Raw genomic sequence first — 53,116 nt, 5'->3', positions numbered from 1 at the left:
GGCGTGGACGATCTCAGCGCCGGCGACCATGTGGTGATGAGCTTCGTGCCCACCTGCGGCACCTGCCCGTCCTGCATGGAAGGCCGCGCCCAATTGTGCGGGCCGGGCCAGGCCTCCAACGGCGCCGGAACCCTGCTCGGCGGCGGGCGGCGGCTGAAGTGCGATGACGGCACCGATATCTACCACCTGTGCGGGATCGCCGGTTACGGCGAGTATGCGGTGGTCTCGCGCCGCTCCATCATCAAGATCGACAAGGAGATGTCGCTCATCGACGCCGCCCTGTTCGGCTGCGCGGTGATGACCGGCGTCGGCACGGTGGTGAACACCGCCGGCGTGCGGCCGGGCCAGAGTGTCGCCGTGGTCGGCCTCGGCGGCGTCGGCCTCTCCGCGCTGATGGGCGCAGTGGCGGCGGGTGCCGACCAGATCGTCGCTCTGGACTTGTCTCCCCAGAAGCTCGACCTCGCCCGCCAGATCGGCGCGACCGACACCTTCCTCGCCAGCGATCCGGACATCGTGGAGGCGGTGAAGGAGGCCACCCGCGGCGGCGTGGACCATGCCATCGAGATGGCCGGCTCCGCCCCCGCCTTTGAGCTGGCCTACAAGATCACCCGCCGGGGCGGCACCACCACCACGGGCGGCCTCGCCAATCCCAACGCCCGCATCTCCCTGCCGCCGGTGCATCTCGTCGCCGAGGAGCGCACCATCAAGGGCAGCTACATGGGCAGCTGCGTGCCGCCGCGCGACATCCCGCGCTTCATGGCGCTCTACAAGCGCGGCAAGCTGCCGGTGAACCGCCTGCTCTCCTCCACCGGGCCGCTCGACACCATCAACGAGAATTTCGACCGCCTCGACCGTGGCGAAGTGGTGCGGCACGTCATCGTCTACTGAGGCCGGAAAGGACGCGCGCCGGGGCCGCGGCGGCGCGGCCCCTTCCCTTCCCCGGTGGATCGCCTAATCTGCCGCGGGTTCCCGAGGAGAAGTCATGCGCGTCGCCATCCGTCTCGCCGCCGTCGCCGCGCTGGCCATCGCCGTTTCCGGCTGCGACAAGTGCGGCAACTGGTTCGGCCAGGGTACGCCGGTGGGCAAGCCCGGCGCCTGCCAGTCCGCGACGCCGCGCTGATACCCCCTTTTACCGCGCCGCTTCCTTGCATCGGCGGGGCTCCGCCGCTATAAGCGCGCCTTCGCTTTCGGCATGCGCCCCCCTGGAGGCGTGCCGCAGGGCGAAATCGCGCGTCCATACGGATGCGGCGATGGAAACTCAAAATCAGGACAAGTGCCATGACTGCCATCAAGGAACTGAAGGCTGTGGCGCGCCCGCGGGCCGGCAAGGGGGCCGCCCGTGCCGAGCGCCGCGCCGGGCGTGTGCCCGCCGTGATCTACGGCGAGAAGCAGGACCCCATCACGATCTCGCTCGACTTCATCGAGATCAACAAGATCATCTATGCCGGCCACTTCCTCACCACCCTGTTCGAGGTGGACGTGGACGGCACCAAGCACCGCGTCATCCCGCGTGACTACCAGCTGGACGTGGTGAAGGACTTCCCCGTTCACGTGGACTTCCTGCGCGTCTCCAAGGGCGCGACCGTGACGGTGGAAGTGCCTGTGCACTTCGTGAAGCAGGAGGCTTCCCCGGCGCTCAAGTCCGGCGGCACCCTGAACGTGGTCGCCCACACCGTCGAGCTGGAATGCCCGGCCGAATCCATCCCGGAAGCCATCGAGGTCGACCTCACCGGCGCCGCCTATGGTGACGCGTTCCACCTGTCCTCCCAGAAGCTCCCCGCGGGCGTGACCTGGGTCGGCCAGGGCGACGACACCCTCGCCACCATCGTCGCCCCCGTGGGTGGCGAAGAGGAGCCGGCGGCGGAAGAGCCCAAGGCCTGAGCTGATCGCTGACCAGTACCGGGCGCCGCGCTTGTTTAAAGCCGCGGCGCCCCGTTTTTCGGGCCGGAGATCCGCCTCATGTTCCTGTTCGCAGGGCTCGGCAATCCCGGCCCGAAATATGCCGGCAACCGGCACAATGTCGGCTTCATGGCACTCGACGCCATCTGCCGCCGCCATCGCCTCGGCCCGCTGCGCCGCCGCTTCCAGTCCGCGGCCGCCGAAGGCGAGATTGCCGGTGAGAAGGTCATCGCGCTCTTTCCCGAGACCTTCATGAACGAGAGCGGCCGGGCCGTCGCCGAGGCCCAGCGCTTCTACAAGATTCCCCTCGACCACATCTTCGTTTTCCACGACGAGCTGGACCTGCCCCCCGCCAAGGTGCGGATCAAGAAGGGCGGCGGCAATGCCGGCCACAACGGGCTGCGGTCCATCACCGCCCAGTGCGGCAACGATTACTGGCGCATCCGCCTCGGCATCGGCCATCCCGGCGACAAGGCTCTGGTGCATGCCTATGTGCTCAACGACTTCGCCAAGTCCGAAAAGGGCTGGGTGGATGCCGTGAGCGACGCCTGCGCCGATTTCGCCGAACTGCTGGTGAAGCAGCGCCCCGACGAATTCCAGAACCGCACCCACCTCTTTCTCGAAGCCCAGGGCTTCGGCGAGCAGAAAAGGGTCGGCGAGAAGGGCTGAGGCCGCGCCTAGGCCCATGCGCCCCTGGCCGGGCGGGTTGCGCACCCGAGGCCCGAGGGGCTATGCGATCCCAACGGCCGCAGCGCGGCCTGATCCTTATCTCCATCCTGCAGCCGCACCGGCGGGCGGGTGCAACTCCTGAGCGGTCCATGGGCTTCAAATGCGGCATCGTCGGGCTTCCCAACGTGGGCAAGTCCACCCTCTTCAACGCGCTCACCCAGACGGCGGCGGCGCAGGCGGCGAACTATCCGTTCTGCACCATCGAGCCGAACGTGGGTGACGTGGCGGTGCCCGATCCGCGCCTCGACACGCTGGCGGAGATCGCCGGCTCGGGCGCCATCATCCCCACCCGCCTCACCTTCGTGGACATCGCCGGCCTCGTGCGCGGCGCCTCCAAGGGCGAGGGGCTCGGCAACCAGTTCCTCGCCAACATCCGCGAGTGCGATGCCATCGCCCATGTGGTGCGCTGCTTCGAGGATGGGGACGTGACCCATGTGGAAGGCAAGATCGCCCCGGTCAACGACATCGAGACCATCGAGACCGAGCTGATGCTCGCCGATCTCGAGAGCCTGGAAAAGCGCGTCACGGCGCTGGAGAAGAAGGCCAAGGGCGGCACCGACAAGGAGGCCAAGGAAACCCTCGACCTCGTCATGCGCGCCCTGGTCCTGCTGCGCGAGGGCAAGCCCGCCCGCCTCGCCGAGGTGAAGCCGGAGGAGCGCAAGCTCTTCAACCAGCTGGGCCTGCTCTCCGCCAAGCCCGTGCTTTACGTGTGCAACGTCGAGGAAGGCTCGGCCAAGGAGGGCAATGCCCTCTCGGCGGAAGTCTTCAAGCGCGCCGCCGAGGAAGGCGCCAAGGCCGTTGTCGTCTCGGCCAAGATCGAGAGCGAGATCGCGGTGCTGCCCCCGGACGAGCAGAAGGAATATCTGGAGGCCATCGATCTCGACGAACCGGGCCTCAACCGCGTCATCCGCGCCGGCTACGAGTTGCTCCAGCTCCTCACCTACTTCACCGTGGGTCCGAAGGAGGCGCGCGCCTGGACCATCACCGCGGGCACCAAGGCCCCCGCGGCGGCGGGCGTGATCCATACGGATTTCGAAAAGGGCTTCATCCGCGCCGAGACCGTCGCCTTCGATGACTACGTGAAGTTCAAGGGCGAGGCCGGCGCCCGCGAGGGCGGCCGCTTCCGCCTGGAAGGCAAGGACTACGTGGTCGCCGACGGCGACGTGCTGCACTTCCGCTTCGCCAACTGAGGCTCCGTGATGGTCGGGGCCGGGCCGCAGTTACTCGGCCGCTTCACCTTCACGGCGGAGGAGATCGTGCGCTTCGCCCGCGCCTACGATCCCCAGCCCTTCCATGTGGATGCGGAGGCGGCCGCCGCCTCCCCCTTCGGCACCCTCATCGCCTCGGGCTGGCACACGGTCTCAACATGGATGGGCCTGTTCGTGCGCGCCCATGGCGCGGCGGTTGAAGCCCTGCCCCCCGACCACGCGGCGGTGATCGCACCTGTCGGCGTCGGCTTCGGTCTCATCGACCTCAAATGGCTCGCCCCGGTCCGCGTCGGCGACACCATTACCTTCTTCACCGAAATCCTCGACGCCCGCCCCAGCACCAGCCGCCCCGGCTGGACCATCTACCACCGCACCGGCAGCGCCCGGCGGGAGGATGGGACCGAGGTGATGCGCTTCGAGCTGAGGCATCTGGCGCCGGACGCGCGAGAGTCGCGCCACTGTTAGCATGCTGCAGTTGCACATCGGAATATATTCCTATATCGTCTCCTTCGGATTGACGGAGGAGAGCGGCTGTGTCGCAGACAGATGCAGAATTGGATGCCCTCGACCGATTGCGCCGCCTCACGCGGCGGCTGAACCTCGACGTCGCAGCATGGCGACTCAAGCTCGCATTGAAGGGCAGCTATGATCCCAGCCAGCCGCGTATCCCCAGCGGCCAGCCGGGTGGCGGGCGATGGGCCGGAGGCAGCGACGGCAGCACCGGGCCCAAACCCACCGGTGCGGAGCGACGTGTGTCGATGGCGGCGCGGCGCATTTCGCCCGCGGCAGAAGCGGAATGCGAACGCTTGAACAAGAGAGACATGGCGTACTGCACGGCCATCAAGAATCCAGCATGCCACGGTCAAGCATCCCTGCGATATGCTTTCTGTTTAGCCGGAAAACCGATTCCTCCTCTCCCATTCTGAGAGAATAAAAATGTTAATTCTGACTCACACGCTTTATCTCAATCGCCCTGAAGGCGAAATTCCGATCGCAATCCGTATTTACAGGCCAGAACCCAAGGACGGCTGCTGGGCCTGCACTTTCGAAATCGACTGGCCGGAGGGCACCAAGACCATGTCCGGCGCCGGCCTAGATGCATTGCAGGCGCTGGTGATATCTTTGCAGATGATCGGAATCCAGATCTATACGAGCACCTATCATCACGATGGAGCCCTTCGCGCCTATGACAACGAAGAGGGCTATGGCTTTCCCATCGCCCGAAACGTCCGCGACCTATTGGTCGGCGCTGACAAGATTTATTTATAATCCCGATTGATATACCCGCGTACGAAACCGCGTTTAGATGCAAGGGACAATTTTTTGAAATCTAATAATGCTTATTATGACCCATATTCTACATCTTAATGGGCCATCGGACAATGTTCCCATCGAAATCCGCCTGTATCAGCCTCACCTGACGGATGGGTCATGGACATGCAGTTTCGAAATCGACTGGCCCGAGAGCCGAATGGTTCGCTATGGCGTGGGCGAAGATGCGCTGCAGGCGCTGGTCATCACGCTGCAGATGATCGGCGCCCAGATCTACACAAGCCCGTATCATGAGGACGGCAGTTTGCGAGCCTACGACAAGGAGGACGGCTACGGTTTCCCGGTCCCGAACAACCTGCGTGACCTGCTCATCGGCGTCGACAAGATAAGCTTCTGATTTCAGTCCCTCGCGGAGCCCCGCCATGGTGATCCTCACGCACACCCTTTTCATCAGGGGAGAGACCGGCGACACGCCGGTGGAGATTCGCCTTCACCAGCCCGAACACCTCGTGGAGGACTTCGGCGAGTCCTGGGGCTGCCGCTTCGAGATCGACTGGCCGGACCGCACCAAAAGCATGGTGGTTCACGGGGTGGATGCTTTGCAGGCGCTCATTCTGGCCATGAAGTGCGTCGGCGTGCACCTTTATGTGTCCGAGTATCACGACGACGGCGTGCTCTATTCACCCGGTCGCGAAGGCGGTTATGGGTTTCCGGTCACCCAGAATATCCGTGACGTTCTGGTGGGGAGCGACAAGGCCACCTTCTAGAGCACGCGCCGATCAGCTTGCGTCGCAAGCTGATCGGACAACGCGTTCTCACTCCTTAAATTAGAGGGCGATTCACCGATCAAATTGATTCAATTTAATCGGATCGTGCTCTGGCCTGATGCGCCGATATCCCCACGCCCAGCTTGACGTTTGCGTCATCCTCGCCTTCCATCGGCCTCCAACGACAGGGAGGCCGCCTTGCCCGACATCTTCTTCGAAGATTTCATCATCGGTGAGGTGAAGACGTTCGGCTCGCACAAGGTGACGGAGGAGGAGATCCTCGCCTTCGCCCGCGAGTTCGATCCCCAGCCCATGCATCTCGATGCGGCGGCGGGCAAGGTGTCCCTGCTCGGCGGGCTGGCGGCTTCCGGCTGGCATTCGTGCGCCATCATGATGCGGCTCGTCTGCGACGGCTTCCTCCTGCGCACCGCCAGCATGGGCTCGCCCGGCGTTCCCGAGAACAAGTGGCTCGCCCCCGTCTTCCCCGACGATGTGCTCACGCTCCGCCGCACGGTGCTGGAGAGCCGCACCTCCAGGAGCAATCCGGACATGGGGCTCGTGACCTTCCGCTTCGAGCTTCTGAAGGCCGACAAGAGCGCGGCGTTGGATCAGACCTGCGTGGTCATGGTCGGCCGCCGCAACCCGGGAGCGCGCCTCGCATGATGTATTTCGAGGAGGTCGAGGCGGGCGCCACCGCCGCGCTGGGCAACCACACCTTCACCGAGGCGGAGATGCTGGCCTTCGCCCGTCTCTATGATCCCCAGCCGTTCCATGTGGATCCGGAGGCGGCGCGCCGCAGTCCGTTCGGCGCGCTGGTCGCGTCCGGCTGGCACACGGCCGCCATGTGGATGAAGTGCTTCGTCGCCTCCAACATGGCGCTGCCCAAGGAAGCCTCGAAGCCCGGCGAGGAAGGCGTGCCGGGCGGCGGCTCCTTCGGCCCAGCCTCCGGCTTCACCAAGCTGCGCTGGCTGAAGCCGGTCTATGCGGGAGATACCATCTCGTTCGCCACCGAGGTGCGGGACAAGATCAACATCAAGTCCCGCCCCCAATGGGGCTTCCTGCGCACCTACAATACCGGAACGAACCAGCACGGGGATCTGGTCATCGATTTCGAGAGCACCGTGCTGATGCGGCGCCGCCCCTGAGCCGCCCTACCCTTCGAGTTCCTCTTTCAGGATTTCGAGGCGCAGCCATTCCTCTTCCGCCGCGTCGAGGGCCGCCTGCGTCTCCGCCAGCGCCGCCGAGGCCTTGTCGAAGCGCGCCGGGTCGCGGGCATAGAGCGCAGGGTCGGCGATTTCGGCGGCGAGCTTCTCCAGCTTGGCGCGCAGGTCGTCCATGGTCTTGGGCAGCGTCTTCAGCGCGTGCTGTTCATGGAAGGAGAGCCGTCGCTTCGCCGCGGCTGCGGCGCCGCTAGCTCCCTTGCCGGCGTCCGGCTTCGGCTCGCCCCCCTTTGCCTTCGACGCGGGCGCGCCCTTGTCCCGTGCCTCCACACCGCGGCCGCGCTGGGACAGCATGTCCGAATAGCCGCCGGCATATTCGCGGAACATCCCGTCCCCCTCCGCCATGATGACGCTGGAGACGGTACGGTCCAGGAAGTCACGATCGTGGCTGACAAGGATGACGGTGCCGGGATAGTCGGCCACCATCTCCTGCAGAAGATCGAGGGTTTCGAGGTCGAGGTCGTTGGTGGGCTCGTCCAGCACCAGCACGTTGGAGGGCAGCGCCAGCGCCCGCGCCAGCATCAGCCGGCCGCGCTCGCCGCCGGAGAGCACCGAGAGCGGCGCGTTGGCCTGCTCGGGGGTGAAGAGGAAGTCCTTCAGATAGCCCATCACATGCTTGGGCACGCCGCCCACCTGCACCTGGTCCGAGCCGCCGCCGGTCAACGCATCGCGCAGGGTGGTGCCGGGGTCGAGCGCGGCGCGCTTCTGGTCGAGGCTGGCGACTTCCAGATTGGTGCCGAGCTTCACCGTGCCCGAATCGGGGGCAAGCTCGCCGGTGAGCAGCTTGATGAGCGTGGTCTTGCCGGCGCCGTTGGGGCCGATGATGCCGATGCGGTCGCCACGCAGGACGCGGGTGGAGAAATCCTTCACCACCTCCCGCGCGCCGAAGGCCTTGGCGATGTGCTTCGCCTCGATGACGAGCTTGCCGGACGCCTCCGCCTCGCTCACCGCCAGCTTGACGTTGCCGACCGCGCGGCGCTCATCGCGGCGGTCCTTGCGCATGGAATGCAGCAGGCCCAGCCGGCGCACATTGCGCTTGCGACGGGCGGTGACGCCGTAGCGCAGCCAGTCCAGCTCCGCGACGATCTTGCGGTCGAGCTTGTGGCGCTCGGTCTCTTCCTGTTCCAGCACCTCGTCGCGCCAGGCTTCGAACGCGCCGAAGCCCTGCTCCAGCCGCCGGGTCTGGCCGCGGTCGAGCCAGACGGTGGCGCGCGAGAGGGTTTCGAGGAAGCGCCGGTCATGGCTGATGAGCACCATGGCCGACTTCAGCCCCTTCAGCTCGCTTTCCAGCCATTCGATGGCCGGCAGATCGAGATGGTTGGTGGGCTCGTCCAGCATCAGCACGTCCGGCTCCGGCGCGATCACGCGCGCCAGAGCGGCCCGGCGGGCCTCGCCGCCGGAGAGGTGAGCGGGGTCTTCCTGTCCTGTCAGGCCCAGCTCGGTGAGGAGATATTGGGCGCGATAGGCATCGTCGCCCGGTCCGAGACCGGCTTCCACATAGGCGAGCGTCGTCGCATAGCCGGAAAAGTCCGGCTCCTGCGGCAGGTAGCGCACGGTGGTTCCGGGCTGGAAGAAGCGCGTACCGGAGTCCGGCTCGATGAGCCCCGCCGCCACCTTCAGCAGCGTGGACTTGCCCGAGCCGTTGCGACCGACAAGGCACACCCGCTCGCCCGCCGACACGGAAAGCTCCGCGCCGTCGAGCAGAGGGGTGGCGCCGAAGCGCAGATGGATGTCCTGGAGGAGAACGAGCGGAGGAGCCATGGGGCCGGATTAAAGCCCTTGGGTCCGGAACGCAAAGGCCGTTCGCGCGGAACGCCGCTTTGCGCCGCCCGTCTCACAGGACAAAGAGATGTGCGCGGCGCCACACCTCACGCGGGCGACGCACACATCTCGCAAGCCATCAATGTACGGTGGAAGTCGGATTCAGCTTCGACATCTGGTCCTTGAGAACCAGCTTCTTGCGCTTCAGCTCTGCGACACGAAGAGGATCCGATGCGGGGCTATTCATTTCGCGGTTGAGCTCCTGCTCGATGGCCGCGTGACGCCGCTTCAGTTCCTGAAGGTGCGACTGGATGGACATTCTTAGCCACTCCCTGTCTGCAACACGACATCAGTCTGTCACGGAGCCGGCGAAGAGTCGACCGCCTTTCCGCCACCTCCGGCGACCTCCCATCTTGCGGCGCGGCATACCCGTGCCATAGTCATTCCAAATGGGGCGAGCGGGCGGCGGACCTGCGCGCCGGTGACAGGACCGGGCATGACGAGCGACGAGGAACGGGATCTCAAGGTCCACCTGGAACGCCTGAAGCAGGAGCATCGGGATCTCGATGCGGCGATCGAGGCGCTGACCAGCGTGTCGGGATCGGACATCCTGCAGATCCAGCGGCTCAAGAAGCGCAAGCTGCAGCTGAAGGACCGCATCGGCCAGATCGAGGACGAATTGTTCCCCGACATCATCGCCTGAGAGCGCGCGAGAACCGCGCGAGGCCGGCCCTCCTGAGGAGGGGTCCGGGGCGCGGAGGCCGGGCGTGCCCGGCATCCGTCAGTCGGTAAGAAGGATCAGAGCTGGGCGAGCAGCGCGGTGGCGCCGGAGGCGTCGGCCTTGGAGGGCACGTCCTCCACGTTGAGCGTCTTGACCACGCCGTCCTCGACCACCATCGAATAGCGCTTGGAGCGCACGCCGAGGCCGGCGGCCGAGCCGTCGAAGGTGAGGTCGAGTGCGGCCGCGAAGGACGCGTCAGGGTCCGCCAGGAATACGATCTTGCCGTCGGAACCGGAGGCCTTTTCCCAGGCGCCCATGACGAAGGGATCGTTCACCGACACCACGGCGATGGCATCCACGCCCTTCGCCTTGATGGCGTCGGCCTCATGCACATAGCCCGGCAGGTGGTTCTTGTGGCAGGTGGGGGTGAAGGCACCCGGCACCGCGAACAGCACCACCTTCTTGCCCTTGAAGATTTCGTCGGTGGTCTTCGGCACGGGGCCGTCCTCGGTGGGAACACGGAAGGTGGCGTTGGGCAGTTTGTCGCCGACCGAAATGGGCATCGTCTTCTCCACAGTCTTGGGCGTTTGCGCCCGCGCCGACAATACGGGCTTTTGACGGGGAGAAAAGCGCTGGCTGCGGGCCGGAGCGGCCCAGCTCAGCGTGGCGGCAGCTTCGGAACAGGCACCGTTGTCACGATCGCCTTCGTGCCGTCCACGAGCGTCAGGGTCAGCGGCGTGCCGGACGGATCGGTGCCGGCGGGTACGCCGTCGAGGGGCAGCTCGAACCGTCCGGTGCCGTCCGGCAGCATGGTCTTCTGCGGCAGTGGCAAGGCCCAGCGGTCCGGCCCCTCGGCGAACAGATCCGCCTTGGGATTCTGCGCCCTGACCTCGATCACGAGACGCGGCGGTTCGGCGCTCGCGTCCAGTTCGACCTTCTGCACCGAGGTCGGCTCGGCAACGCCCAGCGGACGTTCCACCGGCAGTGCCGCGCGGGCCGCCGAAATGCGGGACGCCTCGGCGCCCGCGTCGCCGCCAAGCGCGATGGAGAGGTCGGCGCGGGCGGGCATGCACAGGGCCTCGCACACGGCGAAATCGAACGCGAGGGCGAGCCGCGCCGGCTTGTCCTTGTCCTTCAGCTCCACCTTCAGGGGGAACAGGACCGCCCCCTTGTAGCCGATGGAAAAGCCCCCGCCCCCGTCAGCGAAGCGCTTGGGCGCGGGCCATTCCATCTCCACCCGGGCGATGTTCTCCGAACCGCTCCAGTCCAGCGTCGGCGGCACGCCACTGTCGCCGGGATAGCGCCAGTAGGTCTTCCAGCCGGGGGCGAGCTTCAGCTCGATGCCCGCATCCGCCGTCGTGCCGGAGACGGCACCCGCCATCAGGACCACATCCGCGCCCGGCACCTTCACCGGAGGCGCGCTCGCAGCCCATGCGGCCGGCGAGAGAGCGGCAAGCATGGCGCCGGCGAGAAGTGCGCGGGCGAACACGCCACGAGACGACAACAGGAAGGCGGGCCGGACCGCCGGCCAAGCGCCCAGGGCGCGCTGAGGGGTCGATGTCATGGGCCTAGCGGGTACCCGCTCGCGGCTTCGCCGCAAAGCCCTTCCGCTCACCAATCGCGTGCACAAGCGTGTGACCCGCCGCGGAACTCGCAGCCTTGCGACGAGGCTTCGCGGCGACCTGCGATGCAATCCGCATTTCCAAGACGCCCGAACGGCGGTACCCTTTCTCCATGACTGCGAGCCAGAACCATACGATCGAAGGCGGAGGGTCGGGTTTCCTCGATGGGCAGATGCTCATCGCCATGCCGACCATGCGCGACGAGCAGTTCGCCCGCACCCTCGTCTACATGTGCGCCCACTCTCCGGAAGGAGCCATGGGCATCGTGGTGAACCAGCCGGCGAGCCACATCGACTTCACCGACCTCCTCGTGCAGCTGGATGTGGTTCCCGCCGCCGAGCGCATCCTGCTGCCGAAAAGCGCCGGCACCGTCAAAGTGCTGCGCGGCGGACCGGTGGAGACGGGACGCGGTTTCGTGCTGCATTCGGCGGATTATTTCGTCGAGAATTCCACGCTGACCATCGATGACGGCATCTGCCTCACCGCCACGCTGGATATCCTGAAGGCCATCGCCGGCGGGCGCGGACCGCGCAGCGCGGTGCTGGCACTGGGCTATGCCGGCTGGGCGCCGGGCCAGCTCGAGACGGAGATCCAGGCCAACGGCTGGCTGAACTGCCCGGCCGACCCGGACCTCATCTTCGGCGCTGGGGTGGAGACGAAATACGATAGTGCCCTGCGCAAGCTCGGCATCGTGCCCGGCATGCTCTCCAGCGACGCCGGCCACGCCTGAGCGTCGCTTCTCTCAGGCGCCGCGCGGGCTTGGGATGTTGCTTCGCTCAGGCGCCGTAAGGCGGCGAAAGACTCAGTAGCTGTCGCCCCAGCGACGCGGGCGGTAGAAGGTGTGCACGCCGATCTTGTCCAGCTTGCGCATCTCCCGCACCCAGCTCGGATGCACCCAGTAGGCGTGATAGTGGGTCGCGCGGCCGATGGAGGCGAGCCACAGCTTTCCGTCCAGCATCTCGGCGGCGATTTCCTTGGCCTGCACCCACATGTCCGGCTCGCGCACCACGTCCGGCACATCGTCGCAGGCGAAGGTGAACTGGCAGGCAAGGTGCCTGTGGGCGTTCTGGTAGACCGCGCCGCACACATCCGCGGGGTAGTAGCCGGAGAACACACGGTTCACGATGACCTGCGCCACCGCGATCTGGCCGCGCTTGGGCTCGCCGCGGCTTTCGAAATAGATGGCTTCCGCCAGGCACTTCTGGGCCCGCGCCAGCTTCTCGCCGCCGAGCTCCAGCCGCTGCGCGGGCGAGGGCCAGATGCCGTCGCTGGGCGGTGTCTCCAGCTCCACGGTGCTGTCCGGTGAGACCAGGGTCGCCTCGCCCTCGGCGTGCGGCGCCGGATGAGGCACATAGCCGTGCTCGGCGAGGGCGGCATACTGGAAGGCAAGGGCCGGAAACAGCACCGGATCGCGGCTGAACACCGCCACCGGGTCCTGATGCGGCATCGGGCCGACGAGCGTGGTGCCGCCGCCGAACTCCCCGAGAGCCTCCTCCGGCGCGTCCTCGCGCGCCAGCGTCTCGGCCGCACGGCGGGCCTGCTCCAGACCGGCGGGAACGTCCTCCGCTGCGGCAACGCGTGCGGCGTCCTGAATCAGCGGCAGTTCCAGAAGGATGTCGAGGGCCAATTCCAGATAGGCGCCCGACAGGTCGAGGTGGCGCGGCGGCTCGACCGTCTCGCGATCCGAGAGCACCAGCGGCGGGGGAAAGGCGAAGGCGTCGTCATCCGTCGTATCGGAGGAAGACTGGGTGGAAGACGCGAGGGCGGGCGAGACGAGGTCCGACGGCTCCGGCCCGGTGCCGATCTCGTCCCGCGTCCCATTCAGCACCGGCTGGCCCGCGATTGCGGCAACCGCGGCAGCGCGCGCACTGTCTTCAGAGACCGGCGCGAGGGAGGCGGTGACGATGGTGCCGGGTGCGACAACACGGCGCGCCGGCTTCACGACCTCGGCGATGGCCTCCTTCGGAATCTCCGGCAGGCCGGTACCGACCGGCTGCGGCAGATCGAGCGTGGCGAGCTTCAGCGCCCGCGCGGAGCCCGGCCAGAGGCCGAGACCTGAACCCGATGCCACGCCTTTCGGCGCCCGGCCCGAGACGTCGTCAGCCCCCGCCCCGCAAGGCGTTGCGACGATGAAGGCGGTGGCGACGAGAAGCGGCGATAAAGCCCGACCGGCCCTCGGCCATCGATCCCGACAAATTCCCATACGCCAGCCCTTGCCGAGACTTCATGTCCCCAATAGGGCGCCGGACCGTTGCCGGCCGGCGACACGCAAGAGCATTGTCCGATCAGTCTTGCCTGGAGGTTAATTTCAGCGCCAGCTCCGCTTCGCGGGCGAACGGGCCCTGCCCCCGCAGCTGGAATTTGCGCGCCCGCGCAAGGCCATGGGTGCCGAAGCGGACACGCACCGCCTCCTCCACCCACTTGTCCTCCTGCGTCGCGCGCTGGGCTGCGCGCCGGTCTCCCGCGTCGAGAAACGCGCCGTGCGCCGCGACCGCCGCCTCGAACAAGTCGAGCCCCTCCCCGGTCGCCGCCGACAGGCGGATCACAGGAACCGTCCACCCGGCGGAGGCGGAGCCCGCCAGCGACAGCGCTCCCGCCACCTCGGAGGCGGCGCGGCGGGCGACCTCGGTCATGTCGGCCTTGGTGACGACGATGATGTCGGGCAGTTCCATCACGCCCGCCTTCATGAACTGAAGGCTGTCGCCCGACGCCGGCTGGATGCACAGCACCACCGTGTCGGCGACAAGGGAGATGTCGGCCTCCGACTGGCCGACGCCCACGGTCTCGACGATCACCAGATCATAGACCGCGCGCAGCAGCACGACGGCGGCGACCGAATCATCCGAAAGCCCGCCGAGCCGGTCGCGCGCCGCCATGGAGCGCACGAACACGCCGCGGTCGTCGGGATCGGTCTTCATCCGGGCCCGGTCGCCGAGCAGTGCGCCACCCGTGCGCCGCGACGAGGGGTCCACCGCGAGCACGGCCACGGTGCGCCCGGCCGCACGGGCGCGGCGGACCAGCGCGTTGGTCAGGGTCGATTTGCCCACGCCGGGCGGGCCGGTGAGGCCCAGCACCTCGGCTTTGCCGGAGCGGGCCGCGGCATCGAGCAGCGCCACGAGGTCGGGCTGTCCGCGCGCCGTCTCCACCAGCGCCAGCGCGCGCGCGACGGCGCGTTTGCCGCCGGCGGCCACGGTGGCGAGATCAGGCACGGCGGAGGTGCGCGGGCGGTCTGGGGCGTCGGCGGAAGCGGGCTCAGGCGGCATGGCGCCAATCTAGCTGCCGCAGTGCGGGAGGCAACTCACCGCGTTTCCGCGCCAACGGAAAAAGGCGCCGGCAAAAGCCGGCGCCTCTCCCACTGATCGGATCCGTGCGGGGGAACGGAACCGATCAACAGCCCTGAAAACAAGGGTCAGCCGCAGTAGCCGCGCGACACCTTGACCACGTTGCCGTTGGTCTGGCGCAGGTAGCAGCGGCCGTTGTTGCCCCAGAAATAGTAGGCGCGGCGCTGGTCCTGCTGGTTGCCGATGATGGCGCCGGTGGTGCCGCCGATGAGCGCACCGGCCGCGACGCCACCGGCATTGCCCGTGACAGCGCCGCCGATCAGCGCGCCGGCCGTGCCGCCGATGAGCGCACCGCCCACCGTGTTGTTCTGGGCGCTGGCGGTGACAGCCGAGCCGGCGAGGACGGCGGCGGCCAGGGTGAAGGCAGTGAAAGCGCCGAGCGCGGCATTACGGGTCGACATCTTGATCCTTTCCGCATCCGCCGGGCATCAACCCGCGGCGTGCTGCGATGGCACCTGATCTAGCAAAGGCCACATGAACGCCAGATGAGCGGAGCGTTCGGGCATCGTGCAGCTTCGTTCATGGTTCTGGACCGGGCAAGCTGCGCCGTAAAGACCCACTTCCGTTGCGTGTCCCTTCCACGACAAGGGAACACCTCTTGCATCAGCAAGGCGCTCCGGTGCAGGCTCGCGCCCCCGGGACAAACCGGCTCACAGCTTCGTGTTCAGGACAGGTCAATGAGTGAACGCAACCCCTTCGGCGGGACCATCAGCCACCTCTCCCCGTCGGAGGTCCGTCAGGGACTCGCCGATGGCAGCATCCTTCTCGTGGACGTGCGGGAGCCGAACGAGATTCAGGCCGAGCGCATTCCCGGCGCGGTCAATTTCCCGCTGAGCACGTGGAATCCCGCTGCCCTGCCGGACCCGGCCGGCAAGCGCCTCGTCTTCTCCTGCCGCTCGGGCCAGCGCTCGCAGCAGGCCGCCGCGGCGGCGCAGAAGGCAGGCCTTGCCTATGAGGAGCACATGAAGGGCGGCATCATGGGCTGGCGCGAAGCCGGCTTCGACGTCGAGCGCGGCTGAAGCGCGGGCGCCCGAGGCGGTGCTCCGGCCAGACCGGGGCACCTTTGTGTCGGCGTGGCGCATGACGCCCGCTTTCGCCGATCCCCCTCCGGGCGAGCCGGAGGGGCCAATGGTCAGAACGGCCGCTCAGGCGGTCGCGGCGTCGAGTTCGGCGATGATGGCCTTGCCCATCGCCTCGGTGCCGATGGTCTCCATGCCCGGCGCGGCGATGTCGCCGGTGCGCTTGCCGGAAGCGAGCACGCCTGCAATGGCCTGCTCGATGCGATCCGCCACCGCGCCCTCGTTGAACGAATAGCGCAGCGCCATGGCCAGCGAGCCGATCATGGCGATGGGGTTGGCGATGCCCTTACCGGCGATGTCGGGGGCGGAGCCGTGCACGGGCTCGTAGAGCGCCGCGCGCTTGCCGGTGGCCGCATCCACAGCGCCGAGCGAGGCGGAGGGCAGCATGCCGAGCGAGCCGGTCGCCATGGCCGCGAGATCGGAGAGGATGTCGCCGAACAGATTGTCGGTGACGATCACGTCATACTGCTTGGGCCAGCGCACCAGCTGCATGGCCAGCGAATCCGCCAGCGCATGCTCCAGCTCCACATCCTTGTAGGCGCGGGCGTGGAGTTCGGTCACCACCTGCTTCCAGAGCACGCCGGAGCGCATCACGTTGTGCTTCTCGGCGGAGGTCACCTTGTTGCGGCGGGTGCGGGCCAGCTCGAAGGCCACGGCGGCGATGCGCTCGATCTCGTAGGTGTCATAGACCTGCGTATCGATGGCGCGCTTCTGGCCGTTGCCGAGATCGGTGATGGTCTTGGGCTCGCCGAAATAGACGCCGCCGGTCAGCTCGCGCACGATGAGGAGGTCGAGCCCCTCCACCACCTCGCGCTTGAGCGAGGAGGCATCCGCCAGCGCCGGGTAGCAGATGGCCGGGCGCAGGTTGGCGAACAGCTGGAGATCCTTGCGCAGCCGCAGCAGGCCCGCCTCGGGGCGCGCCTCATAGGGCACGTCCGCCCACTTGGGGCCGCCGACCGCGCCGAGCAGGATGGCGTCGGCGCCCTTGGCGCGCACCATGGCGTCCTCGGAGATGGCGACGCCGTGCGCGTCATAGGCGCAGCCGCCGACCAGATCCTCCTCGATGGCGAAGGAGGCGAGGCCCGCCTGCTCCAGCCACTTCGCCACCCGTTTCACCTCGGCCATGACTTCAGGGCCGATGCCGTCGCCGGCGAGAAGAAGGAGCTTGTGGGTGGCCATGGGTGGATTCCTCGGGTCTTGATTTACGCTGCGGCATCGCGCCGTTTTTGGGTCGCCCTGAGGGCGGCGGCTCGGCGCGGAGTGCTAGGGCCTCAAAGGGCCGATGGCAAGGAGGAACACGCCGGCCTGCGGTATTCAGGCCCCTTTCACGAAGGCCGCGAAGGCCGCCGCATAATCCTTGTGCCAGCGCGACAGCGGCGGGCGGTTCTCGATGATGTCGCCGGCCGCCCAGGCGATGCGCTTCTCGTCGAGCGCGCGGGGTACGTCATTGTCCGGGCAGAGGATGTAGAAATCGCCGGCCTCCAGCTTCTCCAGCAGGAAGTCCACGGTCTGCTGAGCGGTCCAGGCGCCTGCCGGCTTCTCGGTCCGCCCGCCTGCCGCCAGCGGGGTGAAGACGAAGCCCGGAATGAACAGCCGCGCCGAGATCCGGCAGTCCGGCGTGTTGCGCAGTTCGTGCTCCAGCGCCTCGGTGAAGGCCTTCACGCCGGCCTTGGACACGTTGTAGGCGGGATCGCCCGGCGGGGTGGTGATGCCCTGCTTGGAGCCGGTGTTGACGATCAGCCCCGGCCGGCCCCGCGCGATCATCTTCGGCCCGAACGCGCGGCAGCCGTGGATGATGCCCATGAGGTTGACGCCCAGCACCTTTTCCCAATTGGCGAAGGGGCCGAAAATGGCGCCGCCCGGCTGCACGCCGGCATTGTTCATGAGGAGGTCCGTGCCGCCGAAGCGCCCGGCGACGATCTCCTCCAGCCGCTCCAGATCCTCGGGCCGACTGACATCGGTAGCGACGGCGAGCACATCGGCGGCCCCGCCCATCGCCACGGACGCCACCTGCGCGGCAGCCGCATCGAGCTTTTCGCCCGGCAGATCGGCGATGGCCACCTTCAGCCCGCGGGCGGCGAGCTTTTCCGCGGCGGCGAGGCCGATGCCGGACGCGCCGCCGGTGATGACGGCGACGGCGCCGGAGGACAGCGCGGGATGGGTCATGGCGGGTCTCCGTTCAGGTTCGCGCGGTCAACGCCGTGTGGCGACAAAGGCTCCGCCGACGATGAGCGCGCAGGCCACCGCCAGCGAGAGGGACGGCGCCGAGAAGCCGGTCGCAACCAGCAGCAGCGTAGAGAGCACCGGCGCCGCATAGGAAGCGACGCCCAGAAGGCGCACGTCGCCGCGCTTCATGCCGATGTCCCAGGTGTAGAAGGCGAGCCCCACCGGCCCGATGCCGAGCAGCACCACCGCCGTCCACTCCCCGGTCGAGGCGGGCCACACGGTCTCCTCCCACGCGAGGTGGCAGAGGCCGGCGAGCACCGCCGTGGCGAGGCAGAAGCCGGCCACCGCCTGCGTCGGCACATCGGCGAAATGGCGGGAGGCCACCGAATAGGACGACCAGATGAAGGCACAGGCGAACGCCGCGAGATAGCCGGGCAGAAAGCGCATCTCGATACCGGAGAAGCCGCCCTTGCCGGCGAGCAGCACCACGGTGCCGGCAAAGCCCATCAGCGCGCCGACCACATGCACCCGCCGCAGCCCGCCGCCGGGCAGGAAGGCGGAGAGCAGCACGATCAGCAGCGGCCAGAGATAGGCGATCAGCCCCGCCTCTGCCGCCGGGGCCAGCTTCAGGGCGGTGAAATAGAGGAAGTGGTAGCCGAACAGCCCGCCCACGCCATGCAGATAGGCGAGCGGCCGCTGCTTCAGCACACCGAGCCCCGGCCCGGCCAGCGCCGCCCCCAGCCCCACCGCACCGCCGATGCCGAAGGTGAGCGCTGTCAGCAGGAAGGGCGGCACCTTCCCCGTCGCCGCCGTGAAGAAGGCGAGCGTCGCCCACAGCAGGATGGCGAGGAAGCCGATGCGGGTCGCCGTAGCGGAAGACATCATGCCGGAAGACGTCACACCGGAGGACATGGGGCGCTCAGGGCCCGAGGAGGTCGATCAGCGCGGGAATGAGCGGCTCGTCGGCCGGCGGCATGGGAATGTCGCGCAGCCGACCGGGCCGGAGCCATTGCAGCGCCTGATGTTCCTTCTTCTGGATCACGCCCTCCCAGCGGCGGCAGATCCAGAGCGGCATCAGGAGGTGGAAGGTCTCGTAGGGATAGCTGGCGAAAGTGAGAGGCGCGAGGCACGCCTCCTTCACCGTGATGCCCAATTCCTCATCGAGCTCGCGGATGAGCGTCTGCTCCGGCCGCTCGCCGGGCTCGACCTTGCCGCCGGGAAACTCCCAGAGCCCCGCCAGCGCCTTGCCCTCCGGCCGCTGCGCCACCAGCACGCGGCCGTCGCCGTCAATGAGGGCGCAGGCGGCGACGAGGGTGATCTTCAGGGGGGTGGTCATTCGGCATTCCACGAGACATCGAGAGAAGCGCGGACATCCACGGGCTTGATGCCCGGGGGCATTTCGGTCCGGATGCGAACAACGTCGTCGGACTGGGGGCCGCTGGCGATGGCGCTGCTCGAGCCCGCGAGCAGCGCAAACAGGTCGCGGCTGGGAATGGAAATGCGAACCATGCGGCCAAGCTTCAGGCCCGCCATGGCCGCCAGCCCCTCGGCCTTCCGCCGGGCAGCGTCGAGGGCGGCGCGGCGGGCCAGTTCGGCGCCGGCGGCGGGATCGAGCACGCGATACTGTATGGGATTGACCGCACTCGCGCCGTTGGCGCGGGCCTGTTCCGCGAACTGGGCCGCCTTGGCGAGATCGGTGAAGCGGACCTCGATTCTGGTCGTCGCAAGAAAGCCGGTCACAGTGGGAGACGGCGTGCCCTGCTCGGTCCGCACGTCGCCGGGAAGCGGATAAGTGGTCGGTCCCCTCCTCGGCGTGACGCGGACGGCCTCGGACTGAATATCCTTGTCCGCCACCCCTAGGCCCTTCAGGAACGCACCGACCCGCGCAACGTCATGGGCGTTGCGCTCCGTCGCCACCGCTGACGTCTCTTCCGTGCCGGAGACAGTAACCACAACCGTCGCCTCGTCCGGCGCGACGGAAACGACGGCGGCCCCGTTCACTTCGATCAGCACCGGCTCCCGCGCAGGCGGTTCGGCCATCGCCTCCCCAGCGCCGAGAGCGGCCAGAACCATCGCGAGGGCAGCCGCCCTCACGAGCGATAATCCCCGTTGATCGCCACGTATTCCTTGGTGAGGTCGCAGGTGAGCACCCGGTCTGTGCCGCGGCCGAGGCCGAGGTCGACGGTGAGGTCGATCACGTCGTTCTTCATGTAGGCCGAGACCTCGGCCTCGTCATAGTCGGGATCGCGGGCGCCCTCGTGGGCGACGCGGATGTCGCCGAAGGAGATGGAGAGGAGGTCGCGGTCGGCGGGCTCGCCGGCCTTGCCCACGGCCATCACCACACGGCCCCAGTTGGCGTCCTCGCCGGCCACCGCCGTCTTCACCAGCGGCGAATTGGCGATCGACATGGCGATGCGCCGGGCCGACTTGTTGGAGACCGCGCCCGTCACGGTGATGCGCACCAGCTTGCGGGCGCCCTCGCCGTCGCGGGCCACCTGTTCGGCGAGGTCGGCGAGCAGCTCGGTGAGCGCGCGCTTGAACGCCTTCAGCGCGGGATCGTCGATGTTCTTCACCGTCTTCGCGCCACGCTCCTTGGCGGCGCCGGTGGCGAACAGGAGGAGCGTGTCGGAGGTGGAGGTGTCGCCGTCGATGGTGACGGCGTTGAAGGTGGTCTTCACGCCCTTGGAGAGCAGCTTCTGCAGCACGTCGGAGGCGATCGGCGCATCGGTGAAGACGAAGGAGAGCATGGTCGCCATGTCGGGCGCGATCATGCCCGCGCCCTTGGCGATGCCGTTGATGGTCACCGGTACGTCGCCCAGCAGCACGGTGGCGGTGGCGAGCTTGGGGAAGGTGTCGGTGGTCATGATGGCGCGCGCGGCATCAAGCCACGGCCAATCCACCAATTGACCGGCGGCCTCGGTGAGCGCCGCTTCGAACTTGGTGGCGTCCAGCGGCTCGCCGATGACGCCGGTGGAGGCGAGGAACACTTCCGTGGGTTTGCAGTCGAACGCCTGGGCGGCGAGGTCGGCGGTCAGGCTGGTCGCCTCCCGGCCCTTCATGCCGGTGAAGGCGTTGGCGTTGCCGGAATTCACCACCAGCGCCCGCGCCTTGCCCTTCTTCAGCAGCTCGCGGCACCATTCCACCGGGGCGGAGGGGCAGAGCGAGCGTGTGGTGACGCCGGCCACCGTCGTGCCCGGCTCGAACGCCATGGCCAGAACGTCGGTACGGCCCTTGTATCGGATGCCCGCCGCCACCGTGGTGAAGGTGACGCCCGGCACAGGCTTGAGCTCGGGCACGGACTTCGGCGCGAGGGGAGACACGGTGGTCGACATGGGCAGTCCCCGTTGATGGCGCGCAACCTGTGCCGCAGCTTCAGCCGATAGGCAAGGGCGCTGGCGGCCGCATCCGCAACGGTGCCGGCAAACAAGCCGGCACCGGCCGAGACTTTCGCCGCCTCAGATCTGGGCGCCGAGGGCCGCAAGCGCCGCCTTGGCCACCTCCACGTCCTCGCTGCCCTTGCCGGACCCCACACCGATGCCGCCGACGCACACGCCGTCGATGATGATGGGGAAGCCGCCTTCCAGATTGGTGAGCCGGCCACCGGAGGCGATGGCGAGCTTCAGCTCCAGCGCCGGATCGAGCCGGCTCGTGGGCTGGCGGTGGGAGGCCGCGCTGATGGCCTTGGAGAGGGAGGTCTCGCGCGACAGCAGCTTCGCCCCGTCCATGCGCACGAAGGCGAGGAGGTTGCCCCCGTCATCCACGATGGTGATGTTCTGCGGCACGCCCATCTCCTCCGCCCGCGCCACGGCGGCGGCGAGCGCGACCAAAGCGCCCGCATGGGTGAGCTTCGCGGCGGGGCGGGTCAGCGGCTTCTGCTCGGTCATCATGGCTCCTTTCAGCGGGTGATCCAGTCGGCGGCGGGGCGGCGCAGCAGTTCGGCGAGGCGAGCCAGCATGGCGTCGCATTGGGCCAGCTCATCCCGCGCCACCCACTCGTCGGCCTTGTGGGCCCGGGCGATGTCGCCGGGGCCGCAGACGAGGGTGGGAATACCGGCTTCGGAATAGAGCCCCGCCTCGGTGCCGAAGGCGATGGTGCCGGGCGGACCATTGTCGCCGCACAGGCGCGCCACCGCGGCGGCCTCCGCACTGCCGGCCGCAGTGGCGAGGGCAGGATAGGAGGAGAGCTCCTCCACCGCCAGCTCCGCCTCCTCCGCCTCGGCCTTGAGGGCGGCGCGTGCCTCCGCCACCAGCGCCTCGATGCGGCGCAGGATGGCAGGGGTGTCGGCACCCGGGATGCCGCGCAGCTCGAATTCCATCACCGCCTTGTCCGGCACCACGTTCAGCGCCCCGCCGCCATGCAGCGAGCCGATGTGCAGCGTCGCATAGGGCGGATCGAAAGCCTGGTCCCGTGCGCCGTGGCGCAGCTCATCGGCAAGGTCGGCGAGGCGGGCGGCGAGACGGGCGAGTGCGGTCACCGCATTGGCCGCGCGGTGCGGCAGGGCGGAATGCCCCGTGCGGCCGGTGGCGGTGATACGCCAGCCCGTCTTGCCCTTGTGGGCACGCTTCACCTTCATGCCTGTCGGCTCGCCGACGATGCACAGGAGCGGCGGCGCCGGAAGGGCGGCCAGCAGCGCCACCAGATCGCCCGCGCCCTTGCAGCCGATCTCCTCGTCATAGGACAGCGCCACATGCACCGGCGTCTCCAGCGCAGCGGCGGCGAAGGCGGGCAGCGCGGCGAGCACGCAGGCGACGAAGCCCTTCATGTCCGAGGTGCCGCGCCCGTAGAGGCGATCTCCCCGTGCAGTCAAGGCGAAGGGATCGCTGGTCCAGGGCTGGCCCTCGACGGCCACCACGTCCGTATGGGCGGAGAGCACTACGCCCGGCCGCGCCTCGGGGCCGATGGAGAGGAGCAGCGCGGTGCGGTCCCCCGCCGCATTGGGCAGATGGCGCACGCGGGCGAACGGCGCGGCGACTTCGGCGATGCGCGCGACGACTTCGGAGTTTTCCGTATCCGTTACCGAAGGAACGGAAATGATTTTTTCAAGTATTTCTTCCGTCGATACTTGCATCTTCAGGCCATCATCTCTAGAAAACCACCGAAAAGGAGACGGGAATGACCTATTCCATCGCCGCCCGCTGCCCCGAGACGGGCGCCTTCGGCATCGCCATCACCTCGTCCAGCATCTGCGTCGCCAGCCGCTGCGCGTGGGTGAGCCCGCTTGGGCTCGTCACCACGCAGAACGTCACCGACCCCGCCCTCGGCCCGGCTGGGCTCGCCCTGCTGCGACAGGGGCTCGGCGCCGGGGGCGTGCTGTCCACGCTGCTCGCCGGCACGCCGGAGCCTGCCTTCCGGCAGGCCAGTGTCATCGACCGCTACGGGCAGGTCGCGTGGCACTCGGGGGCCGAGGCCCTGCCCATCGCCGCGGCGGCGCAAGGCCCCGGCTGCATCGCGCTCGGAAATCTCTTGGTGAACGACGGCGTCCCCGCCGCCATGCGCGATGCCTTCCTCGCGGCCGAGGGGTTGCCGCTGGCCGAGCGCCTCGTGCGCGGGCTGGAGGCCGGATTGGCCGCCGGTGGCGAGACGGGGGACGAGCACGCGGCGGGCCTCCATGTGGCACGCACCTATGACTGGCCCGTGGTGGACCTGCGCGTGGACTGGCAGGAGGACCCCATCGGCGCGCTGCGCAGCCTGTGGGATCGCTATGCGCTGGAGCAGCCGGCCTTCGAAAGCCGCGCGCGCAACCCCTCCTCCGCCCCGGCCTTCTGACGGCGAACCCGGCGCGCCGGACCAGAACCGGCGCGCCGCAGCGTCAGGCGACATCGGACGCGAACGCCACCGCATCGGCGGGCGAAAAATCGAGCGAGACGCGGGTGCCCGCCGGCCAGCGCGTGGAGGCGTCATGCCCCGGCACGCGCACCGTGACGCGGCCACCGCGCGCGGCAGCGACATCCACCAGCACGTCCACGTGCGAGCCTTGATAGACGTGGGTCGCCACCGTGCCGGAAACCAGCCCCTCCCCTTCCGCGATGCGCACCGCATCGGGCCGCACGTAGAGGTCCGCGGCCGCACCGGGGGCAATCCCTTCCAGCGTATCCGCACTGACGCTGAGCCGCCCTTCGGCGATCAGCACGGTCGCGGTCTCGCCGATGCGCCGCTCCAGCCGGCCCGGCAGCACGTTCACATCGCCGACGAAGGACGCGACGAACGGGTCCAGCGGCCGGCGATAGATCTCGTCCGGCGTGCCCACCTGGCGGATGCGCCCCTGCGACATGACCGCGATGCGGTCCGACATGGACAGCGCCTCGCTCTGGTCGTGGGTGACGAAGATGGTGGTGACGCCGAGCCGGCGCTGGATCTCCTTCAGCTCCACCTGCATGGCGCCACGCAAGTTCTTGTCGAGGGCGGAGAACGGCTCGTCCAGCAGCAGCACCTTGGGCCGGATCACCAGCGCGCGGGCCAGCGCCACGCGCTGCTGCTGTCCGCCGGAGAGCTGGCGCGGCTTGCGCTCGCCGAAGCCGTCGAGCTTGACGAGCGCCAGCGCCTCCGCGACGCGCGTCTCGATCTCGCGCTTCGCCACGCCGCGCATCCGGAGGCCATAGCCCACGTTCTTCGCGACATTCATGTGCGGGAACAAAGCGTAGTTCTGGAAGACGACGCCGATCTCGCGATCATAGGGCGCGGTCTCGGTCATCAGCCGTCCGCCAACGAAGATCTCGCCGCCGTCCGCCTCGAGAAACCCGGCGATGAGGTTGAGCAGGGTGGTCTTGCCGCAGCCGGACGGTCCGAGCAGCGTCATGAACTCGCCATCGGCGATCTTCAGCCACGCCTCGTGCAGAGCAGTGGCATCGCCGAAGCGCTTGGTGACGCCGTCGATCTGGACGCCGGCGACGCGCGCGGCAGCGTCCGCGACAGGCGCGGAGACGGCGGGGGAGACTGGCTCCCGGGGATCGATGCGTTCAGCGGACATGCTCAACGTTCAGAACCTTTCCGAGGCCAAGGAAGGCGTTGGCGATGGTGAGAAGCAGCGCCGTGACCACGATGTAGATGACGGACAGCGCCGCGAGCGTCGGATCGGCATACTCGCGGACGTAATTGTACATGGCGACCGGCAACGTCTGCGTCGCCTGGGCGGTGACGAACAGCGAGGCGGTGAACTCGTTGAAGGAGAGGATCGCCGCGAACAGCCAGCCCGAGAACAGGCCGGGGATCAGCAGAGGCAGCGTCACGGTGAACAGCGCCCGTCCGGGCCGCGCCCCGAGGCTCGCGGCGGCGAGTTCCAGCCGGCTGTCGAGATTGCGCAGCGACACATATACCGAGCGCATCACGAAGGGCAGCACCAGCACCACATGGCAGACGATGACGAGGGCGAAAGTGCGCGTGGCGTGGATCTGCGCCGCGAGGATGAGGAAACCGAGGCCGATGGTGAAATGCGGGATCACAAGCGGCGAGGTCAGCACCGCCTCCAGCGCCATCTTGCCCCGGAAGCTGTAGCGATCGAGGGCGAAGGCGAAACCGGCTCCCACCACGAGCGCGATGGATGAGGCGAAGGCGGTGATGATGAGGCCGTTGCGAAAGCCCTCGGAGAAGTCCCGATAGGAGAAAGCCCGCGCGAACCACCGCGTAGACCAGGCCTGCGGCGGGAAGGAGAGGATGGCGCGATCGTTGAAGGCCGAGATGCCCACCACCACCGCCGGCAGGATGATGAAGGCCACCACCAGCCACACCACGGTCCAGCCGGCGATGGCTAGAAGCCGCTCGCCGGCCTTGGCGGAGATGAGACGCTTGCGCGGATCGGACATCAGTGGGCTCCGATCTTTTCCAGCGGCTTGATGGCCTGCTTCGCCATGGCGAGCACCGCGAAGGTGAGCGCGAGGCCGGTGACGGAGAGAGCCGCCGCGAAGGGGAAATTGAAGGAGGCGAAGCCGAGCTGGTAGACCAGCGTCGAGATCATGCTCACCTTGCCGCCACCGATCATCTGCGGCGTGGCGAAGGCGGAAAACGTCCAGGCGAAGGCGGTCGAGACGCCCGCCACCACGCCGGGCATGGAAAGAGGCAGCGTCACGGTGAGAAAGGCCTTCACCGGCCCCGCGCCGAGGGAGGTGGCGGCCTTCTCGTAATCGCGGTCGATGTGCGAGAGCGCGGCCGAGAGCATGATGACCATCACCGGCAGTGTCACATGAACGAGGGCGGTGACGACGCCGAAGGTGGTGAACATCATTTGTATCGGCCGGTCGATGATCCCGAGACCCTTCAGCACCGAATTGATGAAGCCGGTGTTGCCCAGCACGATGATCCAGGAATAGGTGCGCACCACCTCGCCAAGGAAGAGGGGCGTGACTGCGGTGATGAGCAGGAAGGATTTCAGCGCCACGTTCCGCGTCCGCACCAGCGCGAAGGCGAGCGGATACGCCACCACCAAAGTAATGAGCGCGGTGAGGAGGCAGATCCACACGGTCTGGATGAACACCTGCGCATAGAGCGGGCGCAGCAGCGCGAAGAAATTGTCCAGCGTAAGCCCGCCCGGATTGAGCGAGCCCGGTACATAGGCACGGAAGGCATATTGCAGGATCGCCGCGAGCGCCGCCGCGGAGGCGATGGCCGCCAGCGTCGCGGGGGCGACGAACAGGGCGAGGAAGGGGCGCTTGTTCACGGCTCTCGCTCTTGGTTCTGTGGGAAGCCCCGGCGGAGGCAGGGAAGATGACAGGGGATCCATCTTCCCTGCCCGCCGCGCTACGGAGCCGCTTCCGGGTCAGGGCAGTCTAACGGGAGCGGCTGTCCGCCTCACCCGCCGATCATTTGGCGATCATGTTTTCCGAGAACCACTTGCGCCACTCGGCGGTCTTCTCCGCGCGGAGCTTGTGGTCGATGATGATGGTCTCCTTGTCCCACTGCTCGGCAGTGGTGAAGACGCCGGGAAGCTTCGCGGTCTCGGGGCTCACCTTGGCGCCGAGCACGGTGGGCGAGCCCTTCTTCAGCTCCGCGATCTTGCCCTGCACCTCGGGATCAAGCGCGGTGTTGATGAACTTCTCCGCCAGCTCGCGGTTCTTGGAGCCCTTCATGATGGCCATGGTGTCGATGCCCAGCACGCCGCCCTCCTTCGGGATGACGAGCTTGATCGGGACGCCCTGCGCGATCATGTAATAGGCGTTCATGGACAGCATGATCTGCACTGGCGTCTCGCCGGTGGCGATGAGCTGCTGGGAGTTCGCGTCGTTGGTGTAGAAGGCCTTGAAATTGGGCTTCAGCGCCAGGAGCTTCTGCTCACCCTTCTGCCAGTCCGCCGGCGAGCCGCCCGCCAGCAGGGCCGAAACGGCGATGATGTGGCTCGGGTCGAAATCAGGCGCCGCCAGCATCCCCTTCAGCTCGGGATTCCAGAGGTCTCCCCAGGAGGAGAAGGTGATGTTCTTCGGGGTCAGGTCCGGCCGGTAGCCGATGGTGTAGACATAGGCCCAGGCGCCGATGTGATAGGGGCTCACCTTCGCCTGCGGCACCAGCTTCGACGCATTCGGGATCTTCGAGAGGTCGAGGGTCTCGAACAGATCGTCATTGGCGTAGAGCCAGCCCACATGGGCGGTGGTGAAGGTGATGTCGCTCTCTGGCGAGCCCTTGGCGAGCTTCGCCTTGTTCAGCCGGTCGATGGTGCCGCCGGTGATGTATTCCACCTCGACGCCGGTATCTTTCGTGAACTTTGAGGCGATGGCCTCGGCGATGAGGTCGCGGAAGCTGCCGCCCCACGTGCTCACCACCAGTTTTTCCGCCGCGCTCGCCGGGCCCGCCGCGAAGGCGGCCAGCGCGAGCCCGAGGGCAACGATCTTGCCGTTCATCCGTCTCTCCTCTGGATCCGCCTTCTGGCGGTTTCTTTTCGTGTGACCGCGAAGGTCGCCGATACGTAAATCTACGTAATTCGGATGACGATGGAAGCAAAAAATGCCTGTGCGCGGCGATTTTTATTTTGAAAATCAATATTTTATCGAAACAACGCAAATATTCCCCGCGCCATTTGCGGCGCGAGGAAAACGGGACGCGGCGTGCCGCTGCAACGCGTGGCGACGCCTCAGGCGCGCTCGGACGGGATCTCGGCGATGATGTCGATTTCCATCAGATACTCAGGCTTGGCGAGCCCCTGCACGATGATGCCGGTGGAGACCGGGAAGACGCCCTTCAGCCACTGACCCACCACGCGATAGACCGGCTCGCGATAGGCCCGGTCCGTGATGTAGATGACGATCTTCACCACGTCCTCGAGCTTGGCGCCGGCCTCTTCCAGCAGCACCTTGGCGCAGGCCATGGCATTCTCGGACTGCGCCGCGGCATCGCCCACGCCGACGATGTTGCCGTCGAGGTCCATGGCCGTCTGGCCGCGGAGATAGACGGTGTTGCCGGCGCGGACCGCCATGCACACGTCGTTGTCGAGCTTCTGCTCGGGATAGGCTTCCTTCGTGTTGAAGGGGCGGATGCGGGTATGGGTCGGCACGGTTCTTTGCCTCATGCAGCGGTCAGGCGCCGGTAGGCGCGGTTGGCGTAAAGCAGCGGCTCGGCCTCGTCCTCGAGACCATGGACGGCGGTCACGGCGCCGACGACGATGCGGTGCGTGCCGTAGGCGTGATGGGTGGCGAGCCGGCAGTCGAAGCTCATGAGCGCGCCATCGAGCACCGGCGCGCCGCTCCGCGCCGCCCGCCAGTCCGCGCAGGCGAACTTGTCGTCGCGAAACTGCGGCACCTGCCCGGCGAAGGTGTCGGAGACGTGCGACTGATGGTGCGCCAGCACGTTGGCGACGAACACGCCGTTGGCCTCGATGACCTTCAGCGCGTTGCTCTGCTCGTGGATGCAGAGGATGACCGAAGGCGGCTCCATGCACAGCGAGGCCAGCGAGGAGACCGTGAGCCCCGCCCGCCCGGCCGGGCCGTCGGTGGCGATCACCGCGACACCCGACGCCATGCGCCGCATGGCGTCACGAAACAGGCCCGCATCCACGGGGGAGATGTCGGCGGCCGCGCTCATTTCAGCGAGCCTTTGACATTGTCCGAAAGGCCCGCGGTCTTGCGCACGAAGTCGAGGGGTCCGGAGAAATCGAAGCTCTTGTAGACCGCCGCGAGGTGGTTGAAGTGCGGCGCCTGCGCGAACTGCACGAAGGCGAGGCGGTGGCCGGCATAGTCGGAGGACACGAGATCGCGGGCGAAGGCAAGCAGCTTGCGCCGGTCCTCGGACTCCCAATTGTCGTTGAGCGTATAGAACTTCTTCAGCCACTCGGCGGTGCCCTCGGCCTCGAAGGCGGCGACGTTGGGCGTCACGCAGATCTGCCCGCCGATCAGCTCGCGCGTGGCGTGCATCATGGTCGGCAGCTGCGAGCACGCGAGCACGCGGCCGGCATAGAGGATGGACTGGTTGGGCATCAGCAGGCCCGCAGGGCTCTTCTCGGCTAGGGCGATGGAAGCGGTGAGGTGAGCGTTGATGCCCTCGCGATAGACCGCGAGATCCGCCAGCTTCTCCTGCACCGACTGAAGCTTGTCGAGGCCGGTCTGCTTGGCGTTCCACAAGGCCGCGCCGATCATCATGTCGGCCACGTAAAGCAGGCGCAGCACATAAGGATAGGCCGAGTAGCGGTGCAGCGTGCCGCGCACGAACTGGGCCGCCTTGGTGTAGCGATAGAAGAAGACGTCTTCCCAGGGGATCAGCACGTCATCGAACACCACCAGCGTATCCACCTCGTCATAGCGGTTGGCGAGGGGATAATCCTTCGGGTTGGAGCGGCCGGCGAAGGAGGAGCGGCAGATGTGCTTCACGCCCGGCGCGCCCATCTTCACGATGCAGCCCAGCGCGTAGTCGCTTTCCTTCTCGTCCGTCCAGGCGCCCACGGTGGGCTTGAGATAGGCCTGGTCCGCATAGGCGGCGGCGGTCTCGTACTTGGCGCCGCGGATGATGATGCCCGCGTCCGTCTCCTTGGTGACATGCACCATCATGTCCGGATCGCGCTCGGAGATGTGGCGGGAGCGGTCGCCCTTGGGGTCGGTGTTGGCGGAGACGTGGAAGGGGTCTTCCTCCACGACGCGCTTGATGTGGTTGTCGATGTTGGCGGCGAAGCGGGGATCGATCTCCGCCAGCATGTCGCGCCCGTCCTGCAGCGACCACATCTCGCCGATGGTCTCGTCGCCGACGCGGGTGACAACACCACCCACGTCCTTCAGCAGGATGTCGACGCCCTTGCGCTTGGCGTCCCAGTGCGCGGTCTCCGTCGGAGGCTGGTGGAAGACGGAATGCACCGCATTCTCCTCCACATAGGTCAGCGCCGGGGCGGTCGCCTCCTCGTGGTGGAGGTCGTACATGCGCGCCTTGATGTCGACGATGGGCTTGAATGCGGGATGGGTGGTGACGTCGGCCACGCGCTCGCCGTCGATCCAGATCTCGCGGCCGTCGCGCAGGCCTTCCTTGTACGCGGCACCGGTCCTGATCATCACGCCTGCTCCCGAATTGGTCATGCCCACGATTGGAGCAAGAGTGGGCGAGGCCGCGGGATCGATAAAATATTTTATCTTTGGCGAAAAGATTGGCTTTTCTGATCCAGATCAATGCGCGACACTGACGGCTCACTGGAGCCCCGCCCGTGACCAAGCCGAACCCTGCCGGCGCGCCCCCGCGCCCGTGCCATTGCCACGCCCTCGCCTACGGGGAACGGGCGAAATGAACGTGTCGCTCAGGGCGCTCAAATATGTCGTGGCCGCCGCGGATCTCGGCAACGTCACGGAAGCCGCGCGCCAGCTCAACGTCTCCCAGCCGTCGATTTCCGCCGCCATCGCCCAGACCGAGGCGGAGCTGCGCATCCCGCTTTTCATCCGCCATCATGCGCGCGGCATCTCGCTGACACCCGCCGGCCAGCGTTATGTGAACGAGGCCCGGCATCTCCTTGCCCACGCGCGTGATTTTGCCCAGAGCGCGCAGGCGCTGGGCGATACGCTGCGGGGCGAGATTTCGCTGGGCTGCTTCCTCACGATCGCGCCGCGGTTCATGCCAGCCCTGCTGGCCCGTTTCGCGGAGGTGCAGCCGGGCATCACGGTGAAGCTGGAGGAAGGCGACCAGAAGGAGATCTTCGACGGCATCCTCTCCGGCCGGCTGGAGATCGCCGTGTCCTATGGCTATGCGGTGCCGGAGGATTTTTCCGGCGAACTCCTCATCGACCTGCCGCCGCTGCTCGTGCTCGCCGCCGACCATCCCTTGGCGCGCAAGCCCGTGGTTTCGCTGAAGGACGTGGCCGACGAGCCCTTCCTGCTCTACGACCTGCCCCACACGCGCGACTATTTCTTCTCGCTGTTCGATTCCTGCGGCATCACCCCGCGCATCGCCTACCGCTCACGCTCCTACGAGCTGATCCGCGGCCTCGTCGGCCAGAAGCGCGGGTACACGCTGCACAATGCCTCGCCGCGCACGACCATGGCCTATGACGGCAGCCGGGTTGCCGTGCGGCCGCTGAAGGAGCAGCTGGCGCCGGTGCGCGTCATGCGGCTGTCGCTCCGCCGCCAGCCCATGCGGCCGGCGGTGGAGGTGTTCGCCCGCTTCCTCGCCGACGCCTTCTCGCCCGGCGGCATGTTCGCGCCGGGCTCGATCGCGCCAGATATGGACTAGAGGCCGTCAGCCGCCGATCTTCTTGCCGGCGGTCCAGCAATCCTGCACCGCGCCGATGGCCTGGCCGGCATCGGTCATGTCCCAGTCGAAGGACTTGCCGGCGATCTTGAGCGAGACACGGCCCCCCTGCCGCAGGGCATTGAGCACGTCGTCCGTGATGAACACCCGCTCGCGCACGCCCGCCTGGCTGGCCACCAGTTCCACCGGCTGCGACGCCTTGCCGATCTCCAGCGATCCCGAGACCTTGCTGCCCGGCTTCAGGCTGAGGTCCGGGAAGGCGATGGCCCACTTGCCGTTGGGATAATAGAGCAGACCGACGATGCCGCCGTTGGTCTTGGTGACGCCCCGGCACAGGAAGAACTTGCCGTCGTCCAGCACGGTCTCGACCTTCCACTGGCCGAACGCGCGGAACTGGGTGTTGGTCTGCTTGCCCGCCTCGGCTGCCCCTGCGGCCATGACCGCCGCCGCCACGATCGCGATTCCCCAGAAACGCATGTCATTCCCCTGAGCATCTGCCCGCCACGCCAAACCGGCACGCCGGAGCCTGGCCGCAGCCAGACCCGGTGCAATTCACCCGCTAAATTTGCCCGCATCGTGTCGGGGGCGGCGTTCGTCCGACGTCCTTACAGCATCGAGCCGATCCGCCCCAGGGAGAGTGACATGCGTGTGATGGTGATCGTGAAGGCGACCGCGGACAGTGAAGCCGGGCTGATGCCCTCCCCGGACCTGCTGGAGGCCATGGGCCGGTTCAACGAGGAACTGGCCAAGGCCAGCATCATGCGCGACGGCGCCGGGCTCAAGCCCTCCAAGCTCGGCAAGCGCATCGGCTTCGACGGGGCCTCCCGCATCGTCATGGACGGGCCGTTCGCCGAGACCAAGGAGCTGATCGCCGGCTACTGGCTGTGGGAGGTCAAGGACATGGAGGAGGCCGTCGCCTGGGTGAAGCGCTGCCCCAACCCCATGCCCGGCCCAAGCGAGATCGAGATCCGCCCGCTCTACGAAATGGAGGATTTCGGTGACGCCGCGACCGAGCAGTCACTGGCGCCGCACGAGCGGGCGCGGGAGATTCTCGCGGGACGGGACGGGGCTCAGTAGCCCCGCGCCGGGTCCACCCGGTTCTGCACCTCTTCGCCCGCCTCCACCCGCCGGATGTTCTCCGCGATCTGGGCGGAAGCGCTGGCGGGGATGGCGATGGAGGCGAGGTGCGGCGTCACCAGCACATTCTCCATGCCCCAGAGCGGGCTTTCGGCCGGCAGCGGCTCCACCTCGAACACGTCGAGCGTGGCCTCGGAAATGGCGCCGGAGCGCAGCGCCGCGATCAACGCCGCCTCATCCACCACCGGCCCGCGGGCGACGTTGATGAACTTCGCCCCCTTCGGCAGCAGAGCGAGGCGCCCGGCGTCGAGGAGATGGCGCGTCTCGCCGGTGAGCGGCAGCATGACCACGAGGATGTCGGCCTCGGCGAGGAAACCCGGCAGTGCGCCGGCCCCATGGCAGGTCTTCACGCCTTCGAGCTGCTTCGGCGAGCGGGACCAGCCGCGCACGTCGAAGCCGTGCCGCACCAGCTCCAGCGCGGCCGTGGACCCGAGTTCGCCGAGCCCGAGCACGCCGACGCGGATCTCCCCCGCCGTGCGCGGATGCACATAATGCCAGCGCCCCTCCCGCTGCGCCCGCTCGAAGGTCGGGATCTCGCGGGCATGGCGCAGCACGCAGAACAGCACGAAGGACGCCATCATCTGCGACATGTTCGGGTCGGAGAGGCGGGTGATGGGCACGTCGGGAAGATCATCCCGGGCGACCAGCGCATCCACGCCCGCGCCGAGATTGATGACCAGCCCGAGGTTGGGAAAGCGCGCGAAGAACCCCTGCGGCGGCTTCCAGACGAGGGCGTAGCGCACATCCGCGGAATCGCCGTCCACGGCACCGGTCGCCACATCTGCGATCCGCACATCGAGGCCCGGCACCGCCGCCTGAAGCGCGGCCTTCCATTCCACGGGATCATCGAAGGCGCTGTAGAACACCAACGCCCCGCGCGAAGTCGCTGTCACTTGCCACCCTCCTTGCGCTCGCCGGCGAGCTTCGCCGCGGCGCCGATGGCAAGCTCGTAGCCCAGCGCGCCGAGCCCTGCCACCACGCCGGTGGCGGCCTTCGACACGAAGGAGTGGTGCCGGAAGGGTTCGCGCTTCCAGATGTTGCTCATGTGGGTCTCGATGATCGGCCCGTCGAAGGCGAGCAAAGCATCGAGGATGGCGATGGACGTGTAGGTGAGGCCGGCCGCGTTGATGACGATGGCATCCGCCTTCAGCCGGGCCTCCTGGATCCAGTCCACGATCTCGCCCTCGTGGTTCGACTGCCGGAAGTCCAGCGCCACGCCAAGCCCGGCGGCATGGGCGAGGCAGCGCTCGCGGATGGCCGGGAAGCTCTCGCGCCCGTACGTGCCGGAGGGATCGAGGCCGTAGAGGTTGGCGTTGGGTCCGTTGAGAAAGAAGATCGTCAGGGCCAAGGGGGTCGTCCTGCTGCGAGAAGGAGGCCGCAACCGTCGCGCCGGAGGGGGCATCCTGCCAATCGGAAGATGAAATGAGCGGGATCGGCTTTTTTGATGGACCGTATTCGGGAACCGAAGCGCGGCTACGGCGTTTTCAGGCTGCACCTTGGAATGGGCAACAAAAATGACATTTGGGGAAGCCCAGCCGATGGCGGAGCCGGTTCCTCTCACCGTGCTGCTGGTCGAGGACGACGCGCTCGTGCGCATGGTGACGGCCTCGGAGTTGCGTTCCGCCGGATTGCTGGTGATCGAGGCCGTCTCGGCCGAGGAGGCGCATGAGGCCATCATCGCCGGCCTGCATGTGGATGTCGTGTTCTCCGACGTGCACACCGAGGGCGCGCTGGACGGCTACCAATTCGCCCTGCTGCTCAAGACCGAGCGTCCGCATCTGCCGGTGATCCTCACCTCGGGCCAGTTCGACCGTTCCGTTGCCGCGGTGGTCGCGCCCTTCCTCGCCAAGCCCTACCGGGTCGAGAGCGTGCTGCAGATCATCCAGGCCCAGCTTCAGGGGAAAGCAGGTTCGTAAAACACGATCGAGGAAAGGCGACCGATGAACGACAACCGTCCGAGCGAACTCCCGCCCGTCGTGCTCGTGGTCGAGTCCGACATTCTCGTGCGCCACGTGATCGCGGAGTATCTGCGCACCTGCGGCTACGAGGTGCTGGAAGCCGCGACGGGTGCCGAGGCCGAGATCATCCTGGAAGTCGAGGCCGAGCGGGTCGAAGTGGTGCTGGCCGATGCGTCCGCCACCGGTGATCGCGAGGGCTTCGGCCTGTCCCAGTGGCTGCGCGAGGCGCACCCGAAGATCGACGTGATCCTCGCCGGCTCCACCGCCATGGCGGCCGCCCACGCCACCAATCTCTGCGAAGACGGGCCGGGGGTCGACAAGCCCTACCAGCCCCAGCAGATCGTCAACCGCATCAAGTGGCTGAAGTCACGCCGCGACAAGGCGCGCTGATCCAGCCGGCCACAGTGGTGAAACGAAAACGGGCGGCCCAGGGCCGCCCGTTTTCTTTTGTGTCCTGCCTCACTCCGCCGGAGCGGGATGGGACGGCGGCGGCGCTTCCGCCTCGCGGCGGCGGCCGAGGGACGCGATCCACTGAGCGAAGACGTAGAACACCGGGGTGAAGACGAGGCCGAACAGCGTCACGCCGATCATGCCCGAGAACACCGCCGTGCCCAGCGCCTGGCGCAGCTCCGCGCCGGCGCCGGTGGCCCACACCAGCGGCACGACGCCGAGGATGAAGGCGAGCGAGGTCATGATGATGGGGCGCAGACGCAGCCGTGCCGCCTCCACCGCCGCCTCGCGCCGGCCGTGCCCCTGATCCTGCAACTGCTTGGCGAATTCCACGATGAGGATCGCGTTCTTCGCCGCAAGGCCGATGAGCACGATGAAACCCACCTGGGTCAGGATGTTGTTGTCCTGCCCCCTCAGGATCACGCCGATCAGCGCCGCGACAAGGCACATGGGCACGATGAGGATGACCGCCAGAGGCAGTGTCAGGCTCTCATACTGCGCCGCCAGCACCAGGAACACGAACACCACGCCCAGAGCAAAGGCGAAGATGGCCGTGTTTCCGGCCCGCTGCTGCTGGTACGCAAGCGCCGTCCACTCATAGGAGAAGCCCTGCGGCAGCACCTTGGCGGCCAGCTCCTGCATGATCTGGATGGCCTGGCCCTGCGAGTAGCCGGGGGCCGGAGAGCCGTCGAGCTCGGCGGTGGGGTAGAGATTGTAGCGCGGCACGCGGTAGGGGCCGGAAATGTCGCGCACGGTGGTGAAGGAGCCGAGCGGCACGGTCTCCCCGTTGGCGGCGCGCACCCGGATGGAGAGCACGTCCTTGGGATCGAGCCGGAACGGCGCATCGGCTTGCACCTGCACCCGGAAGGTGCGGCCGAACAGGTTGAAGTCGTTGACGTAAGACGAGCCGATATAGGTCTGCAGCGCCGAGAACACGTCGGCGATGTTGATCTTCAGCAGCTGGGCCTTCTGCCGGTCGATGTCGAGGAAGAGCTGGGGCGTCGAGGTCTCGAACAAAGAGTAGACCTGCATCAGCCCCGGCGTCTGCGCCGCCGCGCCCATCATGGCATAGGTGGCATTGCGCAAGGCGAGGAGGCCGGCGCCGGAGCGGTCCTCCAGCATCATGCGGAAGCCGCCGGCATTGCCGATGCCCTGGACGGGCGGCGGCTGCACCACGATCATCTGCGCTTCCTGGATGGACGCCACCTTGCCGAACAGCACCTTCTGGATGGCTGCCGCTGTCTGCTCGGGGTGCCCCGCGCGCGAGGTGAACGGATCGAGGATCACGAACATGGCGCCGGCGTTGGGCGCATTGGTGAAGGTGGCGCCGGAGAAGCCGGCGATGTTGACGATGTGGCCGACGCCGGGCGTGCCCAGCACGAGGTTGCCGGCGCGCTTCATCACATCTTCCGTGCGCTGCATGGAGGCGCCGGGCGGCAACTGGGCGACGACGATGAGATAGCCGCGGTCCTGCTGCGGGATGAAGCCCTGCGGCGTGGTCGCGAACAGCCAGCCGCCGAAGCCGACGATGCCGGCATAGACGATGAGCACCAGCGCGACGAACCGCACGAGGCGGGCCGTCATCCAGGCATAGCCGTTGCCGACCTTCTCGAAGCCGCGATTGAACAGGCCGAAGAAGCCGACGATGGGCCGGGCATACCAGGCCGGCTTCTCGTGCTTGGAGCGGTGCGGCTTCAGCAGCAGCGCGCACATGGCCGGCGAGAGCGTCAGCGACACGAGCAGCGAGATCAGCGTCGAGCCGGCGATGGTCAGCGCGAACTGCCGGTAGAACTCGCCCGAGATGCCAGTGATGAAGGCGGTCGGCACGAACACCGACGACAGCACGAGGGAGATGGCGACCAGCGCCCCGCCCACCTCGTCCATGGTCTTGTAGGCGGCATCGCGCGGGGAGAGCCCCGCCTCGATGTTGCGCTCCACGTTCTCCACCACGACGATGGCGTCGTCGACCACGATGCCGATGGCGAGCACCAGTCCGAACAGGGACAGGTTGTTCAGCGAGAAGCCGAACAGGGCCATGACGAAGAAGGTGCCGATGAGCGAGATCGGGATGGCGAGGATGGGGATGATCGCCGCCCGCCACGTCTGCAGGAACAGGATCACCACCAGCACCACCAGCACGATGGCCTCGCCGATGGTGTGCACCACGGCGTCCACCGACTGCTGGATGAACTCGGTCGGGTTGTAATAGATCGCGTACTTGAGCCCCGCCGGGAAGCTCTTGCCGATGCGGGCCATCTCCGCCACGACGGCATTGCCGGTGGCGAGCGCGTTCGAGCCCGGCCGCTGGAAGATGCCCAGGTTGATGGAGATGTCCTTGTCAAGAAACGACGTGGACGCATAGTCCTGCGCCGCGATCTCGACCCGGCCCACATCCTTCAGCCGCACCAGCGCCTGATCGGTCTGCTTGATGACGATGTCGGCGAACGCCTGCGGATCGGTCAGTCGGCCGAGGGTCCGCACGGCGATCTGGAACGCCCGCTGGTTGGGCACTGGCGGCTGGTTCAGGATGCCCGAGGCCACCTGGACGTTCTGCGCCTTCAGCGCCTGCACCACGTCGGTGGTGGTGAGGTTCAGCGCGGACAGGCGATCCGGATCGAGCCAGATCTGCATCGCATATTCTCGCGAGCCGAACACGGTGATGGAGCCGACGCCGTCGATGCGCGACAGCACGTCCTTCACCTCGATATTGGCGAAGTTCGAGATGAACAGCGGATCGCGCGAGCCATCGGGCGAGTAGAGGCTGACCACCAGCAGGAGGTCGGGCGAGGCCTTCGCCGTCACCACGCCCACCTGCTGCACCTCGGCCGGAAGGCGGGGGGCGGCGATGGCGACGCGGTTCTGCACCTGCACCTGGGCGATGTCGAGATTGGTGCCGATGTCGAAGGTGACGGAGATAGAGAAACGACCGTCCGCCGTCGAGTTCGACGACAGATAGATCATCTTCTCGACGCCGTTGATCTGCTGCTCGATGGGCGCGACCACGGTCTCCGCGACGATCTCGGCCGAGGCGCCGGGATACTGGCCCGTCACCGTGATGACCGGCGGGGCGATGTCCGGATACTGGGCCACCGGCAGGCGCAGATAGGAGACCGCGCCGAGGATGATGACCACCACCGACACCACCGAGGCAAAGATGGGTCGGTCAATGAAGAAGTGGGAAAAGCGCATGATTCCGCCTCCTCACTTGGAGGCGGCGGAGGAGGAACCGGCAGGCGCGCCCGGGGCCCCGGCGGCCGGCGCAGCACCGGCAACCTGCGGCGTCACCGTCACGCCGGGCCGCACGCGCATCAGGCCGTTCACCACCACCTTGTCGTCGGGGGAAAGGCCCTCGCGGATCACCCGCATGTCACCCTGCAGCGGACCGAGGGTGACGAATTTCTGGCTGACCTTGTTCTCGGGGCCGACCACGTAGACGAACTTCTTCACCTGCTCGGTGCCGATGGCCACATCCGGCACCACCAGCGCCTGGTAGGGGTCCGAGGACTGGAGCCTGAGGCGCGCGAACATGCCGGGGCGGAATAGGCCATCCTTGTTGTCGAACACGGCGCGGCCCCGGATGGTGCCGGTCTCGCGGTCGACGACATTGTTGAGGAAGTCGAGCTTGCCCTTGTGGACGAAGTCCTTGTCGTCGATCAGCTTGAGGAAGACCGGCTCGCCCTTGAAGTCGGTACCGCCCTTGCGGCGCGTTAGGCGCAGCAGCGAGGCTTCGTCGATGGTGAACTCGAAGCGGATCGGATCGGTGGAGACGATCACGGCCAGAAGCGTGGGCGTGGCGCCCGTGCCGCCGGTGACGTAGTTGCCGACCGACACCCGGCGGTCGCCGATCTGGCCCGACACCGGCGCCTTCACCTCGGTGAAGCCGAGATCGAGCTGGGCGGAGCGCACCTGCGCTTCCTGCGACTGCACGATGGCGGCGGCGGTGCGCTCAGCCTGGGTGCGCTGGTCGAAGGCCTGCTTGGAAATGGCGTTGGAGGTCTTGTCCTCCAGCAGCGTGCGGGCGCGCTCGAGGTCCGCCTTGGTAAAGTCTAGGTTCGCCTTGGCCTGGGCGAGATTGGCCTGGGCCTGATCCACCGCGATCTTGAACGGGCGCTGGTCGATGGTGAAGAGCACGTCGCCCTCCTTCACCATCTGGCCGTCGGTGAAGCCGATCTTGTCCAGATAGCCGGAGACGCGGGCGCGCACGTTCACCTCGTCGATGGCGACGAAGCGGCCGACATATTCATCGGTGTCGGTGACGTTCGCGGACGTCGGGGAAGCCACCGTCACCTGGGGCGGCGGGGGCGCACCCTGCTGCTGCGCGGTAGGCTGGCCGCAGCCGGCGAGCGCCAGCGCAAGTGCGAGCACCGGAACGGCCGCAGCGGCCGAAACGAGAGGGCTGGGGAGGGCAAGACGCGGGGCAGGCGACATGGGCATCCGGCTCCTGGACGGACGGGTGTCCGCACTTGTTCTTTTCGGAGAAGGTTCGGCACCTCCCGCAACCGATGAGCCGAGACCGGAAAATCGGCGGATCGATAGCACAGCGCGGGTGCGATGCAAAAGGGCAGATTTCCCGAACGTCGATTTTGGAGCGCTTCCGGGCTTCAGATCACGGGCGGCAGGGGCGGAGGTGCCCGCCGTCCGATCACACCGGCGATGAAACTGCGCCCGAGCAACAGCCACAGCCCGGCGAGGTAGGCGGCACCTCCCCCCAGCACCACCAGCGCCAGCATCAGCTCGTCGCGCGCGCCCATGCCGACGGGAAGGATCGCCGATGCCGCGGCCTGCGCCCCGACGAGCGCGGCGCCCACCACCACAAGCAGTCCCGCCAGCCGAACCAGATGCCCGCCGAGGGCCGCATCGCCCACCGGATAGCCCCGCCGCACGGCGAACAGCACGAGCAGGCCCACATTGATCCAGCCCCCCACCGCCGTGGCGAAGGCGAGGCCCACCTGGGCGAAGCTGCCCATGAGCGCGAACTTGAGCGCCACATTGAGCGTCACCGCGCTGAGGGAGGCGATCATCGGCGTCTTGGTGTCGCCGCGGGCATTGAACGGGGCGATGAAGGCGCGCACCACCACGAAGGCGAGAAGGCCGACGCCATAGGCCCGCAAGGTCGCCGCGGCATCGGCCGCATCCGCCGCCGTGAAGGCGCCGCGGGCGAACAGCGCCCGCATGGTCAGGTCCGGCACGAGAAGCGCGGCGGCGACAAAGGGGATGGCCAAAAGCGCCGCCAGCTCGATGGAGCGCGCCTGGGCATGGGCCGCCCCGGCATCGTCCTTCGCCGCGAGGCGCCGGGACATTTCCGGCAGCAGCACGGTGCCGACGGCGATGCCGACCACGCCGATGGGCAGCTGGTTGATCCGGTCCGCATAATAGAGCGCCGAGAGCGCGCCAACCGGCAGGAAGGTGGCGATGATGGTGTCGGCGAAGAGGGCGATCTGCACCCCGGCCGAGCCGATGATGGCCGGCCCCAGCGCCTTGAGGAACTGCCGCGTGCCCGGATCGAGCTTCGGCTTGGCGAAGCGCAGCCCGATGCCGTGCCGCTCCGCGTCCACCCCGACGACGAACAGCTGCGCCACGCCCGAAATCAGCACGCCCCACGCCGCCGCATGGCCGGCCGTGGGGAACAGGGCGGCGCAGAGCAGGGTGCTCACCATGCACACATTGAGCAGGATGGGAGCGGCGGCCGCCACGGCGAAGCGGTCGGAGGCATTGAGTGCGCCCGTCACCAGCGTCGCGATGGAGATGAGCGCCAGATAGGGAAAGGTGATGCGGGTGAGCGTGACCGCGAGGTCGAAACGTTGGCCGTCCTCCGCGAGGCCCGGTGCCAGCAGCGAGACGAATTGCGGCGTGAAGCCCAGCGCCAGCGCCAGCAGCACGATGTGCACCAGCGTCATGGCGGTGAGGATTTCATCGGCGAAATCCCGCGCCACCGGCACCCCGTCCTGCTCCCGGAGCCGGGCATAGGTGGGCACGAAGGCGGCGTTGAAGGCCCCCTCGGCGAAGATCGCGCGGAAATGGTTCGGCAGGCGGAAGGCGATGAGAAAGGCGTCTGCCACCGGCCCGGCGCCGAGCACCGCCGCCATCACCACGTCACGGATGAAGCCGGCGAGGCGGGAGAGCAGCGTCAGGCCGCCGACGGAGAGGATGTTGCGGAACATGGGGTGCGGGCGGCCGGCGGTCTGGCGAAAGGGTGGCCGGACCCTAATGGCCCGCGCGCGGCAAGGAAAGCCTTACACCGCCGCCGCGCCCCAGCGCGGCAAGGAAAGCCTCAGCCGTCCGCCTTCGCCTCGCCCCCGGCCGGAAAGGTGAGCCGGTCGTAAAGCTCGGCCATGGCGAGGCCCGCCTCGATGTCCGGCAGGTCGAAGCCGCCGTCGAGCCCCTGGACCTCCTCAAGCTCCCAGCCTGCGGCTCCGCGCCGCCAGAGCAAAGCGTGGGGCACGTCCGGTTCCACGAGCAGGATGTAGGAGAGGCCGGGAACAGATTTGTATTCCTCGAGCTTGCGCACGAGGTCGATGCCGCGCGTGGAGGGGGAGAGGACTTCCACCACCATGCGAGGGTCGGCGAGTTGCTGTGAACGATCATCCAGCTTTCCACAGCTGACGCTGACGTCCGGCCGCCGCACATTCCCATTAGGCACCACGACGGCGAGGTCATCGGTGGAGGCGCGGCAGGGCGAGCCCCTCAATTTCGCATGCAACGTTGCGAGGATGTTGACCAGCACGAGGTCGTGCCGCTGGCTCGCCCCCGTCATCGCGCGCACCAGAATCCCGTCCACCAGTTCGTAGCGCACGCCTTCCTCGCCGCGATAGGCGAAGAATTCGGCGATGCTCATGGGCGGGAAGGCGCGGGCTCGGTTCGACATGAGAAGCTCCCGCGCCAAGCCTAGCACGAAAGCGCCCGCCCCTCACCCGCCGAGGCGGGCCTTCAGCTTGAACGGGGCCATGCCCTCGCGGGCAAGTTCATCGGCGCGCTCGTTCTCGGCGTGGCCGGCGTGGCCCTTCACCCAGTGCCAGCGGATCTCGTGGCGCTTGAGCGCCTCGTCGAGGCGCTCCCACAGGTCCTGGTTCTTCACCGGCTTCTTGTCGGCGGTGCGCCAGCCGTTGCGCTTCCAGCCGTGCATCCACTTGGTGACGCCGTTCTTCAGATATTCGCTGTCCGTGTGCAGATCGACGGTGCACGGCTCCTTCAGCGCCTCAAGGGCGGAAATGGCGCCCATCAGCTCCATGCGGTTGTTGGTGGTCAGCCCCTCGCCGCCGCAGAGCGGCTTCTCGTGGGCGCCGAAGCGCAAAAGCGCACCCCAGCCGCCGGGGCCGGGATTGCCGGAGCAGGCCCCGTCGGTGAAGATCTCCACGGACTTCATGCGGCGAGACCATAATCCTGCGCCCGCTCCACCGCCTGGTGAAAGCGCAGCTTCTTCAGATATTCCAGCGGGTCCTTGGGCCGCACCAGCGCCCCCTCCGGCACGTTCAGCCAGTCCACGAGGCGGGTCAGCAGGAACCGCAGCGCCGCACCGCGCGCAAGGCGCGGCAGGGCCGCCTTTTCGCCCTCCGAGAGAGGCCGCACAGCCTCGTAGCCCGCCAGCAACGCCCGCCCCTTCGTGACGTTGTAGGCCCCGTCCGCCTCGAAGCACCAGGCATTCAGGCAGATGGCTACGTCGTAGGCGAGGAAGTCCGTGCAGGCGAAATAGAAGTCGATGATCCCCGAGAGCTGGTCGTCTAGGAAGAAGGCGTTGTCGGGGAAGAGATCGGCATGGATCACGCCCGAAGGCAGGTCCTGCGGCCAGTTCGCCTCCAGCACGGCAAGCTCGGCCGCGACCGCATCGGACAAGCCCGGAGCCACCGTATCGGCCGCGGCGCCGGCCGCCTCGAACAGCGGCCGCCAGCCGGCGACGGAGAGCGCATTGGTCCGCTTCAGCGCAAAATCCGCTCCGGCGAGATGCAGCTGGGCAAGGCCACGGCCAAGCTCGGCGCAATGGTGGGCCGTGGGCCTGCGCACCGAGACACCCGGCAGGAAGGTCACCATCGCCGCCGGCCGGCCCGCCACTTCCGCGAGGATGGCGCCGGAGCGCGCCGCCACCGGCTCGGGGCAGGACAGGCCGCGCGCGGCGAGGTGCTGCATGAGGCCGACGAAGAAGGGCAGGTCTTCCCGCTTCACCCGCTTCTCGTAGAGGGTGAGGATGAAGCTGCCGGTCGTCGTCTGGACCAGGAAGTTGGAGTTTTCCACCCCTTCGGCGATGCCGTGGAAGGAAGTGAGGGAGCCGATGTCGTAGCCCGAGAGGAAAGCCTCGAGCTCGGCCGGCGCCACATCCGTATAGACCGCCACGCTCTACTCCGCCGCCGCATCCGGCCGCAGCACGCGCGGCAAGGGGAAAAACACGTCCTCTTCGGTGGAGGTCACGGTCTCCACGCGCACGTCGTAGCGCGCGGCGAAGGCGTCGATGATCTCCTCCACCAGCACTTCCGGGGCCGAGGCCCCTGCGGTGACGCCGAGGCTGGACAGCCCTGAGAATACCGACCAGTCGATGTCGGCCGCCCGCTGCACCAGAGCGGCACGCGGGCAGCCCGCCCGCTCCGCCGCCTCGCGCAGGCGCTGGGAATTGGAGGAATTGGGTGCACCCACCACGATCAGCGCGTCCACCTTCGGCGCGATGGCCTTCACGGCCTCCTGCCGGTTGGTGGTGGCGTAGCAGATGTCTTCCTTGTGCGGCTCGGAGAGCTTGGGGAAGCGCCGGCGCAGGATGGCCACCATCTCCGCCGTGTCGTCCAGCGACAGGGTGGTCTGCGTCACATAGGCGAGATTTTCCGCATCCGGCGGCGATACCCGCTCGGCCTCCTCGGCCGTCTCGATCAGGGTGAAGGCGCCGTCCGGCAGCTGGCCGATGGTTCCGACCACCTCGGGATGGCCCTTGTGGCCGATGAGGAGGATGTGCCGGCCACGCTTGAAATGGACCTGCGCCTCGCGATGCACCTTGGTGACGAGCGGACAGGTGGCGTCGATGGCGAAGAGGTTGCGGCCGGCGGCCGCCTCGGGGACCGATTTCGGCACGCCATGGGCGGAGAAGATGACCGGCGCGGTGGTATCCGGCACCTCGTCCAGCTCCTCGACGAAGATGGCGCCCTTCCGCTTCAGGTCTTCCACCACATACTTGTTGTGCACGATCTCGTGCCGCACATAGACCGGCGCACCGTAGAGCTTGAGCGCCTGCTCCACGGCATCGATGGCGCGCACGACGCCGGCGCAGAAGCCGCGCGGCGCCGCGAGCAGGATTTTCAGCGCGGGCCTTTCGGCGGGCGCGGCACGGTCGGGCACGATCGGAGTGTCGGACATGGCGCGAATTGGCGACCTCCTTGGGCCGGTGTCAAGCTTCAGCGGCGATTTCGGGCCCGACGGCGCTGCGGGAATTGCAACTTGTGCCCGGCCCGCTTATGTTGGTGCCATCCCGGACATATGCGATGCATTCCGCGGTCCGCCCCGAAAGGTGGGGTGGCCAGGCGAAGACGCATATGCCCGACCCATTCTTTTCATGACCGGCGCGTCTCACCCCGACGGGCCCGATAGACCAACAAGCCGAAGAGGCCGTCATGTCGAACGTACCTTTGATGCCCAAGGCCACAGCCGTCTGGCTCGTGGACAATACGGCGCTCTCCTTCGAGCAGATCGGCGACTTCTGCAAGCTGCACCCGCTTGAGGTGAAGGGCATCGCCGACGGCGAGGTGGCGCAGGGAATCAAGGGGCTCGACCCCATCTCCACCGGCCAGCTCTCCCGCGACGAGATCACCCTCGCCGAGAAGGACGCCAACCGCCGCCTGCGCCTGCTCGACCCCAAGGTGCGCCTGCCCGAGCAGAAGAAGCGCCGCGGTCCGCGCTACACCCCGGTGTCGCGCCGTCACGACCGGCCCAACGCCATCCTCTGGCTGCTGCGCAACCATGCCGAGCTGAAGGACGCGCAGATCATCCGCCTCGTCGGCACCACCAAGTCGACGATCCAGTCCATCCGCGACCGCACGCACTGGAACTCGCCCCAGCTTTCCCCCATGGACCCGGTGACGCTCGGCCTGTGCAGCCAGATCGATCTCGACCTGGAAGTGCAGCGCGCCGCCAAGGACCGTCCGGCCACCGCCGGCCATGAGGACCGCGGCGCCACCCTGCTGCCGGCGGACGTCACCACCGGTCACGACGAGCATGAGGACGAGCCGCCGAAGGGCCGCACGAGCCTCGACCTCGAGACCGTGTTCGCCAAGCTCGGCGGCTCCAAGAAGAACGAGGCCGAGGACGACGAGGACTGACCTCCGGTCGCCGGCCCATTGCTGCACGGCCCATCGCTGCAAATGAAAATGCCCCGGCTATCGCCGGGGCATTTTTGTTTCAGGACCGTCCGGGCTGGAGCGCCCTCAGTGGGCCATCAGCACCGGCACGGTCATGGTGTTGAGGATTTCCCGGGTCACGCCGCCGACGATCATCTCGCGCAGGCGCGAATGGTTGTAGCCGCCCATCACCACGAGGTCGGCGCCCTGATCGGAAACCTCGTTGAGGATCGCCGAGGCCACGGACTCGCCCGAGCCCACCGGCAGCTTGCGCACGGTGGCGGAAAGGCCATGGCGCGACAGATGGCGCGCCACCTCGACGCCGGCGGTGTCATCGTCGTCCGCATGGGTGACGACCCGGAAGATCTCCACCACCTTGGTCCGGTGCAGCAGAGGCAGCGCCTCGGCGAGGGCACGGGCGGCCGGCCGGCTGCCGTCCCAGGCCACCACGGCCCGCTCGGCGGTGAAGGGCTTGGTCTGCACGTAGGGCACGATGAGAACGGCGCGGCCGGACTCCATCAGCACCGTCTCGGAGATCACCTCCTCCGGTCCGGGCCGGTCCGGATCGGGCTGGGCGACGACCGTGAGGTCATAAAGCCGCGCCAGCTCGGCGAAGCTGTTGGCCGCGACGCCGAGCGAGGCGGAGAGGCTGCGCACCTCGTGCGACAGCCCCGCGGCCGCGGCAGAGGCGGAGAAGCGGGCGGCAGCCTTTTCGGCGGCAGCCTGATTCTCCAGCACCTGGGCATCGATGAAGTCGGTCGGCAGGGCGCCCATGTAGAAGGGCGGAACGTCGATCTCATACGCCACCGACAGGCCCGTAAGATGGGCACCGAAGCTGGCGGCAAGGCTCGCCGCGTAGTCGCAGGCGACGTCCGTCTCGACCCCTTGGGCGAGATTGACCAGAATGTCGCGAATCATATGGGAAGGCCCCCGTTCGGCCGTTTGAACGACGCGACCTTACCCTAAACTCGCCCAAAGTCTCGGGTCTTGATGTGGAGCAATCGGCTCCGGTCTTCGGGGTCGCACGCATGCGGCGGAAAATGACCGGAACAGCCGAACACCCCCCTGAAATGACGACGCGGCCGCCCTGGGGGAAGGCGGCCGCGCCAATGGCACGATCAATTGGGGGGGATGATCGCGCTGACTTGAAAACGCTGGTTCTGCCGTTGGGTTCCATGCATTCCAAAAAAATTATGCGCAATTGTCCGCAGCCCCGGCTAGATGCGGTCTCCATCCCCGGCGCGGGATCGACGGTAGTATCATGACACCAGACTTAAGCATCGTCATACCGCTATACAACGAGGCCGCCGGCCTTCCCGGTTTCCACGATCGCGTGACGGCCATCGCCTCGGCTGAGGCGGCGCGGCGCGGGATGCGGGTGGAGATCGTCTATGTGGACGACGGCAGCCGCGACGGCTCCGCGGCCGTGGCGGCCTCCCTCCCGGCGGATCGGGCGGACGTGCAGGTGGTGGCGCTGAGCCGCAACTACGGCAAGGAAGCCGCCCTCATGGCGGGCCACGACCACGCCCGCGGCGATGCGGTGATGTTCATGGACGGCGACGGCCAGCACCCGCCCGAGATGATCCCGACCTTCATCGGCCTGTGGAAGGACGAGGGCTGGGACGTGGCCTATGCGGTGAAGGCCGATCGGTCCGACGAGGCGGCGAGCCGGCGCATCTTCGTGCGCACCTTCTACAAGCTGCTGAATTTCGGGGCCACCGCCCGCATTCCCGAGGACGCGGCCGATTTCCGCATCCTCTCGCCGCGCGCCGCGGCGGCCCTGCGGCGGATGCCCGAGCGCAACCGCTTCTTCAAGGGCCTGACGAGCTGGATCGGGTTCCGGCAGGTGGCCGTGCCCTATCGCCCGGCGCCCCGGGCCCACGGCTCCACCTCGTTCAACTTCCTGCGGCTGCTCGGCCTGTCCATGGAGGCGCTGACCTCCTTTTCGCCGGCCCCGCTCCGGCTGGCCGCCTTGTTCGGCGCCTCGCTCGCGGGCCTTGCCTTGCTCTATGGCAGCTGGATCGTGGTGGAGCGCCTCGTCTGGGGCATCCCCCTGCCCGGCTATCCCTCCATCGTCGTGGGCCTGATGGTGATCGGCGGCACGCAATTGCTGGTGATGGGGCTGATGGGCGAGTACATCGCCCGCATCCTGTCGGAGATCAAGGCGCGACCGGTCTATTACGTGGCCGACCACGTCTTCAACCGGGCGCCCGAGGCGGAACTGAACGTGCCGGCGCACGGACACGCCCAGGTGATCTCCCATCCGGCGGTGCTCGCCTCGCGGGGCGACCAGTGAAGCGCGTCATCCTCTGCGCCGACGACTACGCCATCTCTCCCGGCGTATCCGAGGCCATCGCGGCGCTGATCGCCGACCGGCGCATCAACGCCACCTCGGTGATGACCGTGTTCGACGGCCTCGGCCCCGCCGCGCGGGCGCTGGACGATGCGGCGGCCGACACCGGCGCCAGCATCGGCCTGCATGTCACCCTCACCGGTGCCTTCGCGCCTTTGACCCCCGGCATGGCCGAGCCGTCAGGCACCCTCCCCGCCTTGCCCCGCCTGCTGCTCTCGGCCCTGTCGCGCCGGCTCGACGCGAAGGCCGTCGCGGCGGAGGTGGAGGCGCAGTTTGCCGCCTTCCACGACGCCTTTGGCCGCCCGCCCGACCATGTGGACGGCCACCAGCACGTCCATGTGCTGCCGGTGATCCGCACGGCGGTGATCGCCGCCACCGCCCGCCATGCCCCCCGCGCCTTCCTGCGGGATGTGACCCCGGCGCGCGGCGCCCTCAACGGCCTCGACCTCAAGGGCCGGCTGATCGGCGCCTTCTCCACCGGCTTCGCCCGGGACGCGGCGCGGGCGGGGCTTGCCACCAACCGCGGCTTCGGCGGCGCCTACGACTTTTCCGGCGACCATGATTTCGCGACGCTGCTCGGCCATTTCCTCGCCGGCGTGCCGGATGGGGGACTGGTGATGGTGCATCCCGGCCGGGTGGATGACCCGCTCGTCGCCCGCGATCCCCTCACCCATCAGCGGGAAGTGGAATACGGCGTGCTGCGCGGGCCGCAATGGCGCGACATCCTTGACGGTGCCGACGTGAGCCTCGCCTTGCCGGACCTTGCCACTCGAAAAGCCGCCTGAACGAAAAAGGCGCCCGCGAGGGGCGCCTTTCCGAACCGGCTTTTGCGCACAGCGATCAGGCGAGGCCGACCTCGAACTTCGCCTCGGTCTTGGCCTTCACCTCGTCGAGAGTCACGCCCGGCGCCAGTTCCTTCAGCACCAGCGTGCCGCCGCGCTTGGTGAACTCGAACACCGCGAGGTCGGTGATCACGAAGTCGGTCACGTGGGTGCCCGTGAGGGGCAGCGTGCAGCGCGTCACCAGCTTGGGCGCGCCGGACTTCTCCACGTGCTCCATGAGCACGATGACTTCCTTGGCGCCGGCCACGAGGTCCATGGCGCCGCCCATGCCCTTCACCATCTTGCCGGGCACCATCCAGTTGGCGATGTCGCCTTCCTCGGACACCTGCATGGAACCGAGGATGGAGAGGTCCATGTGCCCGCCGCGGATCATGGCGAACGAATCGGCGCTGGAGAAATAGGAGGTGTCGGGCACCTCGGTCACGGTCTGCTTGCCGGCGTTGATGAGGTCCGGGTCTTCCTCGCCCTCATAGGGGAAGGGGCCGATGCCGAGCATGCCGTTCTCGCTCTGGAAGCTCACGGTCATGCCGGGCGGCAGGGCGTTGGCGACCAGGGTGGGGATGCCGATGCCCAGGTTCACGTAGAAGCCGTCGCGGATCTGCTGGGCGGCGCGGGCCGCCATCTGCTCACGGGTCCAGGCCATCACTTCACCTCTTCGCGCTTGCGGGTGGTCACCTTCTCGATGCGCTTCTCGGCGCCGACCTCGACCACGATGCGGTCCACATAGATGCCGGGGGTGTGGATGTTCTCGGGATCGAGCTCGCCGACCTCCACCAGTTCCTCCACCTCGACCACGGTGATCTTGCCGGCGGTGGCCATCATCGGATTGAAGTTCCGCGCGGTCTTCCGGTAGATCAGGTTGCCTTCCTTGTCGGCCTTCCACGCCTTGATGATGGAGAGGTCTGCGACGAGGCCGGTCTCGAGCACGTAATGCTGGCCGTTGAACTCGCGGGTCGGCTTGCCCTCGGCGATGATCGTGCCGTAGCCGGTCTTGGTGTAGAAGCCGGCGATGCCGGCGCCGCCGGCGCGGATGCGCTCGGCCAGCGTGCCCTGCGGGTTGAATTCCAGCTCGAGGTCGCCAGCGAGATAGAGCTGCTCGAACAGCTTGTTCTCACCCACGTAGGACGAGATCATCTTCTTGATCTGGCCGTTGGCGAGCAGGATGCCGAGGCCGAAATCGTCCACGCCGCAATTGTTGGACACCACGGTCAGGTGCTTCGGGCCGAGGTCGCGGATGGCCGCGATCAGGTTTTCGGCGATGCCGCACAGGCCGAAGCCGCCCGCCATGATCGTCATGCCGTCGGAAACGATGCCCTCAAGGGCACTCTTCGCGTCCGGATACACCTTGTGTCGCATCACTTCCTCCTGGGCGCTCCCTGGGGCGCTGGCACCGAGATGAACTTATTGGGACATGGGGCGAAGCGGAAGCGGGTCCGCTGCGCAATCATGAGCACCTGCGGAATCAGAGCGAAGACACCAGGTGGCCGCCATCGACCGCCAGCGTCGTGCCCGTCACGTAGGCGGAGGCATCGGAACTCAGGAACAGGAGCGGGCCCTCCAGATCGGCGAGGGCGCCGAGCCGCCGGGTGGGAATGCGCCGCACCAGCGCCTGCCCCGCCTCGGTGGCGAAGAAGTCGCGGTTGAGGTCGGTCTCCACATAGCCCGGACACAGGGCGTTGGCGCGGATGGAGTGGCGCGCCCACTCCAGCGCCATGGACTTCGTGAGCTGCACCAGCGCCGCCTTGGACGCCGCATAGGCCGCCACCTGCCCGGCGACGCGCAGCCCGAGAATGGAGGCGACATTGATGATGGAGCCGCCGGTCTTCGCCTTGGCCATGGCCCGTGCCGCCGCCTGGGCGACGAGGAAGGAGCCCTTGAGGTTGGTGTCGATGATGCGGCCGAAATCCTCGGCCGTCTCATCCATCAGCGGCGTGGTGCCGGTGACGCCGGCGTTGTTCACGAGGATGTCGAGCCCGCCGAAAGCCTCGACGGTTGCAGCAACCGCCGCGGCGGCGGACGCCGGATCGGTCACGTCCAGGGCGACGGCGATGGCCGTGCCGCCGGCAGCCTTGATCTCATCGGCGAGGGCGGCACAGGCCTCGGCCCGGCGCGCCGCGAGCGCGACCTTGGCGCCAGAGGCCGCCAGCCGGCCGGCAAAATACGCTCCAAGACCACCGGACGCCCCCGTCACCAACGCGGAGCGCCCGTCCAGCGAGACGCGGAAATCCATGAAATTCTTCCCGGTAGCGTTTCTCTCACCTGCGCAGGGACCGTTTGCCGGTTCTTGAAAAGCGAGCGTCCGTTTTCATAGACGCGGCCCGTGCTGCGGCGCAAGTGTCGCAGTGCAGAACGTGCGCAGGGAGGGCTGCGGGACCTACTCCCGCCAGCGGTCCGCGGCCGCGTCATCGCTGGCCTTGGCCTCGACCCACCCCCCGGGATGGGCGGCACCGATCGGCTCCTCCTTCTTCCAGAAGGGGGCGCTGGTCTTCAGCCAGTCCATCAGGAATTCGGCGGCGGCGAAGGCGGCGGCGCGGTGGGAGGAGGCGGTGGCGACGAACACGATGGGGTCGCCCGGCTCCAGACGCCCGTGCCGATGGACCACGATGGCGCCGGTGAGCGGCCAGCGGTGGCGGGCTTCCTCCACGTGGCGCTCGATCTCCTCTTCCGCCATGCCGGGATAATGCTCCAGCGTTAGCGCGGCGAGACCTGCGCCATCCGGGCCGGCATCGGCGCGGCAGAGGCCGGTGAAGGTCACGATGGCACCCACATCCGTGCGTCCGACGGCGAGCGCGGCGCTTTCCGCCACGGCGTCGAACGGCTCGCGCTGGATGCGGACGGCGAACATGAGCCTCAGCCCCCGGTCATGGGCGGAAAGAACGCCACTTCCCGCGCGCCGGAGATGGCGGAATCCGGCTTCACATGGCGGCGGTCGATGGCGGCGCGCACCACGGCGGGGTTGTCGAAGGCGTGCGCGTGGGCCTCGTCCTGCGATGCCAGCCAGCGGGCGAGGTCGGCGACGGTCACAACCTCGGCAGGAGGGGCAACCTCCTCCTCCGCAAGGCCGACGCGCTCGCGCAGCCAGGCGAAATAGAGCACCTTCACCGCTCGTCCTCCACCAGATGGCGGGCGCCGGCGCGGAAATAATCATAGCCGGTGTAGAGCGTGAGCACGGCCGAGATCCACAGCAGCGTCAGGCCGACGAGCATAACGCCCGGCAGAACAGCCTCGCCGGCCGTGCCGGTGATGAGCACGCCCACGGCGACGAGTTGCAGGGTCGTCTTCCACTTGGCGAGGCGGGAGACCGGGACCGACACCCGAAGCTCGGCCAGGAACTCGCGCAGGCCGGAGACGAGGATCTCCCGGCACAGGATGACAATGGCCGCCCAGAGCGACCAGCCGCGGATGGTGCCATCCGACGCCAGCATCAGCAGGCAGGTGGAGACGAGCAGCTTGTCGGCGATGGGATCGAGCATCCGCCCGATGGCCGATTGCTGGGACCAGGCGCGGGCGAGGTAGCCGTCGAAGAAGTCGGTGATGGCTGCCGCCACATAGATGAACAAGGCGACCCAGCGCAGCCACACGCCGCCGGCCAGGATGTCCGACCAGAACAGGCTCGCGGCCACCAGCGGCACCGCCACGCAGCGCGAATAGGTGAGGATGTTCGGCAGCGACAGGGCATGCCCGCGGGAACGCCGCTCGGTCGCGGGCGGGGCATCGGATCGTGTCGCTGCGTCGGACATGGGCACCACTTCAGAAAGCACGGCCGCGATGGTGGCCATCGCGCCGGCCGTCGTTCCTATTTAGGCCGGGCGGGCGGCCGGCGAAAGCCTTGAGGGCTTTTCATGATGAAGGCCGCTCGTGGAAATAATCATACACCGCCTTGGCCGTACCGGCATTGATGCCCGCCACCTGCTCCAGATCGGCCAGCGAGGCGCGCTCGATGGCCTTCAGCGTGCCGAAATGGCGCAGCAGGGCGCGCTTGCGTGTCGGCCCCACCCCCGGAATGGCCTGAAGCCCGGCTTCCGTGATGTCCTTCTTGCGCCGCGCCCGGTGCGAGCCGATGGCGAAGCGGTGCGCCTCGTCCCGCAGCCGCTGGATATAATAGAGCACCGGATCGCGCGGCTCCATGCGGAACGGCGTGCGGCCGGGCAGGAAGAACTGCTCGCGCCCCGCCTCACGGTCGAGGCCCTTGGCGATGCCCACCATTGGCACGTCGGTGATGCCCAGTTCCTCCAGAACCTTCCGCGCCGCATTGAGCTGGCCGAGGCCGCCGTCGATCAGCACGAGGTCGGGCCACGGCGAGGCGCCAGTGGCGTCCGGCAGGGCGTCGGGCTCGTCTTCGATCTCGGCCTCAACCGGTGGGGCTGTGGATGGAGTGTCACCCCTCACCCCATCGCTCTCCCGCCCGAACTCGGCTCTTGCCGAGTTCGGTTCGTGAAAGCTGAAGTCGGCAACAGCCGACTTCAGGGGGAGAGGGGGCACAGGCTGCTCGGCTTCAGAGACAGTCGCATCAACCGACACCGCCGGAACGCCCTCTCCCCTAGCGGGAGAATGCGGGGGTGAGGGGGGCGCGGCCTCGGCCACCGGCGTCACCTCCCGCGGCGCCTCCTTCAGCAGGCGAGCGAAACGGCGCGTCAGCACCTCGCGCA

At 67.7% G+C, this 53,116-nt stretch carries 63 protein-coding genes (2 of these 63 cut by a window edge); 23 read left to right on the top strand and 40 right to left on the bottom strand.

The features are described 5' to 3' along the window. The 12 genes from A37E_RS0112775 to A37E_RS0112725 form a co-directional block, all read left to right on the top strand. Positions 1 to 888, top strand: partial view of a zinc-dependent alcohol dehydrogenase family protein gene (locus A37E_RS0112775; RefSeq protein ID WP_029556942.1) — the 3' portion only. It extends 240 nt beyond the left edge of the window; the window shows 888 of its 1,128 coding nt (coding positions 241-1,128); the start codon falls outside the window, past its left edge; it ends in the stop codon at positions 886 to 888. Positions 889 to 982: 94 nt separating this feature from the next. Next, complete coding sequence (locus A37E_RS26890) at positions 983 to 1,120, top strand: hypothetical protein (RefSeq protein ID WP_155982215.1); 138 nt, start codon at positions 983 to 985, stop codon at positions 1,118 to 1,120. Between the two features lie 158 nt (positions 1,121 to 1,278). Next, the gene (locus A37E_RS0112765) at positions 1,279 to 1,881 is read left to right on the top strand and encodes a 50S ribosomal protein L25/general stress protein Ctc (protein WP_029556941.1); all 603 of its coding nucleotides are present in this window, start codon (positions 1,279 to 1,281) and stop codon (positions 1,879 to 1,881) included. Positions 1,882 to 1,959: 78 nt separating this feature from the next. After that, positions 1,960 to 2,568: an aminoacyl-tRNA hydrolase gene (gene pth, locus A37E_RS0112760; protein WP_029556940.1), complete on the top strand. Its 609-nt coding sequence runs from the start codon at positions 1,960 to 1,962 to the stop codon at positions 2,566 to 2,568. A gap of 149 nt (positions 2,569 to 2,717) precedes the next feature. Beyond that, positions 2,718 to 3,818 carry a redox-regulated ATPase YchF gene (ychF, locus tag A37E_RS0112755; RefSeq protein WP_029556939.1) on the top strand — a complete coding sequence of 367 codons (1,101 nt, stop codon included), beginning with the start codon at positions 2,718 to 2,720 and terminating at the stop codon, positions 3,816 to 3,818. 9 nt (positions 3,819 to 3,827) lie between these two features. Further along, entirely contained in the window at positions 3,828 to 4,301 is a 474-nt protein-coding gene (locus A37E_RS0112750; protein WP_051678986.1) for a MaoC/PaaZ C-terminal domain-containing protein, read from the top strand. Between the two features lie 68 nt (positions 4,302 to 4,369). Then, a complete protein-coding gene (locus tag A37E_RS26885) occupies positions 4,370 to 4,762 on the top strand; it encodes a hypothetical protein (RefSeq protein WP_156026304.1) in 393 nt (130 codons plus the stop codon). A 10-nt stretch (positions 4,763 to 4,772) separates the two neighbouring features. Continuing rightward, positions 4,773 to 5,105, top strand: coding sequence for a hypothetical protein (locus A37E_RS0112745; protein WP_029556937.1), 333 nt, complete (start codon positions 4,773 to 4,775; stop codon positions 5,103 to 5,105). Between the two features lie 202 nt (positions 5,106 to 5,307). Next, positions 5,308 to 5,505, top strand: coding sequence for a hypothetical protein (locus A37E_RS25960; protein WP_051678985.1), 198 nt, complete (start codon positions 5,308 to 5,310; stop codon positions 5,503 to 5,505). Positions 5,506 to 5,530: 25 nt separating this feature from the next. After that, positions 5,531 to 5,875 carry a hypothetical protein gene (locus A37E_RS0112735; protein WP_029556935.1) on the top strand — a complete coding sequence of 115 codons (345 nt, stop codon included), beginning with the start codon at positions 5,531 to 5,533 and terminating at the stop codon, positions 5,873 to 5,875. Between the two features lie 198 nt (positions 5,876 to 6,073). Continuing rightward, entirely contained in the window at positions 6,074 to 6,538 is a 465-nt protein-coding gene (locus A37E_RS0112730; RefSeq protein ID WP_029556934.1) for a MaoC family dehydratase, read from the top strand. Then, a complete protein-coding gene (locus tag A37E_RS0112725) occupies positions 6,535 to 7,020 on the top strand; it encodes a MaoC family dehydratase (protein WP_029556933.1) in 486 nt (161 codons plus the stop codon). Before A37E_RS0112730 ends, A37E_RS0112725 begins: the two co-directional genes overlap by 4 nt. A gap of 6 nt (positions 7,021 to 7,026) precedes the next feature. Here A37E_RS0112725 and A37E_RS0112720 read toward each other — a convergent pair whose 3' ends face one another. After that, positions 7,027 to 8,856: an ATP-binding cassette domain-containing protein gene (locus A37E_RS0112720; protein ID WP_029556932.1), complete on the bottom strand. Its 1,830-nt coding sequence runs from the start codon at positions 8,854 to 8,856 to the stop codon at positions 7,027 to 7,029. Positions 8,857 to 8,995: 139 nt separating this feature from the next. Continuing rightward, positions 8,996 to 9,175: a DUF465 domain-containing protein gene (locus A37E_RS0112715; protein WP_024277333.1), complete on the bottom strand. Its 180-nt coding sequence runs from the start codon at positions 9,173 to 9,175 to the stop codon at positions 8,996 to 8,998. A gap of 177 nt (positions 9,176 to 9,352) precedes the next feature. On the opposite strand from A37E_RS0112715, the gene A37E_RS0112710 reads away from it, so the two are divergent. Next, the gene (locus A37E_RS0112710) at positions 9,353 to 9,559 is read left to right on the top strand and encodes a DUF465 domain-containing protein (RefSeq protein ID WP_024277332.1); all 207 of its coding nucleotides are present in this window, start codon (positions 9,353 to 9,355) and stop codon (positions 9,557 to 9,559) included. Positions 9,560 to 9,654: 95 nt separating this feature from the next. On the opposite strand, the gene A37E_RS0112705 is transcribed toward A37E_RS0112710, so the two are convergent. Both A37E_RS0112705 and A37E_RS0112700 read right to left on the bottom strand, forming a co-directional pair. Continuing rightward, positions 9,655 to 10,140 carry a peroxiredoxin gene (locus A37E_RS0112705; RefSeq protein WP_024277331.1) on the bottom strand — a complete coding sequence of 162 codons (486 nt, stop codon included), beginning with the start codon at positions 10,138 to 10,140 and terminating at the stop codon, positions 9,655 to 9,657. A 95-nt stretch (positions 10,141 to 10,235) separates the two neighbouring features. Continuing rightward, positions 10,236 to 11,141 carry a protein-disulfide reductase DsbD domain-containing protein gene (locus A37E_RS0112700; RefSeq protein WP_081837569.1) on the bottom strand — a complete coding sequence of 302 codons (906 nt, stop codon included), beginning with the start codon at positions 11,139 to 11,141 and terminating at the stop codon, positions 10,236 to 10,238. Positions 11,142 to 11,311: 170 nt separating this feature from the next. Between A37E_RS0112700 and A37E_RS0112695 the strand changes: the two genes are divergently transcribed. Then, positions 11,312 to 11,929 carry a YqgE/AlgH family protein gene (locus A37E_RS0112695; RefSeq protein WP_029556930.1) on the top strand — a complete coding sequence of 206 codons (618 nt, stop codon included), beginning with the start codon at positions 11,312 to 11,314 and terminating at the stop codon, positions 11,927 to 11,929. A gap of 72 nt (positions 11,930 to 12,001) precedes the next feature. Here A37E_RS0112695 and A37E_RS27410 read toward each other — a convergent pair whose 3' ends face one another. From A37E_RS27410 to A37E_RS0112680, 3 genes are all read right to left on the bottom strand, one after another. Beyond that, positions 12,002 to 13,270: a cell wall hydrolase gene (locus A37E_RS27410; RefSeq protein ID WP_245279324.1), complete on the bottom strand. Its 1,269-nt coding sequence runs from the start codon at positions 13,268 to 13,270 to the stop codon at positions 12,002 to 12,004. A gap of 214 nt (positions 13,271 to 13,484) precedes the next feature. Beyond that, positions 13,485 to 14,462: a methylmalonyl Co-A mutase-associated GTPase MeaB gene (gene meaB / locus A37E_RS0112685; protein ID WP_051678983.1), complete on the bottom strand. Its 978-nt coding sequence runs from the start codon at positions 14,460 to 14,462 to the stop codon at positions 13,485 to 13,487. 146 nt (positions 14,463 to 14,608) lie between these two features. Next, positions 14,609 to 14,941, bottom strand: a complete 333-nt coding sequence (locus A37E_RS0112680) for a glycine zipper domain-containing protein (RefSeq protein WP_024277327.1) — start codon at positions 14,939 to 14,941, stop codon at positions 14,609 to 14,611. A gap of 276 nt (positions 14,942 to 15,217) precedes the next feature. On the opposite strand from A37E_RS0112680, the gene A37E_RS0112675 reads away from it, so the two are divergent. After that, positions 15,218 to 15,559 carry a rhodanese-like domain-containing protein gene (locus tag A37E_RS0112675; protein WP_024277326.1) on the top strand — a complete coding sequence of 114 codons (342 nt, stop codon included), beginning with the start codon at positions 15,218 to 15,220 and terminating at the stop codon, positions 15,557 to 15,559. A gap of 126 nt (positions 15,560 to 15,685) precedes the next feature. Here A37E_RS0112675 and leuB read toward each other — a convergent pair whose 3' ends face one another. The 8 genes from leuB to argE form a co-directional block, all read right to left on the bottom strand. Then, positions 15,686 to 16,798 carry a 3-isopropylmalate dehydrogenase gene (leuB, locus tag A37E_RS0112670; protein ID WP_029556928.1) on the bottom strand — a complete coding sequence of 371 codons (1,113 nt, stop codon included), beginning with the start codon at positions 16,796 to 16,798 and terminating at the stop codon, positions 15,686 to 15,688. Between the two features lie 135 nt (positions 16,799 to 16,933). Continuing rightward, positions 16,934 to 17,785: an SDR family NAD(P)-dependent oxidoreductase gene (locus A37E_RS0112665; RefSeq protein ID WP_029556927.1), complete on the bottom strand. Its 852-nt coding sequence runs from the start codon at positions 17,783 to 17,785 to the stop codon at positions 16,934 to 16,936. A gap of 27 nt (positions 17,786 to 17,812) precedes the next feature. Continuing rightward, positions 17,813 to 18,667, bottom strand: a complete 855-nt coding sequence (locus A37E_RS0112660) for an EamA family transporter (protein ID WP_029556926.1) — start codon at positions 18,665 to 18,667, stop codon at positions 17,813 to 17,815. 37 nt (positions 18,668 to 18,704) lie between these two features. Then, positions 18,705 to 19,121, bottom strand: a complete 417-nt coding sequence (locus A37E_RS0112655; protein WP_029556925.1) for a (deoxy)nucleoside triphosphate pyrophosphohydrolase — start codon at positions 19,119 to 19,121, stop codon at positions 18,705 to 18,707. Continuing rightward, complete coding sequence (locus tag A37E_RS0112650) at positions 19,118 to 19,798, bottom strand: SIMPL domain-containing protein (protein WP_197022969.1); 681 nt, start codon at positions 19,796 to 19,798, stop codon at positions 19,118 to 19,120. The genes A37E_RS0112655 and A37E_RS0112650 overlap by 4 nt, the downstream gene beginning before the upstream one ends. Before the next feature lie 77 nt (positions 19,799 to 19,875). Continuing rightward, entirely contained in the window at positions 19,876 to 21,117 is a 1,242-nt protein-coding gene (argJ, locus tag A37E_RS0112645; RefSeq protein WP_029556923.1) for a bifunctional glutamate N-acetyltransferase/amino-acid acetyltransferase ArgJ, read from the bottom strand. Positions 21,118 to 21,240: 123 nt separating this feature from the next. Beyond that, entirely contained in the window at positions 21,241 to 21,672 is a 432-nt protein-coding gene (locus A37E_RS0112640) for a heme-binding protein (protein WP_029556922.1), read from the bottom strand. Between the two features lie 8 nt (positions 21,673 to 21,680). Then, entirely contained in the window at positions 21,681 to 22,853 is a 1,173-nt protein-coding gene (gene argE, locus A37E_RS0112635) for an acetylornithine deacetylase (RefSeq protein WP_029556921.1), read from the bottom strand. Positions 22,854 to 22,897: 44 nt separating this feature from the next. Here argE and A37E_RS0112630 point away from each other — a divergent pair, with 44 nt between their 5' ends. After that, positions 22,898 to 23,551 (top strand): DUF1028 domain-containing protein, encoded by a 654-nt coding sequence (locus A37E_RS0112630; protein ID WP_029556920.1) that lies wholly within the window; start codon positions 22,898 to 22,900, stop codon positions 23,549 to 23,551. Between the two features lie 43 nt (positions 23,552 to 23,594). On the opposite strand, the gene A37E_RS0112625 is transcribed toward A37E_RS0112630, so the two are convergent. The 7 genes from A37E_RS0112625 to A37E_RS0112595 all read right to left on the bottom strand — a co-directional run bounded on the left by A37E_RS0112625 (position 23,595) and on the right by A37E_RS0112595 (position 30,237). Continuing rightward, positions 23,595 to 24,752: an ABC transporter ATP-binding protein gene (locus A37E_RS0112625; protein ID WP_029556919.1), complete on the bottom strand. Its 1,158-nt coding sequence runs from the start codon at positions 24,750 to 24,752 to the stop codon at positions 23,595 to 23,597. Further along, entirely contained in the window at positions 24,742 to 25,584 is an 843-nt protein-coding gene (locus A37E_RS0112620) for an ABC transporter permease (RefSeq protein WP_051678982.1), read from the bottom strand. The genes A37E_RS0112625 and A37E_RS0112620 overlap by 11 nt, the downstream gene beginning before the upstream one ends. Next, positions 25,584 to 26,435 (bottom strand): ABC transporter permease, encoded by an 852-nt coding sequence (locus A37E_RS0112615; RefSeq protein ID WP_029556917.1) that lies wholly within the window; start codon positions 26,433 to 26,435, stop codon positions 25,584 to 25,586. The genes A37E_RS0112620 and A37E_RS0112615 overlap by 1 nt, the downstream gene beginning before the upstream one ends. A 142-nt stretch (positions 26,436 to 26,577) precedes the next feature. Next, positions 26,578 to 27,609, bottom strand: coding sequence for an ABC transporter substrate-binding protein (locus tag A37E_RS0112610; RefSeq protein ID WP_029556916.1), 1,032 nt, complete (start codon positions 27,607 to 27,609; stop codon positions 26,578 to 26,580). A gap of 230 nt (positions 27,610 to 27,839) precedes the next feature. Further along, positions 27,840 to 28,259 carry a RidA family protein gene (locus tag A37E_RS0112605; RefSeq protein WP_029556915.1) on the bottom strand — a complete coding sequence of 140 codons (420 nt, stop codon included), beginning with the start codon at positions 28,257 to 28,259 and terminating at the stop codon, positions 27,840 to 27,842. Between the two features lie 11 nt (positions 28,260 to 28,270). Then, a complete protein-coding gene (locus A37E_RS0112600; protein WP_029556914.1) occupies positions 28,271 to 28,786 on the bottom strand; it encodes a flavin reductase family protein in 516 nt (171 codons plus the stop codon). Next, positions 28,783 to 30,237: a 4-hydroxyphenylacetate 3-hydroxylase family protein gene (locus tag A37E_RS0112595; protein ID WP_029556913.1), complete on the bottom strand. Its 1,455-nt coding sequence runs from the start codon at positions 30,235 to 30,237 to the stop codon at positions 28,783 to 28,785. Before A37E_RS0112595 ends, A37E_RS0112600 begins: the two co-directional genes overlap by 4 nt. A 226-nt stretch (positions 30,238 to 30,463) precedes the next feature. Between A37E_RS0112595 and A37E_RS0112590 the strand changes: the two genes are divergently transcribed. Continuing rightward, a complete protein-coding gene (locus tag A37E_RS0112590) occupies positions 30,464 to 31,402 on the top strand; it encodes a LysR family transcriptional regulator (protein ID WP_029556912.1) in 939 nt (312 codons plus the stop codon). Between the two features lie 6 nt (positions 31,403 to 31,408). Here A37E_RS0112590 and A37E_RS0112585 read toward each other — a convergent pair whose 3' ends face one another. Beyond that, complete coding sequence (locus tag A37E_RS0112585) at positions 31,409 to 31,897, bottom strand: hypothetical protein (protein ID WP_024277308.1); 489 nt, start codon at positions 31,895 to 31,897, stop codon at positions 31,409 to 31,411. A 165-nt stretch (positions 31,898 to 32,062) separates the two neighbouring features. On the opposite strand from A37E_RS0112585, the gene A37E_RS0112580 reads away from it, so the two are divergent. Then, on the top strand, positions 32,063 to 32,497 hold the full coding sequence (locus tag A37E_RS0112580; RefSeq protein ID WP_029556911.1) for a YciI family protein: 435 nt from the start codon (positions 32,063 to 32,065) through the stop codon (positions 32,495 to 32,497). On the opposite strand, the gene A37E_RS0112575 is transcribed toward A37E_RS0112580, so the two are convergent. Both A37E_RS0112575 and A37E_RS0112570 read right to left on the bottom strand, forming a co-directional pair. Further along, positions 32,491 to 33,450, bottom strand: a complete 960-nt coding sequence (locus A37E_RS0112575; RefSeq protein ID WP_156026302.1) for a glyoxylate/hydroxypyruvate reductase A — start codon at positions 33,448 to 33,450, stop codon at positions 32,491 to 32,493. The two genes, A37E_RS0112580 and A37E_RS0112575, sit on opposite strands and share 7 nt — an antisense overlap. Beyond that, complete coding sequence (locus A37E_RS0112570; protein WP_029556909.1) at positions 33,447 to 33,905, bottom strand: type II 3-dehydroquinate dehydratase; 459 nt, start codon at positions 33,903 to 33,905, stop codon at positions 33,447 to 33,449. Before A37E_RS0112570 ends, A37E_RS0112575 begins: the two co-directional genes overlap by 4 nt. 190 nt (positions 33,906 to 34,095) lie before the next feature. Between A37E_RS0112570 and A37E_RS0112565 the strand changes: the two genes are divergently transcribed. Beyond that, positions 34,096 to 34,473 (top strand): response regulator, encoded by a 378-nt coding sequence (locus A37E_RS0112565; protein ID WP_029556908.1) that lies wholly within the window; start codon positions 34,096 to 34,098, stop codon positions 34,471 to 34,473. Between the two features lie 24 nt (positions 34,474 to 34,497). Continuing rightward, positions 34,498 to 34,905, top strand: a complete 408-nt coding sequence (locus A37E_RS0112560) for a response regulator (RefSeq protein ID WP_029556907.1) — start codon at positions 34,498 to 34,500, stop codon at positions 34,903 to 34,905. A gap of 69 nt (positions 34,906 to 34,974) precedes the next feature. On the opposite strand, the gene A37E_RS0112555 is transcribed toward A37E_RS0112560, so the two are convergent. From A37E_RS0112555 to ispH, 7 genes are all read right to left on the bottom strand, one after another. After that, positions 34,975 to 38,154, bottom strand: coding sequence for a multidrug efflux RND transporter permease subunit (locus A37E_RS0112555; protein ID WP_024277302.1), 3,180 nt, complete (start codon positions 38,152 to 38,154; stop codon positions 34,975 to 34,977). Between the two features lie 12 nt (positions 38,155 to 38,166). Next, positions 38,167 to 39,393: an efflux RND transporter periplasmic adaptor subunit gene (locus A37E_RS0112550; RefSeq protein ID WP_081837819.1), complete on the bottom strand. Its 1,227-nt coding sequence runs from the start codon at positions 39,391 to 39,393 to the stop codon at positions 38,167 to 38,169. 173 nt (positions 39,394 to 39,566) lie between these two features. Then, the gene (gene murJ / locus A37E_RS0112545; RefSeq protein ID WP_029556905.1) at positions 39,567 to 41,126 is read right to left on the bottom strand and encodes a murein biosynthesis integral membrane protein MurJ; all 1,560 of its coding nucleotides are present in this window, start codon (positions 41,124 to 41,126) and stop codon (positions 39,567 to 39,569) included. Positions 41,127 to 41,236: 110 nt separating this feature from the next. Further along, the gene (locus A37E_RS0112540; protein WP_029556904.1) at positions 41,237 to 41,830 is read right to left on the bottom strand and encodes a Uma2 family endonuclease; all 594 of its coding nucleotides are present in this window, start codon (positions 41,828 to 41,830) and stop codon (positions 41,237 to 41,239) included. A 42-nt stretch (positions 41,831 to 41,872) separates the two neighbouring features. Beyond that, positions 41,873 to 42,328 carry a ribonuclease HI gene (gene rnhA, locus A37E_RS0112535; protein ID WP_029556903.1) on the bottom strand — a complete coding sequence of 152 codons (456 nt, stop codon included), beginning with the start codon at positions 42,326 to 42,328 and terminating at the stop codon, positions 41,873 to 41,875. Beyond that, positions 42,325 to 43,290, bottom strand: a complete 966-nt coding sequence (gene thrB, locus A37E_RS0112530; protein WP_024277297.1) for a homoserine kinase — start codon at positions 43,288 to 43,290, stop codon at positions 42,325 to 42,327. Before thrB ends, rnhA begins: the two co-directional genes overlap by 4 nt. A gap of 3 nt (positions 43,291 to 43,293) precedes the next feature. Continuing rightward, positions 43,294 to 44,295, bottom strand: a complete 1,002-nt coding sequence (gene ispH / locus A37E_RS0112525; RefSeq protein ID WP_051678981.1) for a 4-hydroxy-3-methylbut-2-enyl diphosphate reductase — start codon at positions 44,293 to 44,295, stop codon at positions 43,294 to 43,296. A gap of 254 nt (positions 44,296 to 44,549) precedes the next feature. On the opposite strand from ispH, the gene A37E_RS0112520 reads away from it, so the two are divergent. Then, complete coding sequence (locus A37E_RS0112520) at positions 44,550 to 45,254, top strand: cell cycle transcriptional regulator TrcR (protein WP_029556901.1); 705 nt, start codon at positions 44,550 to 44,552, stop codon at positions 45,252 to 45,254. Positions 45,255 to 45,359: 105 nt separating this feature from the next. Here the strand turns inward: A37E_RS0112520 and A37E_RS0112515 are convergent, their stop codons facing one another. Continuing rightward, positions 45,360 to 46,190: a universal stress protein gene (locus A37E_RS0112515; protein ID WP_029556900.1), complete on the bottom strand. Its 831-nt coding sequence runs from the start codon at positions 46,188 to 46,190 to the stop codon at positions 45,360 to 45,362. A gap of 343 nt (positions 46,191 to 46,533) precedes the next feature. Between A37E_RS0112515 and A37E_RS0112510 the strand changes: the two genes are divergently transcribed. Both A37E_RS0112510 and A37E_RS0112505 read left to right on the top strand, forming a co-directional pair. Then, positions 46,534 to 47,568, top strand: a complete 1,035-nt coding sequence (locus A37E_RS0112510) for a glycosyltransferase family 2 protein (protein ID WP_051678980.1) — start codon at positions 46,534 to 46,536, stop codon at positions 47,566 to 47,568. After that, positions 47,565 to 48,410, top strand: coding sequence for a ChbG/HpnK family deacetylase (locus A37E_RS0112505; protein ID WP_029556898.1), 846 nt, complete (start codon positions 47,565 to 47,567; stop codon positions 48,408 to 48,410). Before A37E_RS0112510 ends, A37E_RS0112505 begins: the two co-directional genes overlap by 4 nt. A gap of 55 nt (positions 48,411 to 48,465) precedes the next feature. Here A37E_RS0112505 and A37E_RS0112500 read toward each other — a convergent pair whose 3' ends face one another. The 7 genes from A37E_RS0112500 to uvrC form a co-directional block, all read right to left on the bottom strand. Further along, entirely contained in the window at positions 48,466 to 49,110 is a 645-nt protein-coding gene (locus A37E_RS0112500) for a CoA transferase subunit B (protein WP_029556897.1), read from the bottom strand. Continuing rightward, complete coding sequence (locus A37E_RS0112495; protein WP_029556896.1) at positions 49,110 to 49,823, bottom strand: CoA transferase subunit A; 714 nt, start codon at positions 49,821 to 49,823, stop codon at positions 49,110 to 49,112. The genes A37E_RS0112500 and A37E_RS0112495 overlap by 1 nt, the downstream gene beginning before the upstream one ends. Positions 49,824 to 49,929: 106 nt before the next feature. Continuing rightward, positions 49,930 to 50,697 carry a glucose 1-dehydrogenase gene (locus A37E_RS0112490; RefSeq protein ID WP_029556895.1) on the bottom strand — a complete coding sequence of 256 codons (768 nt, stop codon included), beginning with the start codon at positions 50,695 to 50,697 and terminating at the stop codon, positions 49,930 to 49,932. Positions 50,698 to 50,841: 144 nt separating this feature from the next. Beyond that, entirely contained in the window at positions 50,842 to 51,312 is a 471-nt protein-coding gene (locus A37E_RS0112485) for a molybdenum cofactor biosynthesis protein MoaE (RefSeq protein ID WP_029556894.1), read from the bottom strand. A 5-nt stretch (positions 51,313 to 51,317) separates the two neighbouring features. Next, on the bottom strand, positions 51,318 to 51,569 hold the full coding sequence (moaD, locus tag A37E_RS0112480; protein ID WP_029556893.1) for a molybdopterin converting factor subunit 1: 252 nt from the start codon (positions 51,567 to 51,569) through the stop codon (positions 51,318 to 51,320). Then, positions 51,566 to 52,207 (bottom strand): CDP-diacylglycerol--glycerol-3-phosphate 3-phosphatidyltransferase, encoded by a 642-nt coding sequence (pgsA, locus tag A37E_RS0112475; protein ID WP_029556892.1) that lies wholly within the window; start codon positions 52,205 to 52,207, stop codon positions 51,566 to 51,568. Before pgsA ends, moaD begins: the two co-directional genes overlap by 4 nt. 100 nt (positions 52,208 to 52,307) lie before the next feature. Further along, positions 52,308 to 53,116, bottom strand: partial view of an excinuclease ABC subunit UvrC gene (gene uvrC / locus A37E_RS0112470; protein WP_051678979.1) — the 3' portion only. It continues 1,501 nt past the right edge of the window; 809 of the gene's 2,310 nt are visible here — the last part of the coding sequence; its start codon lies beyond the right edge, outside the window; its stop codon occupies positions 52,308 to 52,310.

The organism is Xanthobacter sp. 91 (genome assembly GCF_000702385.1).
GTDB classification, from domain to species: Bacteria; Pseudomonadota; Alphaproteobacteria; order Rhizobiales; family Xanthobacteraceae; genus Xanthobacter; species Xanthobacter aminoxidans.
This window is presented reverse-complemented; position numbering and strand designations above follow the sequence as displayed.

What these genes read in the sequence shown, in the direction of transcription:
- A37E_RS0112750 (WP_051678986.1), top strand. Translation starts at nt 3,828, where the DNA reads ATGGTCGGGGCCGGGCCGCAGTTACTCGGCCGCTTCACCTTCACGGCG.
- A37E_RS0112500 (WP_029556897.1), bottom strand. Translation starts at nt 49,110, where the DNA reads ATGGCCTGGACCCGTGAGCAGATGGCGGCCCGCGCCGCCCAGCAGATC.
- A37E_RS0112540 (WP_029556904.1), bottom strand. Translation starts at nt 41,830, where the DNA reads ATGTCGAACCGAGCCCGCGCCTTCCCGCCCATGAGCATCGCCGAATTC.
- A37E_RS0112610 (WP_029556916.1), bottom strand. Translation starts at nt 27,609, where the DNA reads ATGAACGGCAAGATCGTTGCCCTCGGGCTCGCGCTGGCCGCCTTCGCG.
- A37E_RS0112660 (WP_029556926.1), bottom strand. Translation starts at nt 18,667, where the DNA reads ATGTCTTCCGCTACGGCGACCCGCATCGGCTTCCTCGCCATCCTGCTG.
- murJ (WP_029556905.1), bottom strand. Translation starts at nt 41,126, where the DNA reads ATGTTCCGCAACATCCTCTCCGTCGGCGGCCTGACGCTGCTCTCCCGC.
- A37E_RS0112520 (WP_029556901.1), top strand. Translation starts at nt 44,550, where the DNA reads ATGTCGAACGTACCTTTGATGCCCAAGGCCACAGCCGTCTGGCTCGTG.
- A37E_RS0112710 (WP_024277332.1), top strand. Translation starts at nt 9,353, where the DNA reads ATGACGAGCGACGAGGAACGGGATCTCAAGGTCCACCTGGAACGCCTG.
- A37E_RS0112580 (WP_029556911.1), top strand. Translation starts at nt 32,063, where the DNA reads ATGCGTGTGATGGTGATCGTGAAGGCGACCGCGGACAGTGAAGCCGGG.
- A37E_RS0112655 (WP_029556925.1), bottom strand. Translation starts at nt 19,121, where the DNA reads ATGACCACCCCCCTGAAGATCACCCTCGTCGCCGCCTGCGCCCTCATT.
- A37E_RS0112705 (WP_024277331.1), bottom strand. Translation starts at nt 10,140, where the DNA reads ATGCCCATTTCGGTCGGCGACAAACTGCCCAACGCCACCTTCCGTGTT.
- A37E_RS25960 (WP_051678985.1), top strand. Translation starts at nt 5,308, where the DNA reads ATGGTTCGCTATGGCGTGGGCGAAGATGCGCTGCAGGCGCTGGTCATC.
- A37E_RS0112765 (WP_029556941.1), top strand. Translation starts at nt 1,279, where the DNA reads ATGACTGCCATCAAGGAACTGAAGGCTGTGGCGCGCCCGCGGGCCGGC.
- A37E_RS0112490 (WP_029556895.1), bottom strand. Translation starts at nt 50,697, where the DNA reads ATGGATTTCCGCGTCTCGCTGGACGGGCGCTCCGCGTTGGTGACGGGG.
- rnhA (WP_029556903.1), bottom strand. Translation starts at nt 42,328, where the DNA reads ATGAAGTCCGTGGAGATCTTCACCGACGGGGCCTGCTCCGGCAATCCC.
- pgsA (WP_029556892.1), bottom strand. Translation starts at nt 52,207, where the DNA reads ATGTCCGACGCAGCGACACGATCCGATGCCCCGCCCGCGACCGAGCGG.
- A37E_RS0112735 (WP_029556935.1), top strand. Translation starts at nt 5,531, where the DNA reads ATGGTGATCCTCACGCACACCCTTTTCATCAGGGGAGAGACCGGCGAC.
- A37E_RS0112720 (WP_029556932.1), bottom strand. Translation starts at nt 8,856, where the DNA reads ATGGCTCCTCCGCTCGTTCTCCTCCAGGACATCCATCTGCGCTTCGGC.
- A37E_RS0112485 (WP_029556894.1), bottom strand. Translation starts at nt 51,312, where the DNA reads ATGTTCGCCGTCCGCATCCAGCGCGAGCCGTTCGACGCCGTGGCGGAA.
- A37E_RS0112680 (WP_024277327.1), bottom strand. Translation starts at nt 14,941, where the DNA reads ATGTCGACCCGTAATGCCGCGCTCGGCGCTTTCACTGCCTTCACCCTG.
- A37E_RS0112630 (WP_029556920.1), top strand. Translation starts at nt 22,898, where the DNA reads ATGACCTATTCCATCGCCGCCCGCTGCCCCGAGACGGGCGCCTTCGGC.
- A37E_RS0112640 (WP_029556922.1), bottom strand. Translation starts at nt 21,672, where the DNA reads ATGATGACCGAGCAGAAGCCGCTGACCCGCCCCGCCGCGAAGCTCACC.
- A37E_RS0112560 (WP_029556907.1), top strand. Translation starts at nt 34,498, where the DNA reads ATGAACGACAACCGTCCGAGCGAACTCCCGCCCGTCGTGCTCGTGGTC.
- argE (WP_029556921.1), bottom strand. Translation starts at nt 22,853, where the DNA reads ATGCAAGTATCGACGGAAGAAATACTTGAAAAAATCATTTCCGTTCCT.
- A37E_RS0112515 (WP_029556900.1), bottom strand. Translation starts at nt 46,190, where the DNA reads ATGATTCGCGACATTCTGGTCAATCTCGCCCAAGGGGTCGAGACGGAC.
- A37E_RS0112555 (WP_024277302.1), bottom strand. Translation starts at nt 38,154, where the DNA reads ATGCGCTTTTCCCACTTCTTCATTGACCGACCCATCTTTGCCTCGGTG.
- A37E_RS0112550 (WP_081837819.1), bottom strand. Translation starts at nt 39,393, where the DNA reads ATGTCGCCTGCCCCGCGTCTTGCCCTCCCCAGCCCTCTCGTTTCGGCC.
- A37E_RS0112695 (WP_029556930.1), top strand. Translation starts at nt 11,312, where the DNA reads ATGACTGCGAGCCAGAACCATACGATCGAAGGCGGAGGGTCGGGTTTC.
- A37E_RS0112745 (WP_029556937.1), top strand. Translation starts at nt 4,773, where the DNA reads ATGTTAATTCTGACTCACACGCTTTATCTCAATCGCCCTGAAGGCGAA.
- meaB (WP_051678983.1), bottom strand. Translation starts at nt 14,462, where the DNA reads ATGCCGCCTGAGCCCGCTTCCGCCGACGCCCCAGACCGCCCGCGCACC.
- A37E_RS0112620 (WP_051678982.1), bottom strand. Translation starts at nt 25,584, where the DNA reads ATGTCCGATCCGCGCAAGCGTCTCATCTCCGCCAAGGCCGGCGAGCGG.
- ychF (WP_029556939.1), top strand. Translation starts at nt 2,718, where the DNA reads ATGGGCTTCAAATGCGGCATCGTCGGGCTTCCCAACGTGGGCAAGTCC.
- leuB (WP_029556928.1), bottom strand. Translation starts at nt 16,798, where the DNA reads ATGGCCACCCACAAGCTCCTTCTTCTCGCCGGCGACGGCATCGGCCCT.
- A37E_RS0112665 (WP_029556927.1), bottom strand. Translation starts at nt 17,785, where the DNA reads ATGACCCATCCCGCGCTGTCCTCCGGCGCCGTCGCCGTCATCACCGGC.
- A37E_RS0112725 (WP_029556933.1), top strand. Translation starts at nt 6,535, where the DNA reads ATGATGTATTTCGAGGAGGTCGAGGCGGGCGCCACCGCCGCGCTGGGC.
- A37E_RS0112495 (WP_029556896.1), bottom strand. Translation starts at nt 49,823, where the DNA reads ATGCGACACAAGGTGTATCCGGACGCGAAGAGTGCCCTTGAGGGCATC.
- A37E_RS0112510 (WP_051678980.1), top strand. Translation starts at nt 46,534, where the DNA reads ATGACACCAGACTTAAGCATCGTCATACCGCTATACAACGAGGCCGCC.
- A37E_RS0112590 (WP_029556912.1), top strand. Translation starts at nt 30,464, where the DNA reads ATGAACGTGTCGCTCAGGGCGCTCAAATATGTCGTGGCCGCCGCGGAT.
- A37E_RS0112700 (WP_081837569.1), bottom strand. Translation starts at nt 11,141, where the DNA reads ATGACATCGACCCCTCAGCGCGCCCTGGGCGCTTGGCCGGCGGTCCGG.
- A37E_RS0112625 (WP_029556919.1), bottom strand. Translation starts at nt 24,752, where the DNA reads ATGTCCGCTGAACGCATCGATCCCCGGGAGCCAGTCTCCCCCGCCGTC.
- ispH (WP_051678981.1), bottom strand. Translation starts at nt 44,295, where the DNA reads ATGTCCGACACTCCGATCGTGCCCGACCGTGCCGCGCCCGCCGAAAGG.
- A37E_RS0112585 (WP_024277308.1), bottom strand. Translation starts at nt 31,897, where the DNA reads ATGCGTTTCTGGGGAATCGCGATCGTGGCGGCGGCGGTCATGGCCGCA.
- A37E_RS0112595 (WP_029556913.1), bottom strand. Translation starts at nt 30,237, where the DNA reads ATGATCAGGACCGGTGCCGCGTACAAGGAAGGCCTGCGCGACGGCCGC.
- A37E_RS26890 (WP_155982215.1), top strand. Translation starts at nt 983, where the DNA reads ATGCGCGTCGCCATCCGTCTCGCCGCCGTCGCCGCGCTGGCCATCGCC.
- pth (WP_029556940.1), top strand. Translation starts at nt 1,960, where the DNA reads ATGTTCCTGTTCGCAGGGCTCGGCAATCCCGGCCCGAAATATGCCGGC.
- A37E_RS0112565 (WP_029556908.1), top strand. Translation starts at nt 34,096, where the DNA reads ATGGCGGAGCCGGTTCCTCTCACCGTGCTGCTGGTCGAGGACGACGCG.
- A37E_RS0112675 (WP_024277326.1), top strand. Translation starts at nt 15,218, where the DNA reads ATGAGTGAACGCAACCCCTTCGGCGGGACCATCAGCCACCTCTCCCCG.
- A37E_RS0112600 (WP_029556914.1), bottom strand. Translation starts at nt 28,786, where the DNA reads ATGAGCGCGGCCGCCGACATCTCCCCCGTGGATGCGGGCCTGTTTCGT.
- A37E_RS0112715 (WP_024277333.1), bottom strand. Translation starts at nt 9,175, where the DNA reads ATGTCCATCCAGTCGCACCTTCAGGAACTGAAGCGGCGTCACGCGGCC.
- argJ (WP_029556923.1), bottom strand. Translation starts at nt 21,117, where the DNA reads ATGTCGACCACCGTGTCTCCCCTCGCGCCGAAGTCCGTGCCCGAGCTC.